The sequence below is a fragment of the Photobacterium proteolyticum genome (assembly GCF_001939735.1).
Lineage (GTDB): Bacteria > Pseudomonadota > Gammaproteobacteria > Enterobacterales > Vibrionaceae > Photobacterium > Photobacterium proteolyticum.
In genome coordinates this window covers 1-57671 of record NZ_MJIL01000041.1, presented here as the reverse complement: position 1 = coordinate 57671, position 57671 = coordinate 1, and the positions used below count along the sequence as shown (strand labels likewise).

The window sequence follows — 57671 nt, the reverse complement described above, 5'->3', positions numbered from 1 at the left end:
CATATCTATCAACTCAGAAACCAAATAGACAAACCGTTTAAACATAGCTATATCAAAACAGTGCCAAAAGTTGGCTACCAGTTGATCCCAGAGGAAGAGCAGTGATTACAAGCAAGCAGGTTAAAAGTGCCAAGCAGCTAACCTTCAGTTATTTTTCTATTGTAGCCTTTGCCATCATAAGTATTCATTTCGCCCTACTCGAAACGACTCTTGAAGATTTCGAGTTGATCAATGCAACCAACAGGTTGCAGCACGCTAAAGAAGTCGCCAAGGAGGTACTCAGTGAAAATGATGTTCAGACAATCTCGATTCCTCCTTTCAGCCATGCCTATATAGGAAAAGAACTACTACCATCAGATCTTAACATACCAGACAATTTGCCAAAGGATACTGCTGTTGCTGTGGGAAGTGACGATTCAATTTCTATTGAATCCGAATATTTTATTATGCGAAGTGATTTGACAATTGGAAACGATAAAAAGACTGTATATTTACTTTATTACGATGACATCTATGAGCTTAGTGAGAATCAAGTCTTTCGAAACCAAGCTAAACAACTATGTATTACATTACTCTTAATTTTAATTAGCCTGTTTGTCATTTTAAGTATTTCTCGAAGGCTGACTGCCCCTTTGTCAGAGCTAACCAATGAACTAGAGGACCGTTCTGTCACAGATTTATCCCCTATTCAGCCGCCCAGAGGTGTGGTTTCAAAGGAGCTTTTGCAGCTTGTCACCAGCTTTAACCTCTATTCCGAACGGATCCATCAGCTACTGGAGCGAGAGCGATCTTTCAATCGCTATGCCAGTCATGAACTACGTACTCCTTTGATGGTTATGAAGGGATCAATCTCTCTGCTTGGGCAGTCGAACGATCCCGCGTTTATAGAAAAACAACGTATACGCCTACTCCATGCTAGTAATGAGATGAACGACTTCGTCACTACCTTGCTCTCGCTAACTCGTGAAGAAAACCTGACCAACCTCAGTCCGCGAGCCTTAGGCCATGATGAACTCAGCAGCATAGCCATCGAACATCAGCACTTACTGGCAAACAAACCCGTTGAATGGCGTGTGACCATGAACGGTGAGACAACTGTCAAAGCACCTGAAACCACAATGAAAATACTCATCGGCAACCTAATCAAAAATGCCTTTGCTTGTACAGAACAAGGGACAGTTACTATCGAGACCTCGCCTGATAGCATCAAGGTGATCGACAGCGGGATCGGGCTAGGGAGTAAACCTCGTGGCGTCGAAGGCTTTGGCCTTGGTTTGCTTATTGCCGGTGACATTTGCCGGAAATATGGCTGGCAGTTGAATCATTACAACAACGGCTCGCAAGGTTGTATTGCAGAAATCATGCTAACGCCGGGCGATACACCCAGCGAGCCGCAAGGATAAAATTAGCAACCATACCTAAAAGAATACCGGGGATCATCGCAGCCAGTGGCCAGAAATAAAGCCCACTTTCACCCACCAGTTGCGTGATCCATGCATCATCTACCCACCAGATCAGCGCCCAGTAGCATCCCCAGTTTGGAATAAACCCCACACATGCCGTTAAGAGGAACCTAAACCATTGCCTAAGTGGAGCACTTCTATCAGCCCCTTTAAAAGTAAACTGACGATTGCACCACCAGGTAAACGATGCCGCGACCCAAAATGCTCCCGCCCTTGCTGGTATTACCGGCAACAGTACAGACAGCAATGTCATTACCGAAACATCTACAATGAAACCAAGCCCACCTGACACCGCGAATTTAAGTATTTTTTTATCCATTGAATCTCAAACACACCTGTAACCTTATCTCGCAGACAAAGACTAGTCGTATACAAGTCAAAAAAAGGTAAAACTGACTCATTAATACATACCCATATAACAAGGCCACCAAAGAGCAAAAAAACACTTATTTTTCACAGCCACACGGTATAATGGCGGCAAGTTCTGCTATTCAATTATTCAGATTACGGAAAACCATGAGCAAAGTTTTTACCTTTCTAAAAGGCATGGCGATGGGTGCTGCTGACGTGGTGCCTGGCGTTTCAGGCGGTACAATCGCTTTTATTACAGGGATCTACGATACTTTACTTGAAAGTATTCGACGTGTTAACCCAAGCCTAATTAGCATTTGGCGGGACAAAGGTTTCAAGGCCGCTTTCGAGCATATTAACGGGACATTCTTGATCTTGTTATTATCAGGCATTCTAACCAGTATCTTTACTCTGGCACGCATTATTACATGGATGCTGCATACCCATCCGATCCCGCTGTGGTCATTTTTCTTTGGCCTCATCATCGTATCGGTAAACCATATGTTCAAACAAATCAAGCACTGGAAGCCCAACCGGTTTCTTTCGGTTGTTGCCGGTGCAATATTTGCCTACGGCATTACAGTCCTGCACCCGCTTAGCTTAGAGCCAACATTACTGAACACCCTTATCGCGGGATCCATCGCTATTTGCGCCATGATCCTGCCCGGTATTTCAGGCAGCTTTATCCTGTTGCTACTAGGGATGTACACCCCTATCCTCGCTGCAGCCAAATCACTAGATATCGTAATGCTTGGTACATTTGCCTCCGGTTGTCTGCTGGGCCTATTGAGCTTCTCCCACGTTTTATCCTGGGTACTTCGCCGCCATCGTGATATCGCCCTAACATTCTTGACGGGTTTAATGATTGGTACGCTCAGCAAAATTTGGCCATGGAAAGAAACCTTAACCTGGAGAACAAATTCTAGCGGCCAGCAGGTTCCGTTGTTAGAGCAGAACCTTTCGCCATTAAACTTTGAGCAAGTAACAGGGCAACCTGCGATGCTAGGCTACGCCATTGCTGCAATGCTAGTAGGAATTGGCATTGTCTGGGGGCTTGAAAAAGTCGCTGAAAAATAACCACTTAATTAATCTTGCCCTGCTTATCCGGGGCAAGGTTTACACAATTTCCACGAACAAACAGCTTAACTTCAACGCCCCTCACAAAATTCTCTCACCACCAATAGCCGCCCTTGTTATCGTGATATCATTCACAAACTCATTACAAGCAAGGACCAAATGTAAAGAATGAACAAGAGCTCATGGAAGCCTATAGCCAATCTCTTATTTATCGTAGCCGTCGGTTGGGGCGGATACCAGGTGTCTGAAATCGGTAAGAATAAAACTGAAAAGCAGCAACAACAGCAAATTGACTATTGTCAGCTCAGCACTCAAGTTTGTGAACAAAACAACGCATCTGTTACACTTGCTACTGATATCATTAACCCAATGCAAAACACTGAAATCAATGTCCAATGGCCTGATTTACCAGCTGAAACCGACCATTTAATACTCACATTAGAAGGACATGAAATGATGATGGGCGTCTATCAGTTACAATTATCACGCACCGCCAGCGGCGGGTTTTCTGGCGACCTGACACTCCCGTTTTGCACATCGGATGAAATGACTTGGCAAGGGAATATTAAGCCCTTGTCTGACCAAGAAGAAATTGCACCTATTAATGTTTCAATAAGGATGGTCAAGTGAAGTTTCAGTGGATTGTACTCGCACTCGCACTTTCAGCAGGTTTAATTACCCAGTATATTGTTGGCTCCAAGGATCCGGCCTTAGCTGAAGCCAGTTACCCTATGAATATTCTTGAGAGCGGTCAGGAAGCTGTTGACCTCTATGACGAGGAAGACTCACGCCTACGAGTTATCTACTTTGGCTATACCCACTGCCCTGATGTCTGTCCAACCTCATTGGCTGTACTTTCTGCTGCGCTGAAAGAGCTCAATAATAAACAACTTGAAAATCTCTGGCCTATTTTTATTACACTGGATCCAGATCGTGATACTCCTGAGAAAAGTGCCGAGTACGCACAATATTTCCACAAAAATATTATTGGAATGACAGGGACGGAACAACAAACAAAGGCACTCGCTGAGAAATATGGTGTTCTTTATATGCGAACTGAGTTAAAAGACTCTGCTCTCGAATACGCTGTTGACCACAGCTCATATTTTTATTTCCTCAAGCCTGACGGAACATTGGTTGAAAAAGTTCAACACACATTGAACCCGCAGATTATTGTCGAAACGATAGAACGACTTTTATCCAAGTCATCATAAAATCAAATTACTAAGCTTTTATACCCGCTCCGGCGGGTTTTCTCGTTTTTGAGAGGCCTTTTTTAGCGATAAATAGGTGACAAAGAAGAAATTTGAGCAGCATATGCCATACTAATTCTGCCGACTGATAACATTTAACACTCGGTCTGTAGTGGCAAACAAAGGAGAAGAAAGAAAAATGAACCGTTCATTATCTATCCTTACCGGTATTATTCTGAGTGCGACTCTAATTGGTTGCTCAAGCTCAGATGAAGTTGATCAGATGCAGCAACTTACCAACAAAGTAGATATGCTCTCTGATCAGGTAGGTGCTCTGCAAAGTCAGCAAGATCAAATGGCAGGTGCAGTTAATGATGCACGTGCTGCTTCTGACGCAGCGTATCAAGAAGCAATGCGTGCGAACCAGCGAATCGATAATATCGCGAGTTCGTACAGCAAATAAATCAAAAAGTGGCGCTTCTAGCGCCACTCCTTTTATTTAGCTTGCTCAGACTATACCCACTGACTCAAGAAAACTATATCCTCTTCCTCGAACCGTTTTAATATGCTGCTTAGACAAGCCAGACTGCACCATCTTACGGCGAATGTTACTTATGTGCATATCAAGATTACGATCGAAAGGGCTTAACTCCTTTTTAAGCACTTCCTTTTGTAGTTCTGCTTTTGATACCACAACACCATGCTGGCTTATCAAATACTCGATAAGTTCAGACTCAGTTCCCGTTAAAGGCAACCGAGAAATCTGCTGGCTAAGATCAGTTTGGCAATGATTAATACTCTGCCTCTGACGTTCTAGACCGACACGCCTCAATATTACGGTAATGCGCGCCAATAACTCAGGTACCCGAAAAGGTTTGGCTAAATATTGATCGGCACCGGCCTGCAACCCTTCTAACATTGAGGGTTCATCGCCTAACGCCGTCAGCATCATTATTGGTGTAGCAAATCGCTGGCAAACTCGGCGAGCAACCTGCAGGCCATCAATGTTAGGCAACATCACATCAAGCAAAACAAGATCAACTGCATTGCTCTGCATGTATGCGAGTGCATTTTCACCACAATGCTCGCAGTGAACATCATAGCCTTCTTCAGTCAGTACTTCTTTTAGCAATTCGCACAGTTGAATATCATCATCAACAACAAGGATCTGGGACACAAACTAATACCCAAAGAAAAACAATTCGCATTATTATCCTTATTGTCATTTAGTTCAATAATGATAACAAAAATACTTATTCCCCCCCTTTTAAGTGAGCAAAAACTCCGCACTCGGCCCCACTTCTCGATACCGATTTATCCGGCTCGATAGCTTAACAAACCCAGCTAAACTCAGCGTTCAACGTTCATTTTACAGCATCTTATTTAAAAAAATTATTGACGTTTTTTCGATATTGAACTAAATCAATCTATCTGAGATTACATGACTTTTTCATTACGTACAGTATTGACTTTGTTGAATCCGGCATGGTGATTAGGCTCAAGGCATTTCCCACAGAGTTATTCACAGCTTCTGTGGATAAACAATTTATCCCCAGCCCAATTTTAAAGTCGTACAACGCAAAATACGTTGCTAAATACCTACTTTTAGCAAGTTCTAGCCTGATTGACACTCTACCCTATAAAAATAGATACAACGTGCCATCTCACAATTGACGGTATTTCATTGCAGATTTCCTTAAAAACCATCATTGTCATAAGGGCTTTGCTAATGCTGAATTAAAACAGCCTACCGGGTAGCTATCGCCAGTGTTGCCCTTGGCGACAATAGTATAAGGATTCATTGAGATGCAAACCTCAGATATGCTCATTCAAAATATTTCGCTACAAGGCAAGGAAGACCTGCATCAAATTCTAATCGAAAATGGTCAGTTCAAAACAATAGCTCCAATGAGTAAAGCGCTAAACCATACCTGTAAAGTACTTGATGGTGAAGGAGGTATGGCAATTTCCCCATTTTGCGAGCCGCATGTCCACTTAGATACCACCCAAACAGCAGGTGAACCAAGCTGGAATATTTCCGGAACTTTGTTCGAAGGTATTGAGCGCTGGGCGGAAAGAAAGTCCAAGCTATCTCTTGAGGATGTAAAGCAGCGTGCCAAGCAAACGCTAAAATGGCAAATTGCCAATGGTGTCCAGCATGTACGCACCCATGTCGATGTTTCTGATCCAACACTGGTTGCGCTAAAAGCAATGCTTAAAGTCAAAGAAGAGATGAAGCAATGGGTTGATATCCAAATTGTTGCCTTTCCTCAAGAGGGCATACTCTCCTACCCTAACGGCAAAGAGTTACTCGAAGAAGCGGTGAAACTTGGCGCTGATGTTATAGGCGCGATTCCCCACTTTGAATTCACACGCGAGTATGGGGTTGAATCGCTACACTACGTGTTTGAACTCGCCCGCAAGTATGATCGACTCATCGACGTGCACTGCGATGAAATTGATGACGAGCAATCGCGTTTTGTCGAAACATTGGCCGCCCTGGCGCATAAGTTCGAAATGGGTGACAAGGTAACTGCTAGCCATACTACCGCGATGCACTCATACAATGGCGCTTACGCATCACGCCTGTTCCGCCTGCTCAAAATGTCAGGCATCAGCTTCGTTGCCAACCCTCTGGTGAATATTCACCTACAGGGCCGCTTTGATGATTACCCTAAACGACGCGGCATTACCCGGGTCAAAGAAATGCTGGCAGCTGATATCAATATCTGTTTTGGTCATGATGACATCTTTGACCCGTGGTATCCGCTTGGTACAGCAAACATGATACAAGTACTCCATATGGGGTTACATGTATGCCAGATAATGGGTTACGACCAAATCAACAATTCACTGGCTTTAATTAGCACTAACTCAGCACGTACACTTAATATCAAACACCACTATGGTATTGAAGAAGGCAAGCCAGGTAACCTGCTGATTTTACCCGCTGAGAATGGTTTTGATGCTGTTCGTCGCCTGGTCCCGGTGCGGTATTCAATCCGTCAAGGCAAGATCATTGCACAAACTCAACCTGCAACGACACAAATTTGCCTAGAAGAACACAGCGAAGAAGTGACTTTCTGCCGATAACTACTATTGCGAATAAAGCCACCGTTCCACTCTGGAGGCTTTATTCGAATCACTTACCCTTCTTTATTCCCAGCCCTACAACGAACCCAGCAAGCATAAATCATCAATAATATCGTCCCCCAGATGCTTGCTCCGCCGCTGGCTGACTTCAAATTGCAGTTAGTGTGCGAAATACCTGAAGAGTTAGGGTTACAGTCACCAATATCAAGTTCATCTTCTTTTCCATCGCCGGAAGTCGTATCACCAGAACCTGTATCATCCCCTGAGCCTCCAGCCCCCCCCTCTGGAGTCGTAGCGGATTCTTCGGCTGTAATAAAGTCAGGCTTGGTAACTGGCTTTTCGGGGATGGTACCGACAATCGATAGAATCCATGGGTAATAGGTGCCAATCCGTGTATAAAAACTCGGACGCACAAGCGAACCACAAACCAGTTTGCCTATAGGGCCACCGCTGACAATACCAAACTGCACCCATTCTCCTAGCTCATTCTGTGCACTTAGAGGCCCGCCACTGTCTCCCTTGCATGAATCCGAGCCAAATTCCAACGAAGTACCATCGCTATCAAAAATAACTGATGGTGGCAGCGAACAGATCTTTGTTCGGTTCATTGGACTATCAATGATGTAATGAGCCTCGTTACCAAGTTCTAGACGAGTAAAACATTCATCCATAGGGACAAATGATAGCTTAGCTTCCAACAATCTTTTCGATACCCCTGTTCCGTTAGTCTGAGTTGAACCCCAACCGGAAACTTTTGTATTTTCAGGCCGCTCTTTCTCAGACCACTGCAAACCTAACCGAACATCAAGTTCATCTGCATCTTTATCCGTTGCCAGAGCAACATGATTAATATTCACAGAAAAAGGCTCATCAACTCGCAATAATGCTAGGTCATTCTCTAACGCAGTACTGATCACCTCAGTAAGAGTAGTGCCATCCGGCTTGAGAACTTCCTTTAGAATTACCTGGGGAGAATATTTCGGATACACCACAACATGAGAAACCGCATACAATGTTGCGACATCTTCAATAACACTGCTTGTTGTCCCTACCATCACACTCAACTGACTGGGAGGAATTACGATAAACTTACCATCATCCCCTTGTTGAACAACACAGTGTGCGGCAGTAAGCACCCAGCGTTGGTTGACGACGGTTCCACCGCAAGTATGGCTTAGCTGATTTGAACTTAGACGAATCGAGGCAATCCAACTATAATCATCACTCGGTTTGACGGGTGTACCACCTACGATATAGCCAGTAACATCTGAGGCTATTGCCTGACCAATATATAACAAGCACAAGCCTACCGTGGCGAGTAAGTGCCTAACTGTCATCACGTTCACTCTCTGGTAAATAAAAGCAGTAATTTACCAATGGGTATAAAAGTGAATATGAGGAAAAAGATGTTATGCGAGGGTATTCGAATTAATTTACCCAGTAACGTAAACAAGCAACATATATCAGTTAATCTGATCCAATTTTATTGTTTACGTATCTAATATTAATAAGGCTGGGCTTGTGAAACAAACCCAGCCTTTAAATGCTAGACCTCAATTGTCCCAGTTACAGCGCTTGGAGTGAGGCACAACTTACCTCGTTGTAAGCAATATCCACGTATAACCCGCCAACTTCAGCAGCAAGTTTTGGATAAAAGCCATGACTTGATGCTGTTTTTACTTTATCAAGATCAATCGTATAAACCGCCAGACCCAGCATATCAATCTCACTTGGCAGGCAACTACTGGAATTTCCACTTTCAAAACAAACTTGATCGGTAATATCAATTCTGCCACACGTTTCACCCTCAACGGTTATTCCTAAATTTTCAAGGGTAGACTTTGAAGCTACAGGCAGCCCATCAGGTGACGTATTCCCCTGGCTTGCACTGGTAATTGTGGCAATGTCATAATAACCAGGGTCTAAAGTACCTAGTTTACTGGCTACCTGTGCGCCCGTAACCGTAAACACTTTTGTATTTCCCTGCGCTAAATCTTTGACATCATCTTCGTCACAGCCCGCCAGAGCCAGTATAGATAGTAAAAAAACAGCCTTCTTCATCACTCGTCCCTACATCGTTTTATAATATTAATTTAAGGCAATTATGATTTTATCCTTATCTCTACATTATTACAGCCTTTTAACAACAATGAGCAAATAAATGATAGCTTAAGGCTGTTATTTCTCTTCAACTAGGCCGCTCGATATCGGGCAATAATCGACCACCGCTGATAAAGATGTTCACTTACCATACAATTCACTATCAGCTTAGGCTTATTTGTGTGACCTAAAGCAGGATTTCTTTCCTTATCGAAAAATGCTGGCATAATAATGCCACAACAAATCTACGGACAAATCCCTATGACTATTGAAAACATCGTTAAGCAGCGTGCTGACGCAAAATGTGAACTTTGTTCATCTGAAGATAACTTGAGCGTGTATGAAGTGCCTGCTTCTCCGGACACAACTGCTGGTAGCTGTGTGATGGTCTGTGGTACTTGCCGAGGTCAAATTGAAGATGCTGATACTATGGATCAGAATCACTGGCGCTGCCTGAACGATAGCATGTGGAGCCAGGTTCCTGCCGTTCAGGTTATGGCTTACCGTATGCTGAAACGTCTTTCGGCTGAAACGTGGGCGCAAGATCTTCTTGATATGCTTTACCTAGAAGAAGACACAATTGAGTGGGCTGAAAAAGGGATCGCACTAGAAGCACTAGACTCTATTCAAACACTAGATGTGAATGGCACTCCGCTTCAGGCTGGTGACAACGTCACTATCATCAAAGACCTGCCTGTTAAAGGGTCTAGCCTGGTTGTTAAGCAAGGCACTGCTGTTCGTGGCATTCGCCTAACAGACAACCCTCTGCACATCACAGGCAAAGCAGCCGGTACCAACATGGTAATCATCGCCGCGTACTGCAAAAAGATGTAATTTAAGTTCGCAGTAACGATGAAACACCAAAGGCGCCAGATAGCGCCTTTGGTGTTTGTAAGGCTGCTTAAATCATAGATAGGCCAAAATTATTTATCGGACCATATCGCAAGCTCATTGCCACTTGGCTCGGTAAAATGAAAACGCCGCCATCTAACCCTTGATTGGAAAATGCGGAATAGTCTTCACCATAATCAATAAACTCCCAGCCGAATGCCTGAGTAAAAAATGCCTTTGTCGCAGAAAGGTCCACCGCTGGGAATTCAACATAACTGATTCTTTCATGAGTTTATTTTTGGGAATCATCCATATTTCACCTCTTGAGATTGATCACTCCATCATTATTTGTCTAAAGCTTACACATATTGGTGATTATAATCTCAGGGGCTGGTCAAGTGAAAACGGTCCTGATCCAGAAATTTTCACAATCATGTTTGCTCTATGATTAAAAACATGGTTAGAATAGCGGGAAATTAATAACAGCATCATTTGCTGTCTAGTCAACCAAATTAAACGAATTTTAGTACGTTAGTCGGGGAGCCTTTGGCTGAGACCATTTCGATGGGACCCGTTGAACCTGATCCATTTAATAATGGCGTAGGGAACTAGCAACCGTGTCTCTCTGTGCCCTTATCTCCTGTGGCCTTTCTTTGACACCTGCTACCCTGCGCTCAACTTTTAGGGGTAGTTATGGCGATTCCATCAAAAACACCAATCACACTAACGATTGCCGGCTCTGATAGTGGCGGCGGTGCAGGCATTCAAGCAGACATCAAGGCTATTTCGGCGACAGGGAGCTACGCCTGTTCCGTCATCACTGCATTGACGGCACAAAATACTCAAGGCGTGTCTGGTATCCTTGCAGTCGAGCCTGGGTTTGTCGAACAACAACTAGACAGTGTCTTTGCTGACCTTGATGTCAAAGCTGTAAAAGTTGGCATGCTAAGTGACAGTAATATTATCCGTGTAGTTGCCGCCAAGCTCCGCCAATACCAGCCTAAACACCTGGTTGTCGATCCTGTCATGGTCGCGACCAGCGGTGACCTCCTACTGCAACAAGATGCTATTTCAAGCCTGAAATCAGAACTGTTGCCGCTAGCTGATGTGATTACCCCTAACCTACCTGAAGCAGCAGCCCTTCTGAATGTTGCCATCCCGCAAAGCGAGCAGGAAATGGCGAATATGATAGCCGGTTTACGTGAACTCGGCTCTGAATCCGTTCTTCTCAAAGGTGGTCACCTGGAACAGGACACCAACAGTACCGACCTGCTCATTCTTGCTGATAACGTAGTGCGAATGAGCACACCGCGAATTCCAACTAGCAATACCCACGGAACCGGATGCACGCTTTCTTCGGCAACCGCGTCGTTTCTTGCCCAGGGCATTGAGCTAACAACTGCCGTCCAATACGCAAAATCCTATATCACGATGGCAATCAGCCATGCTGACGAACTTGAAATTGGCTCGGGACACGGGCCGGTGCACCACTTCTTTGCCGGTCACTACCAACCACAATAAGAGTATTGGCTATGTGCGTATCCACAACAATCCAGCACTCTCGTGCTGTCGAAGTTCGTATGCAGCATGTTTCGCTGACATACAAAGATGCCAACGATGCTCTGTTCGCGGATCTGAATCTGACACTGCCTGCCGGTGAGTGGACATGCCTGCTGGGTAAAAGTGGCTGTGGTAAAACAACACTGCTAAGGCAACTTGCAGGACTTAACGAAGATCGTGTCAATTGGCATGGTACCCTTGTCACATCCGATAATAAGTCGCTGTCTGAACGTATTGCCTATATGGCTCAGCAAGATCTTTTGTTGCCATGGCTGTCGGTGATGGATAACGTTTGCCTGAGCCACCGTTTCGGTTCGTCTCCCTCCCTTCGGGATCAGGATAAAGCCGTCAGGCTGCTTCAGGCAGTTGGGTTGGAATCCTACGCGACAGCAATGCCAGATCAACTTTCAGGTGGAATGCGCCAGCGGGTAGCACTGGCCAGAACGTTGATGCAGGACAAGCCCCTAGTGCTTATGGATGAGCCATTCTCGGCACTTGATGCCGTGACACGCCATAAGTTGCAGACTCTGTCGGCCGAGCTTCTCAAAAACCGTACTGTATTGCTGATCACCCATGATCCTCAAGAAGCACTACGCCTCGGGCACAATATCTACATCATGACTGGCAAACCGGCCAAGTTGGTTGAACTGGCTACACCACCATCGGTACCACCAAGACAATTCGATGCCCAAATGGCTGCCCACCAGCAAGCCATTATCGAGCAACTGGAGCAGGATTATGGCTGATCAACCTACACCCAATACCATGACCGAGTCAGTCCAAATCCGGTATTTAATACCGGAACAGCACCGCGGGATATCACAAAGCCTGATGCGCATTCTGATTAGCTTTGCTGTGATTATGGGTTTATGGCAGGCCTCTGTCGTAACATTCGACATGCCGGCCTTCATTTTGCCAGGCCCGGCTGCAGTCTTAAGCAAGTTAATCGAACGCTCTGAGGTGTTATGGCACCACACAATAGTCACCAGTACCGAAGTTATACTCGGACTGTTGCTTGGTTTGTTTATGGGGCTATTTTTTGCATTACAAATGTTGCTTTTTGCCCCGTTACGCCGCTGGCTGCTGCCAATTCTTATCACCAGTCAGGCTATTCCCGTCTTTGCGATCGCTCCGATTCTGATGCTATGGCTGGGATATGGTATTGCCTCGAAAGTTGTCATGGCCGCCCTGATTATCTTTTTCCCGGTAACAACCTGCTGTTATGACGGCCTTCGCCATACACCTTCAGGATATCTGGATCTGGCCAAAACCATGGGCGCAACACGCTGGCAACTACTATGGAAAATTCGGTTACCAGCGGCTCTGCCAGCTTTGGCCTCAGGCGTTCGAGTCGCCGTTGTCGTCGCTCCAATCGGCGCTGTAATTGGTGAATGGGTAGGCTCTAGCGAGGGTCTTGGCTATTTGATGCTACAAGCCAACGCCCGAATGTTTGTCGACGAAATGTTTGCCGCCCTTTTTATCCTGGCTTTCTTTTCAGTCAGCCTCTATTTCACCGCCGATGTATTGCTGAAAAAAGCAATTCCGTGGCAAAGCAAATAACACCAACAAAGGCCTGACTATCAGGCGAATAAACAATAAAGATAACACCTTAAGGACAGGAACAATCAATGAAAAAGCATTTACTCCCTGGATTTGCTGCACTTTCTCTATCTATGGCCTCATTCAATGCGGCAGCAGAAAAAGTCACCCTGATGCTGGACTGGTTCGTCAACCCCAATCACGGCCCTATCATTTTGGCCCAGGAAAAAGGCTGGTTTGCCGAACAAGGCCTTGAAGTAGAAATTCAGGAACCGGCTGATCCAAGTATTCCGGACAAACTTGTTGCCGCAGGCAAGATTGATATGGCGGTTTCATACCAAAGCACTCTTATCTCCAGTACTGCCGCCGGTTTGCCGGTCGTACGCTCCGCGACCCTTATTTCGGGTCCGCTAAACTCTCTGATTGTGCTTGATAAATCAGGTGTAAAGAGTCTGGCGGATCTAAAAGGCAAACAAATTGGTGTCGCGATTGGCGGTAACGAGGATGCAACCATAGGCACCATGCTTCGATCTGCCAATGTCAGCATGGAGAGCGTAAAAATCATTAACGTTGGCTGGGCGCTTTCATCTTCTCTCGCTTCCGGCAAAGTGGATGCGATTTGGGGCGGATTGAGAAACTTCGAGCTGAACCAACTTGAGCTGGAAGGCTACAAAGCAACGGCATTTTACCCTGAAGAGCACGGTGTTCCACCCTATGACGAGCTGATCTTCGTTGCCAACAAACACAAGTACAGTCCGGAAACGGTTAGTAAATTCAACAAGGCTATCGAAAAAGCAACTGTCTACCTGATCAACCATCCTGAAAAGGCCTGGCAGGAATTCGTAGCTTATTCTCCCGATACACTGAATAACGATCTCAACCGTAATGCCTGGGAAGATACCCTCACCCGTTTTGCATTGCGGCCGGGAGCTGTTGAACTGAAACGATATGACGAATATGCCGAATTCATGAAAAAACACAAAATCATCACAACCCTGCCGCAGGCTAAAGATTACGTACTGACGTACTAATCACTTCATGGCTCTATTTAACAAGGACTCCCAGTGAATCATCAAGACCTTATCAAAGCCTGCCAGCAAGACTGGCAGGCTTACACCGAACATAGCTTTGTTACTCAACTGGCTAAAGGTGAACTAAATAAAAGTGCCTACCTTCATTATCTTAAGCAGGACTTTTTATTCCTCAAACACTATGCCCGAGCCTACGCACTTGCGATCTTCAAGGGGCGTACCCTTGCTGAAATGCGTGAGCCGTTGCCAAGCCTGACGGCTTTGCTTGATTCCGAGATGTCCCATCACGTCGAATACTGCGCGAAATGGGGTTTGACTGAGTCGGATATGGAAGGCGAACCGGAGGACTTTGGTACTGTCAGCTACACCCGCTATGTGCTTGATACAGGGATGGCCGGAGATCGTGTTGATCTCTTTGCCGCCCTCGCCCCCTGTGCAATCGGTTATGCAGAGATCGGCACTCAGCTCCTTAACTGGCCTGAAACAAAACTTGACGGTAACCCTTACCAAAGCTGGATCCAACTATACAGCGGTGAAGAGTTCCAGTCTGGTGTACGCGACACAATTGAGCGCCTTGATGAGATGTTGGCTGAAATTCCGCTAGGCAGCCAACGCGGTCAAAGACTGTGCGAAATCTTTAAAACAGCGACTCGTATGGAGGTTGCCTTTTGGCAACAAGGCCTGAACGCTTCTGATAGCTAATTCGAGCATTCAACAATTCTTATCAGTATCAGGTGCCTATTCGCAGGCACCTGATACTTTTTGTCCATCAAGCATAGTCAGTAACACAGACAGGGCATCATCAATCATTTCGTATTGCCGAGCTTTCCCCAGTACTCTTATTCCCTGCATCTGCATCACCAAGAAATGGCTAAGCCTCGCCGGTTCAACACTTGTATTCAGCTCTCCCTGTCGCTGCGCATTTTCAATCGCATTCTTAAAGCTATCTGATAGCGTCTGATAAAGCAGACTTCCGGCTTCCAGCACTTCATTATCACTGTATGCCCGCTCCAAAATGGCATTCTGCATAAAACAACCGCATTTTTGCTCCCGTTGCAAATCGGCGAAGCATGTCAGATATGCAACAATGTCCTGGTAACCCGCATCGGCAGACAAACTATCTGAAAGCATCGGAAATGATATTTTTTTCAGGTAATAGTTCAGCGCTTCCCGATACAACGACTCCTTGTCGGTATACGTGTTGTAAAGGCTGAACCGATTTATTCCAAGGTGATTAACAAGGTCTGCAACAGAGGTTTCCGAGTAGCCTTTTTGCCAAAAGAGCTCCATCGCTAATAGCAGTTTTTCCTCGCGGTCAAAATTCTTCGATCTGGCCATTCCTATTCCTCGCCAAAAAAAGATCAAATCATACTTGACTGATCGTTCCGTTATTGAGTAGATTTTAAACTAAACGATCGTTCAGATAAAGGAAGTGTAATGAAAATTTATGAACTAGGACCAGCACCAAGTGCTCGCCGAGTCAGTATTTTTCTGGCCGAAATAGGAATTGATGTTGAACGTCAGCAAGTCGACATTCGTGGGGGCGAAAACCTCAGCGAAACATTCAGGGCAATAAGTCTCAATGGGCAGATACCTGTACTTGAGCTCGATGACGGCACAACAATCTGCGAATCTGTCGCAATTTGTCGCTATTTTGATGAAGCCTTCCCGACAGAACAGTCACTCTTCGGTAACAGCGCACTCGAGAAAGCCCAAATTGAAATGTGGCAACGCCTGGTTGAACTACGCGGTCTGCTGGTGGCAATGCAAGCCTTCCGTAACATCAGCGGCATCTATCAAGACAGAGAAAACTGCATAACGGCCTGGGGAGAAGAATCTCGCCAGCGCTTAGTTGATTTCCTACCTACGCTTGAGAAACAACTTTCGAAAACAACCTATGTTGCCGGTGACAGTTTCAGTATTGCTGACATTACTGCAGTCATATTATGCGATTTCATGAAAAATCTAGAAATCCATATCGATGAAAACTTACCAAACTTACAACGTTGGTATCAGCTAGTTAGCGCCCGTCCCTCCGTTAAAAGCTAAAAGGAATTAATATGATAGATCTATACACAGCAGCCACGCCAAACGGCCATAAAATCTCTATTGCGCTGGAAGAAATGGGACTTGAATACCGAGTCCACCCACTCGACCTGATGGAGGCGGAACAAAAACTGCCAGAATTTACCGCCATTAACCCAAACGGTCGAATTCCAGCTATCGTAGACACAGAAAACGACAACTTCGCGGTTTTTGAATCCGGTGCCATCTTATTGTATCTGGCAGAAAAAACTGGAAAGTTCTTGCCTGAGGATCCTAAAAAGCGCTCTCAGGTTATTCAATGGCTGATGTTTCAGATGGGCGGTGTGGGACCAATGATGGGGCAGGCAAATGTGTTCTATCGTTATTTTCCGGAGACCATTCCGGCAGCAATAGAAAGATACCAGCACGAAGGCCGTCGCTTGTTCGAGGTCATGGATAAACAGCTAGCCAAACATGCCTATCTTGCAGGTGATGAATATACCATCGCTGATATGGCAACCTGGCCATGGGTTCGAATCTATGAATGGAGCGGAATTGATATCGACGGCCTGGAGCATCTGCAACGCTGGCTCAATGAGCTTGCCGAACGCCCAGCTTGCCAGAAAGGTATTCTTGTTCCACCGCCATCAGAACTGAGTGACGAAGAAAAGGCTGCTGAAATTAGAAAAATGGTGACCCGATAACTAAGGCAGGGTCTGTTGCTCTTCATCGGATTTCTATTACAGTGCACAGAAACCTAAACTTTCAAGCGAACATCTCCTGCATACGACACAACTGCTCTGTTTAGTTAAAAAACACCGATAAATATCGGTGTTTTCTCGCTCAAGTAATTACATTGTATTTTTATGTCAGTATCAAAAAAGACTAGTAATTCTCCCTTAAAAATAGATAGGTAGGCTCTGGAACCATTTCTCTAATTTCTTTGAATTCTTTATTCAGTAGATATTTACGTACTGTTGATGCACTAATCACTTCACCATTTGTAGAAATCCTATCGATAATTTTAACGTCAATATTATAAATAGGTAACAACTCTTGCATTTTCTCATTGTACTGCTTAGTGATCTTGCACTTTGGCTCATCACCCAGAAAAATCGTACTAATGTTTAACTTCTTAGCAATATACTCACAAAAAAACCATGCCTCCATTGAGGCATCTGCTTTTGTTTCAGTGGTCTCTTTATCAAAGTAATCAGGGTAGGTCAGCTCCGTACAAATAAACTTACCACCACGAAGAACAGTTACGTTATCGATATGTTTTGTGCTTTCTGAAACTAATTTCAGCCGATCTTCAAACTTAAAGAACGACTTATCTTCTTCTATAACAAAGATAAAAAGTTTATCTACTTGCTTCGCTGCGTACTCTATCAAATGCAAGTGTCCATTAGTTATAGGATTGCAATTGACTGCCACGCTGCCAATATCCAAATCTGGGTTAGGAACATGTTTATTAAGCAGATCAAGATAGATTTTCATCTCACTAGACTCGAGAGCTTGAGCCGTCTGTTTATATAAAAAATACTTAAACTTTTCTAATACATCTAACACTCTATTATCTAGGTTAATGGCTTTCGTTGAACGAGTACTTCTTTCCAGTAGAGGAAGAAGGATGTCACTTGTTATCGTTTCTGCTAAGATTTGATTGCCTTTCGGTGAAAAGTGACATTGTTTTTTTGTCAAATCAAGGAAAAAATCATCACCTCTATTCAATCTATTTAAGTCTAATTTAGTTATACAATCATCTTTAATTCTTGTGAATTCATCGAAGTCAAAGAAAACAACAATATCATTAGGCTGTATATCTGTTTGCACCAGGTTATTCATTGCTAACAGCAAATTCATGCCTAGAACACCATGGTTCTCCACCTTTGTATCTGTATAGACTTTGTTAATTTGCTTTTGTACGCCACTAACTAGTGTCTCTTCGTCACTCATACCAACAGAGAAGGTTGTTGAAGAACCAAAGAAAATAATTTTTCGATTTGATTTTTCAGGTTGACATACTGTTGTACGCAATCCATTCCGAACAGAAACAACCGTATTCTCAAAATCTGAAAGTAAAACTTTTGTTGCCCTTATAATTGGAGTGCTGTAGCTAAACAACTCATTATAATTGGTGTTTTTACTGTCTGAATACAGACCTTTGATGTAACTAGGGGCTGTATTATTCCTGCTCCATTGGGCTCTCTCACCGATATAAAGTTGACTATTCTTTAACAACTCTTTTTCTTGATAAGATTTTCTTTTCAGAAAGCTTCCCTTACCCGTTACATGGATGAGTGATGGAGTGGCTCCTTTACTTAATATATAGTTTTTGATAAAGGTAACTTTATCAATATCGCATAAGTTATTATTAAGGTTAGTAATAAGATCAATTAGATTGCTATCACCTTCAGAAGTATACTGGTTTTGTTTCTCTAAATCTGAAAGTGCTTCATATCTATTAGTCATTATATAAAGGTTCATTAGGACAAAATAATAGTCCTTTCTCCCCCCTTCATAAAAAAGTTCTTCTGCATATTTAACCGCCTTACTATAATCGCCAAGCCTTGCATAAAGCCTTACCAGCTTAAAGTTCTGAGATAGAGCGTGCTTTTGTGAACTGATCTTTCTTAAAAGCAGGTACTTAATCAATCTAGCCTTATATGAGAGACTTCTATAAACCATTGGTAACACCTGAATAGTAAACTTCTAAAATATAATTATTGTATAAATAGTTATAAAACTGCTTCGGGCGGATAATATCATATGATATTACAAAATATTGTAAGGGTGTGTAATATCTATGTATTCTTTGTCTCACATAAAATCAGCCACTCTACATATCAATGGTACTGATGAACAATGGAAGAATGGTGGAAAACGTTTTTTCAAAAAGTGTAGATCAATTGAACAAGTTAATGAATAACTTGCTGGATAGTCAGCATTACAAAATTGGCATCGTTCACAACAACAATGGATATTGACCGAAATCTGAACATTATTTTCTAAAAAACATTTTACTCAGTACTTGAATGACCACTGTGGGGCCCACAACATACAGGCCCAAAATAAAAATCTATAATACTGGTTACTGAGAATTAATTAAATGCTCGTTGAAACCCAACTCGACCAGCGACTCAAATGCTTGCCAGACATCGTCAGGAATATCTTGAGGCATTGAATACCCCAGCACTGGGTATTCTTTGATTCGCTGCAGATCGCCCACCATAACGTTTATTACATCGCTGTAGGTGATCAGTTCATTTGGATACTCATCGAAACTGATAGGCGGCGATGTCACCATCACTTGCTTGACAGGCCACTGCTGCATAAATGTAGCGTAGGTTCTTCTCTCCATAAATGGCTTCTGAACCAATATCAGCGTTGTAGGGTCAAGCCCCTTTTCTTCCAATAGCGCCTTGGTAAAAAGAATGTTTTCACCGGTATTCGTCGATTGGGGTTCAATAAGAATAGATTCTTTGGGTACACCCATATCTGCAGCAACCAAGGCAAACGCTTCAGCTTCCGACCCACTGAACATACCGCTCGTTAGTTCGCCGACTCCGCCAGAAAAGACAATATAAGGTGCGTAACCATCTAGGTACAACTTTGCTGCATGCTCGGCTACACGAATATCGTTACTGCACAGAACAAAAATACAATCACTTTTCTCAAGCTGATCATTGAGTAAGTGGTAGTTCCAGACTTTCTTAGCCAGAGAGTGAACCTGTGATGCCATATATCCGTCCTTGAACTGAAACCGCTGGACCCACTATGAATCCAGCATATTGAGGTAGTTTGGGTATTACTTTGCACAGCTAGAATGAAGTTAGCATGACAATATCAGCGAATACCGCTTTGAGATCTGGTTAGACGCGATGCCACCAGTCCGGGACGATGTTACAGCTGGCTTCACCCGAGCTTAGCCAACCCTGCTCTCCCTCAATAGTCAGTTGAAGCTGCATCGTACGCTCAACCATCGCTTCCAGCTCGGCTAATGTTTCATCGTTGATGAAAACGACTGAAACGTTCGCATATTGAGTGATCTTGCTCTTGTTTTGCTGCCACCAGACCGAGGCAGCATTATCACCATAGGCAAAAATAATAACCTGCTGCGAACGGTGGGAAGCCTTACGATAACGCTTCTCTTCCGGTAGACCTAGCTCAATCCATAGCTCAATCTCATCACTGAGGTTCTTGGTCCACAGATCAGGCTCGTCGGTTTCTGATAGCCCTTTGGTAAATTGCAGCTCTTCATCAGCATTCAACCCCCAGGCAACAAGTCGTAGCATAAATCGCTGGATTGTTTCTGAAGGATGGCATGCTAATGTGTGCGATTTATCAATATAAACGTGACGGTCCAGATCAGCGACATTGAACTGGGCCTTATAAATGGTGGCTTTCTGTGCCATAACAAAACACCTGATTTTAAGATGCCTGAAGTGTAGTAAGAATAAGACTAGAGTTCAATTTCTATTGGCTTTTCAAAGCAATAACTTGCTTGTTAATGGTGGTCATTTCTCTTGCCAGCTGCTGACATTCTTGCTTCAGCTCTGTCAGTGTCAACTGGTTGAACTTTTGCTTGTAGTGATTTCCGGCTTTAGCCAGTAACGTTTCCCATTCGACCACATCTACAGCAGATAACTCTTCATTTAGCAGCCTTTTACCCTCCAAGATATAATCTTTGGCTACTATGGCATAATCATCAAAGGCTGTTCGAACATCTGTACTTATACTATTTTCGAGCCGGTTGCAGCCTTGAATCAGAGTTCCTCTGAGTTGATATGTCGTATATATCCCGACTAGCTTATCTTTCAACACATCTCTTTGCCCTCTCGGACTAGGAGTGGTCGTCACCTCTGAGGCCTGAGCTACCAATGAGGCAAAAATTAACGAAAAACCAAAACACCAAGTTCTAATGAACACAGCTATTAACCTATCATACTTACTATTAACTCCATGATACGTGATTACTGCTATTGTGCTGTGTGATTTTCGTGATCTAGCACTCAGATTTAAAACAATGTTTTATTCCAATAGTGTATTGATTTTAAGGGTACGGTTAATAATTGACTCTTTCTTGGCTTTCGACAACCTTTTGATTCTGTACTCCAACCGCATAGCCGTTTTCTTATCACCGACTTGCTCAGACCAGACCAAATTTAATGGACCTTTCCCTTTCAGGTACTTGGCCCCTTTCTTACTACCACTATGTTCGTTTAGACGTCGTTCAACATCTGTCGTCACACCACAATAAAGCTGATTTGAAGCGGTTCTGATTAAGTAGACCGACCATTGTGCGGCTTTATTACACTCTGCATCAGTCTGCTTTGCTGTATGTTCAGCCTGAGAAGTATTATCTGTTTGTTTCATCATATAAAAAGGCTCAGCCAGTGCTGAGCCATACTTTAGTAAATTACACGATTATTTCTGCGCTTAAGATGTCAATGATTCAAGCAGCTCTTTAAGCTCGGCTATCTCTTCTTTCATTGCAGCAACCTCTTCTTCAAGTTTTGCCACGCGCTGAGAAGTTGGTGATGAACCGCCCGTAGTCGGAGCCGCCGCAGCCTGCTCAGCCAAGGCTTCGAGATCAACCTCACCACTGAACAAATGCATGTAACGGAAATCACGCTTGCCCGATTCTTTTGGCAGCTTCACCACATATGGACCTTTGCTATGTTCAGCCAGGCCATTTAGTACAGCTTCTGCCTCTTTTACATCTGCAAGATCACACAGGCGGTTCGTTCTGGTACGGATCTCACCAGGTGTTTGCGGTCCACGCAGCAACATTACACACAGTGCAGCCTTCTCCTGCTTGGTAAACTGCAATGTACTGAATTCAGTATTGCAAAACCGGTGCTGGTACTTAGCGACACGGCTACCAAAACCTGCCGTGACTTCCTGAATAATGCGTTTAGCTTTCAGCGCTTCAACAGTATCCAGCACGGTCGCTTCGTCCAGTGACATCACAGGATCTCGATTACTTTTCTGGTTACATGCTGTCGTCAATGCATTCAGTGTTAATGGGTATTGATCCGGGGTGGTCACTTCTTTCTCTAGCAAACAACCCACCACTCGCGCTTCATTCTGCGAAAAGCAAATATCCATGATCTTCCCTCACCCTTCTTATTATTGATACCAATACTGATTCCACTCTTCATGACCTCGTCATGTCAAGACTGGGATCAGTACTGACCTGTAGGCAGATTAGCACGCGCAGCCTGAACAACAAGCGTTTGTCGAACCGAGTGTTTGAAAATCAATCAATTAGCATTCAATCTTGCGATGTTATACTTACAGCTTCGGCTCAATCAATGCGTTAGCTGGTAGTGGAGTGATGTATCACAACGTACTCAACTGCCTTTCAAGCCTAATTTACAGCAAAAAAGAACAGCCGAGCAGGTTTGACTATTGGAGGGAGGTTAATGCAATCAGGTAAACTCTGCAGCAACGTAACGATTACGCCCCTGCTCCTTGGCTTTGTAGAGCACCTTGTCAACGATTTCATACATATTCTCAGACGTTTCAAGGCCCGTAGGGATCCACGAAACCATCCCCTGACTAACGGTTACCACATCCGATGTCGTCGATTTCGAGTGAGGGATTTCTAACCGCTGAATGCAGGCCTTCAGCCTTTCACACTCCCTCACGGCCTTGGTTTTGTCACAATGACTAATCAAGACAACAAACTCTTCACCACCGTAACGGGCGGCAAGCTCCCCTGCCCGGCTAAAAGTCTGCTTGAGCTCGCCGGCAACCGCCTGCAGGCAGCGGTCACCTTCAAGGTGCCCATAATGGTCATTGAACGGTTTGAAGTGATCCACATCCACCATGATGATGGTCAACGATAAGTTATTGCGCCCATGCCACGAAATAAACTCAGCCAACTTTTGATCAAGATAACGTCGGTTGGCCAGCTTGGTTAAGCCATCTTCATTAACCTGTTGCGAAAGGCGCTCATTAGCCAGTTCAAGTTGCTCCGACGCCTCCTTCAGTTGGTGTCTCATGTGCGCAATACGCTGCATGGCTTTTAATTTAGAGACCAAAACCATTTTGTTCACTGGCTTGACCAAATAATCATCCCCGCCCATATCAATGGCTTTGGCAATCATTTCAGGTTCATCATGACCGCTCAGAAAGATGATCGGCACCCAGTCAGGGTGCTGAATTCGAATTTGCTCCGCCACCTCGGTGCCACTCATATCCGGCATGCTGACATCAAGCAGCACTAAGTCCGGATCAAACAACGGATATTTTTCAATGGCTTCATGTCCTGAACCAACAGCCTCGACAATATGACCAAGACGCTGCAACCTCATTGCGAGCTGCATACGTTCAAGGTGAACATCATCGACCAGTAAGATACGCATTGCTTCCATGAAAGCATCCTATTGATATTGAAACATTTGTATTGTCTTTAGTTATAGCACAGCTAGAAAATTTGCCTAACGATAATATGAGCATACTTTCACTATAGGCGATCGAACGTGACCTGCTTAGCAAGTTTTCAATTCTGACTGGCAATCTGTTACCGATAACAAGCTATATTACTCTGGCTAACCAAATTAGACGGTTACGCGGAGAAAAGTTGACATTTATACGTAGGGCTATAGGATTCCCCTCCTTAACTATTCATGCTGTAGGAATTAGCTATGTCTGAGATTGAAAATAAAGAAGAACAAATCGCCGAAGAAGTAACCTTTACTCTTGACGATTGTTCACCAGAACTTCGCCAGGTTGTCGAGTTTGAAGAAGTGCCGGAAGAACTATTGGGCATGCTAGTCAACGTCTACAAAGCTTCTGAAGGAACATCTCGCCTAGCGTGGGACCAGCTTCCTGCGAGTGCGCAAAATGTGCTGGACAACTTCGAACAGTTTCATGCTCTTATCGCGCTTAGCCAGAGCTACTCAGGTGTAGACTTCCTGGGTGAGCTACAGGAATCGAAAAAGCCTGATGACATGACAGACGAAGAATACACAGAATACAAAGCCGTTATGCTAGACAAAGTACTGCATAACTGCGTAAAAGACATGTGCAAGCAGCTGAAAAAAGCACGCCGCAACCCACCAATGAAGCGTGAATTCCTGGAAATCTTTAAGAAGTAATCTTATTGTTCCGGCAGGGAGGTATCCGCCTCCCTGAGCCCCTTCAGAACAGCACTGTCATTCCCCTCCCCGAACGAGCTAACTTCCCTATTCTTTTCCCTTATTCATGGTAGACTTACTTTCCAGCATAAAATTAAACGTAGTGTCCTAGATTACTTTATCTGTGCTTTTAGTCTGATGAAATCTCTAGTAATTAACGTTTTGAATTCTAAAAGGTAACGTTCCACTGTGTCACAAGTCATCCGAGGTATTAATGTCAAGCCGTGAGCAGATTAAATTTCAAACTGACGTTTACTTCATTCCATGCCAAGGCATCATCAAATCTTCTGACTCAATACAAAAGCTCAACCTCTCTGAACAAAGCATCCTTACTTTTTTAATCGATAACCACCAGCGTCCGATTACCAAGAGCGAATTACTGAAAGTAGGATGGCCTGATCGGGTTGTTACCGAAGCATCACTGTTTCAGGTTATACGGGCGCTTCGGGTAAAACTGCAGGAAAGGCATAAAGGAGAGGTCATTGAAACCTTGCCTCGTGTTGGTTATCAAGTTACTCAGTTCGAACGACAGGAAGTTCCACTCGACACGGAGCTGACAAAGAGAACCAAGTTCCTCTTTAATCACCCTCTTTTCCCATTTTCGTTTGTTTGTTTTCTGCTTATCGCCAGTATTGGTACCTATTTCTGGTTAAATCATTACAAACGACCGGCACAAAATAACTACTTAACCCAAACAGAAAAGTGGGGAGATAACTCAGTTACTCTCATTGCCACTAATGAGGACGATTTGGATGATCTGCGGCAAAAACTCAACCTTGCCTACCGGCAACACCTAAAAGTGGTCTCACCACCCAAAATTACCAAAGTAAAAGCCTTTGCTTATAAGGGTGACGGAATCTACTCTGTTGCCTGGTGCCGGGTTGACAAAGAAAGCGCCTGCCTGTCAAACACCGATTTTTCATATACTTTTGGTTATCACAACTGGGAACAATTTTCTGATCTTCTTGTTCATGAAACCAAGACCTACCGGGATGATCCGGTTATCCAAACCCAGCTGGCACGAGAGCCAACCGCACAGGTGTTCATGAACTATATCGATGAGTCCGGTATTCAGTCGAAGGTTGTCCATCACTATATCTCGAAAGGTGAATCTGCCACGCTCAACTACTCCTATATGTCTTTCATTACTGAAAAAGACACAGACTTCCATCACGCCCTGTCGGTGCGTGCGGCCACCTTGTCGATCATCGAAAATAAGTCGCCTTTTCTTTCAACCGCCCAGCTAAAACCAGACATGTTTCATTGGGCGTACCAGCCAAGTGATTTATTTGTAGAGGAAAAATCAACGGCGTTAATGACAGAATCGAAGATGAGAGACGATTTTAGAGCAAAACGTATCGCGTACAGTTACCTGCTTTACCAACAACCCTACTTGGATCTGATCTTCTATCCCAATGTAGGGATCTACTGGGTCCATAACAGTGTGAAAAACACCAAACTGTTTAATTACAAGCAATATATACCGGAGTACAAGCAGCAAAGCGCTAATTGAACAACGTTAAAATAAAATCTTGTTATACCGCGGTGGCTACTTATACAATATTGAGATGTCAACCAGTTAATAATTCATCCATGCGCTTACCTTTTTTTAAGCAGAGCAAAAGAGTGGTGGTGCTCCTCGCCACCCTGATTTTTTCAGGCTGTGCTGTATATGCCGGCTTCAATTATGACCAACTCTATGGTCTGCCTGAGCCCAAAGACCGGATAGTACCGGCAGCTACGCCTATTGCTCAGCGCTACCTCACCGATGTTAAACCAATCATCGAAAACCGCTGCGTGGTTTGTCATGCCTGTTACGATGCGCCGTGCCAACTAAAGTTAAGCTCAGCAGAAGGCATAGACCGCGGTGCCAATAAAGAGAAAGTCTACGAAGGTACGCGTCTGCTGGCTGCTAATACCACGCGTATGTTTATTGATGCTCAAACTACAGCCCAATGGCGTGAAAAGGGCTTTTCGCCTGTGCTCAACGAACGTGAGCAGTCACCGGAGGCCAATACCCAAGCAGGGGTGATGGCAAGAATGCTACAGCTTAAACAAGCGCACCCCTTACCATCCGATACAGTCCTTAATCCAGATAGCTGGGACTTTAGCCTGGATCGGGATCAGCAATGCCCGACAATAGAGGAAATGGAACAGTACGAGCAAGCCTACCCTAAATGGGGCATGCCTTACGGTTTACCTCAAATCGCAAAAAGCGAAAACGACACTCTCATGGAATGGTTGGCCGTTGGCGCCCCAATGACCAGCGTTCAACCGCCTTCAGCAGCTACCCTGGCCAAAGTGCGCGAGTGGGAAACCTTCCTAAATGGTGATTCTCTCAAAGAGCAACTGGTCAGCCGTTATATCTACGAACATCTGTTTGTTTCTCATCTCTATTTTTCAGATGAAGAAAAGCCGGTCTTCTTTAAACTAGTTCGCTCTAAAAATGCACCTGGCAGCCCTGTGGATTTAATCGCGACCCGTCGACCGTTTGATGATCCCGGAGTATCTCGCGTCTACTACCGTTTCGAGCAGGTACGAGAAACTATTGTTGATAAAACCCACATGCCTTACGCCCTCAACAAGAGCAAGATGGCAAGGTATGACGAACTCTTTTTCGAACCCTCTTACGTAGTTTCTACGCTGCCGGGCTATGAGCCTGATCTCGCAGCCAACCCTCTGATGGCGTTCAGTCAACTTCCAGCCAATGCCCGCTATCGATTTATGATCGATAATGCACAAAACACCATCATGGGCTTCATCAAAGGACCTGTATGTCGTGGCCAGCTGGCTTTAAATGTCATTAATGACCGCTTCTGGGTCTTCTTCGTTGATCCTGAAATGGCTAATGTCCCTAGCGTCAATACATTCTATGCAGAACAGGCGCACAACCTACGTTTGCCGGCGGAAAAGGAAAGCAACACCCTGCCGCTCACAAACTGGATTTCCTACGCTAAGCAGCAGGGACGCTTCTTGCGTGCCAAAAACGAACTGCTAAACCAAACGTTTGAGAATGGCGAACATTTGACCACAGACCTTATTTGGGATGGCGATGGCCACAATGACAATGCAACTTTGACCATTTTCCGTCACTTCGATAGTGCCACCGTTACAAAAGGACTCGTTGGTGAGCATCCAAAAACTGCCTGGGTACTTGATTACTCATTAATAGAACGAATCCATTACTTGCTGGTAGCCGGTTTTGATGTCTATGGTAATTTCGGCCACCAGCTTATTACCCGGATGTATATGGACTTCCTGCGTATGGAAGGAGAGTCTAACTTCTTGTCACTACTACCAACAGATACCAGGCGTCAGGAGTTAGCTAGCTGGTATCAGGATTCCGGCCAACATTTAAGCCAGTTCATACAGGGTGATATCAATGCCTTTAACCAACCGACAGGTGTCCAGTTCAACACTGATAATCCTAAAAAAGAACTGTTTAATATGTTGCAAGAACGCTTAAACACTGTGAATTCGGACCGTTTCGTATTATCCAATACACAATTAGCACCAACAAGCATTGCAGCCCTTGATGCTATTAACCAATTAAAAGGAAAGCAGGCAACTCTGTTCCCCGAGCTGACATTTATCGTCATAGAACCAAATGATCGCACCGTCCAACCGCAACTGTTCACACTGGTTAGAAACAGCGCCCACAAGAACATTTCAAGCCTGTTTGATGAAGAATCTAATCGCCAGTATGAACAGGACGACGTCACTTTGGTTTCAGGCATACTTGGCAGTTACCCCGGTGCCTTCTGGTATCTACAGGAATCGCAGCTTCCAGCACTGGCTGAACAAATAAAGACAGTGAATACAGAACAAGATTATCGCAAACTACTCGACAAATATGCCGTTCGCCGAACAAGTACGGACTTCTGGTCTTTCAGTGACAAATTGAATCAGATATATCGAGATAGTTATCCCATTGAGGCCGGGCTGCTGGACTATAACCGCCTGGAAAATCGATAACTAGATCACCTTCTTCCTCCAAAAGCCTGCTCCGTGCAGGCTTTTTTCTTAATTGACATATACAAGCTATTTAATAGTAATCCGCGTAGAGAGCTACCGGCTCAGGTGGCGTCTTTATCGGTTGCCAGCCTTCATTAAAGGTATATTTCACATACAGCTGAAAATGATTCGGTTCATAGAACTCTGAACGCTCCGCATCCATCAACACCCCGACATACCACTTCGAACTTACCCTTTTTTCTGCCGCCAACCGAAGGGAATAACCAAAATCCCCCCCCCTTTCTTCACTACCATCAAACCCATACGGCGCATCAAGCTCACTCCAAGAATGTGATACCGAGGCATAGGCAGAATAGGCCCAGGTATTTTGATAACGACCGTAGTAACTGACCGGTAGCGAAAGCGAGAAATATGACTGAGGGCTATAGTAGCCACCGTGCCCAACGGCAAACTCACCCAAGTTCTTATCGTAACTCATATAAAACGCACTGAGCCCGGCACTCAACCGCTTATCTTCCTCGGCGATTAGCTTGCGGTAGCCGCCTCCCATCAAAGCAAACCGGGTATTATCTACGGTATTTTTTCCATCCAGGTAGTGGAACTGCGCACTCGACCAATAACCATACGGCCCGCCGTCATCCCAGGACAGGCCAAGATTAATACCCGTTTTTAACACCCCACCCCACTCTTGCTCAGTTGGCGCCGCAGGAGGTACGGCCGCTTTTATGCCCGAGTAAGACACGGTTGTACTGGTTTCAGGACGGCGTGACAAAGCAGCCCGAAAGGTAAACTGGTCGATATCAAATACCTTCTCAACGCCACCGACAACACCCGTATTGAGAAAACTCAGAGGCGTAGTTCCGATATCGATCCGCCAGTCTTTGGCTTCCCAGCCAATCCCTATGGCTGTGCCGCTCTGCTTATCGTCAAAACGGACATCGCTATCAAAAAAAGTTTGATCTCCTGAATCTACCTCAACATAGTCTACCTTTACGACCAAATGACCATCATACTCAGAGAAAGGTATCTTGGCCTCCAAGGGCACATTGAGCTCATGGTTCTCACCTTCGCGGAAGCCATAGTCGACACCGAGCTTGATATAGCCATCCTCCCTGGCTCTCAGGGTATCGATATCGGCTTTCACCCTACGCGTCAGCCAATAGTCATCGGCTTCAAGATACATAGTTTCTAGTGTAAGCTCCTGCTCTTCCTTTTTGACAGGATGTTTCGCCTGCCTATCGGCCAGCAAAGTCTGGTACGCCAGCTTTTCGGCAGTTTCCCATTGCTGTTTTTCCATCGCAATGTTCAACGATTCCCACTTATCAATGACCGTCCCATCATTGCGTTCACTAAGCTTGGCCAACATCAGAGTCGCATCTTGACTATTATCGGTCTCGTAAAGTACCTCAGCCAATTTAAGTTGCTGTGAATAAGAAAGAAGAGGCTGGCGCTGGATCAAGCGCTGCGTGACAAAGCTAAAGGTTTTTTCATCAGCCAGTTTATGACTGGTCCGAACAAGACGAAGTGCTATCTCATCTTGGCTGGCCACTTCAGAGTTAAGTAAAAACTGAAACGTCTGGTGTGCTTGATTGATGTTTCCTACGGCGTAATCGGCTTTGGCGCCGTATAATTCGTAGTTGGCCACAGTCTGATAGTATTTCGCCTGTAACTCTTGGTTTAATTTCCGGTTCTGGGCAGCTATGCGCCAGCTATCGAAGAGAAACCTATCATCCAGATCTACCACGGCTTCTCCGTAACGAATGAACATATTGTCATTCAACGTTGAAAGCTCCGGGGCACCCAGAATTAAGCGAGCCTTGCCAAGGTCCCCCATTCGTATCCAAGCGAATGCCAGGGTTAACCGGCTTTCTACCCACTTGGGACGCGGATAACTCTGCAACAACCGGGTTGCCTTGTCAGGGGCTTGCTCATAAAGAGCTGTCGCCTGATTGATAACTTGTTTGAGTTTCAGCCTTTCCAGGGTCACCGCCATACTGACAGTGCGTTTTTCGTCAGGTATGGAGGCCACCGTTGCAATAGCAGCCGCCAAGCGGTCTTGCTGGGATAAATACAAACCATAGGCATATACCATTTCCGGCTCCTGAGAGTTCTCAGCCCAGTTCGCCATCAGGCGATCAGCCACCGCTTGGTGATGATGGCCTGCCAGCAAATCAGCCACTTCTTTTCTTAACCAGGGATCGCCAGGGTTAAGTTCAACCAGCATATCGAGCGTTTGCTGTACTAGGTGTAGGCTTTTTTCGCTACTCGTATAAATTTCAAGCCGCAATGCCAATTGCTCTATCGTTAGCGCATTTATTTCCTTGCGCACCAGCGCTTGCTGCTCTGGCGTAAACGAACTCACTTGTTGTAATGCAATTTCGGATTGCTGCTGCGTCACATAGATATCCAATATTCCTCTGAGTGCTGCAGCATTCAAGGGATCCTTTTCCTTTGCCTTCCGAAAACCAACACTTGCTGCTAAATAGTCTCCCTCAGCTAGAGATAGACCTGCGAGACGGGTATAACTTTGTGGTTTGTCTGGCAAGAGGATCTGCGCTTTTGCATAGTATTCCCTGCCTTGTTGAGTATTCCCCTCTTCAATCAACTGATCGCCACGATCAATATAGGTCCAGTACTGAGCTGTTCGAACTAGAGATTGGTATTTTGTGGCGTTATCAGGATCATCATCAAAATATGCGGCCCGTTTGAAATACAACAATGCCTGCTCAGATTCCCCTATACGCAGATAATACTTCCCCAACGCCTCAAGTAGCTGAGGATCATTAGGCCGGGTCGACATCGCATAGCTTAGTTGCTCGTAAGCATTTGGGAGGTTGGCGGGATCCTCGGTTTTCACCAAAGCTATTCCCTTTAGCTTGGCAAGGTACGTCGGATCTTCTAGCCACTCTTGCTCCTGTTTCCAGCGGGACTGGGCTGCTAGGTTGGCCTGCTGAATAGCGAAATTGTAGGGAAAATAGCTAGCAAGAGTCGCATGTTGATTTGCCCAATTTTTATCAACAGGCAGGTCAGCAAGTGCTCTTAGCCATGTATCCGCGGCCTGTTCCCCAACATGCGGGTTTGCGGCCAACCTCTTAACGGTTGCCAACATCCAGGGGTTAGCTGAGTCCCGTTTTCTAAGATGACTGGCAAGCCTGAGCTGTAAAACCGGTACATCCGGATATCGATAATTCATCTCCTCCAACTGATCTTTGACCCGCGCCCAGTTGTTGTCATCTTCACCAAGCAAGGAAAGATAATTAAGTCGGAATTGAAATGTTGGCATTCCATGCGGAAACAGAGCATCGTAGCTAGAAATGGCTTCCTCGGTTCGACCTAATTTTTCAAGGAGCTGAAGTCGTTTGTACTCATTACGTTTATGGGTATAAATAGATAAATATGACTCTAGCAACAACACCGAACTCGTTCCGGAGTGTTGAACCCGCAGCAGATTCAGTATCAACTCAGCCTGCTTGATCTCATTCTTACGCGCACTAAGGCGCGCACGTGCTGCTTGTCCTTGTATATCATTAGGCGAAACGGCCATTAGTCTCTCGAGAGCACTCTGGACAATGTCATCACGGTTCATCAATTCTGCGGTAACAATCTGGCCATGAAGCCAATCTACTGAATCTATCACCTGATGCTGGGGAACCTGGTGCAGTAACGACGGCGACAAACTATAGACCTGCTCACGTTGCTCTGAGCTCAGTGCCCAGGCTGAACCGGCGACAATGAGCCAACAGAGAGACAGGCTTACTTTCGCTATCATGCGCACCGAAGTCACTGACATTGCGTATCCCAAAAGGTAACCAAGCTGCCATCACGATCGAAGCGGTATCGATTTTCAAACCATCCCTCGCCAAAAAGCGCCAGAACGTTATCGTAGTAGAAATTTTTCTGCTCGCTTAGCAGAGACTCCTTCACCGATTGATACTGGCTCTTTGCAAATTCACGTTCACCCGATGCCACCAGCAAGGGCAACATTGAGGCTGAAAAACCAGCCGACCCCTTGCCCCGATAAGAGCCGTCACGCGTATTGACCGTTTGTGGTGGTAACCCTTTACGGGTATTCGCAGTAACCATAGGCTGCATAGCTTCGATAACCTGAGGCTTAAATGGATCATCATCAGCCAGCATTCCCGCCCATAAATAGGTACGGATCGCGTTATAGCTTCCTTCTCCTTTGGTTTTCTTGTCTCGCGTATAACCTTTCTCTGAATAAACAACCCAATCAGGGCTGAAGCCCTTTGGCATCGATTCAACGATAAGCAGTTCACTCCCTTTCCTGAGTGATGCCCAATCTTGGTTAGGAAAGGAAGTCGCCATTTTTTCAATCAGCTGGATCGGCACATAGCTGGGATTGAGGCGATAAGTGCGGTCATCAATAACAAAACCTTTTGGTGCCGGTAGCAAAAAGCGCTCACCTTGTTTCAGCGCTACGGTCTCCTCGCGCAAAATCCTGCTGGCAAGGAAATAAGCAACACTCTGATAATAATAGTTGTCCCATAACCGGCCGGCTTCATACAGGGTGTAAGCTATCCATAGATCCGAATCTGAGGCTGAATTAGCATCGAGCACAGTAAACGTACCCGGTGTATCTCTTCCCCACAGCCAGGCAGGAAGCCGGGCCGTTAAGTCTCCTTTGGCCAGGTGTGTTTGCGTCCACTTGAAGAGTAAATCAAAGGTCTCGGGATCATTGGCAATCAACGAAAAGAATAATGCGTAGGATTGCCCTTCAGAAGTAGTGATCTGCCTCGGATCGGATGCATCAAGCACACGGCCATCATCAAGAATGTAGGTATTCTTGAACGTATCCCATCGTGGCCAGTTACATTGCTTGGCAAATACCTGAGAGCTGAGCATAATGCAAACTAGCAGAGCAATTAGCTGTTTCATTACTTACCTCCATCAGCCAATCTGTCGGCAGAAATTCGTCGCAGTACACGCCAGAAAATTATCGTGAGCAAGACAACTAGGAATACAACGCACAGGGCGAGCAATACCGGATGAGAAGAGAAGTGGTACCAAACCAAGTCCATTACTGGTAGTTGCCCTAGGTAAAAACTCTTCCCTACCTCAAAACTAGCCACTTGCCCTTCCTGGATTGTGACAACCGAACCAAACATATGATCTAACTTCCCACTGTCATTCAGCGCATCACCAATTAAGGCAAAATCATTTGGTTGCGATGCCACTAGAGAAATGAGGCTACGTGTCTTGGTTAGGGGTGACTCCATAGCAACCATGCTTGCAAATGCACCTTGAGCCGTTACATCAACGGTTCCTAAAACATCTGCATCATCAGGTTTGCTCTGTAACCAGCTCGCCCAACCCAGCTTGTTATTACTCGCAGGCAAGGCTAGTTTCCTGGTCATTTCCCCCAAAATCAGGTTGGCGCCATCTTGAGAAACGGCATTGTCAGCCTGTGGCGATAGTCGCCCAATCGTCAGAATATCTTTATCAATCAACTGTTCCGGATCCCAACTATCCAACATGGCTACCTTTATTGCCGGATAGCCTGTTTTGGCTCCTATCGCCCCCATCATATCGAGCATCAACGCCACTTCAGGTGCTGGCGGATTTTGCTTCATAACCACCGCGGTTTCCGATAAGTCGGCCATTCTAGAATATGGAAACCCTGATTTTGCAAATGCTCGTAAATTGGGCATTTTTATGTAATGTGGAAAATCAGAAAAATCCAGCGTTGAGTCCGAGTCCATCACCGCGTAGTAGCGGCTGGGTTGTGCCGACTGACAGTTACCATCCGCCCCTGATATAAAGCTAAACTCAAACTGCATCATATTACTGCTATCAATACGAAAAGCCGGGATACGAGAGGTGGAATTCGCGCTGATCAGTGTATCGTCCAGCAGCGGTATTCTGATCGGGCTGCTACTGGCATGTTTTCCCGTATCCGATAAATTAAACGCTTCGACAAACTGCCCATTGACCGAAAAGCTCATTCGCGATTCGGCACTCCCTAACGGTGGGGAATAGCGATAGGCTAACTCAAGCGGTATCCCCCTCGACTGCCAGGCAAAAAGATCCGGCGGTAAATGGAATTCCACATTAATAGGTGCAGCACTACGCCCTTCTCGCTGTAACTGATAAGGCCCTTCAACCAGCTCGGCAAAACTCACCGGTCTGTCCGTTCTCACCCAGTTCGGCGCATCATAGGGCTTGCGAGGCTTTAGTTCGGTAACATTATTGATTCGAGCTATAGGGCCTGAGAGTAAACTGTCTCCTAGCACCAAACCTCGTACAGCAGTATTCAGGTCACGGCTGTCACGCCCCAATACAAGCAATAATTTTCGGTAACGGTTGGTTGGATGAGTAATTAACTGAAGCACAGGGCCACTCACTTCTGGCAGGTCTTTTATAAATGCAGGTCGATGCTGATTCGTTGCAAAGACTATCGCATTGTGCTGCTGAGGAAGATCGTCAAAATAGACAGGGAAATTGACACCGCGCCAACTGGCCAGAGTACCAAAGTAAGAAGCCATCACACCTGCAGCAGTTAAGCCGTCAATGTCACGTTGAGGTGGAAAAACAAAAGGAAGCGTTAAATGTGAAAAGTCTCTTTGATCAAAAAAAGGTGCTGGCAGCAAAGCAAGATCCGTAGCCAGAACAGCATTGTGAACTTGCAGCTTGATGGTGCCTGCCTTGCTGATTTCTGCCCAGATACTCGGGCTATTCGGATCACGGCAAGTACTGTTGATTGATCCAATCAGTTCAAAACGTAACTGATTAAAGTTACTAATAAACCTTGGGTTTAGAGGTATTGAGGCAGACACGCGTTGTCCCTGCTCACCCTCATTAATGGGAACCACCCCCATCAGCTCTTCATTCAAAAAAACTTTTAGATGAGAAACGACCGACTGCAACGCCGGAGAAGGAATAAAACTAAACTCTAACACCGCCTTCGAGACGATTTCATCCAGCCGTGAACCGAAGCTCAGATAGGCCGCACTTTCGCTTCCAGACATAGTGATTGAGCCGTTGATACCCAATTGCGAGAAGCTAATATCCTTATTCTCGATATCCACAACAGGTTCAGACGACTGTACTAAAGCCGCAAAACAGAAGAGCTGTAAACCAACGATGAGTGTTATTATTTTGATGGTTAGTCGCTTCATTTATCATCCCTCAACTGCACAAACCTTGGCCTAAATGACGACAGATAACTAAGTAAAGCCCCAATAACTGACTTAAAAGAGAGGTAGGTTTTATTTATGGCCGACGGACTATTTTCCAACAGCTTTTCATAACCTTTTACGCCTACCACCAGTACGCTTTTGAAACTATTCATTGGTCTATCTGGTTGATATTGCTTTTTCCAAATCAACCAGTTATCCGCACGGGCAAACGTGCACTGAACAAAATCTATTTCTTGCTTAGTTGTCAGGGGGCTGAGCTTGAGGCCGACGCATTCTTCGTCACGATAGATGACCATGCACTTAAACGTTATTTCCTCTGACGAACGGTGCAACGTCACTTCTATTTCAGGCTGTCCGTCAAAAATAGAGTTGTCCGCGGTTTTGACCCGCAAACCTCCCAGTGAGAAATCGACCAAAGTCGCCGGAAACATATGGTCGCTTTGAAGGCGGACCATTGCGGGAATCTCCACCCCAATACGATGATTCTTGCGAACCTGCTTCTCTTCGGCTGCAACAGCAATTGCGCCCCCCAAAATAAACAAGTTATACATGACCCAAACAAGATTAATCCCTGTGGTTGCGATCTCGTCCCCTGGTCCCCAGCCAAGCCGGTAGATCCCAAACCCCACCCCAACCACATTCATTCCTATCAACACCAGATAAGGTTTCGAAATACTCCAGTCAAAATAGGCCTCTTCGATCAGCCCGCCTTTCTCGGTCACATTGAAGCGACCTTTTTCCGGAGCAAACAATGCAACGGTTGTCGGACGAGCGATATACCAGGCCAATACCGTTTCATAGACATCCCCCCAAAAGGAGTGCCTATATTTTCCCTGAATTCTTGAGTTCGCTATCGCTGCGTGGATCATATGTGGCAACACATACAGAACAATTGCGAGCGCCGGGGCATAAATGATTTGCATATGAAACACTAAAAATGCTAACGGTGCGACAAGGAAGATTATCCGGGGGATCCCCGATAAAAAATGCAGCATCGCATTGAGATAACAGAGCCTCTGCGGCCACTTCAATCCTTTCCCCCGCAATGGATTATCCAACCGAAATATCTGCGCCATTCCCCTTGCCCAGCGTATTCGCTGACCGACATGTGCCGAGAGGCTTTCTGTTGCTAAACCTGCTGATACTGGCTGACGTAGATATGCTGAACGATAACCGAGACGATGTAATTTCAAGAAAGTATGGGCATCTTCAGTGACAGTTTCGACCGCAACACCACCTATTTCTTCTAGCGCGGAACGGCGTAATACTGCACATGACCCACAGAAGAAAGTCGCGTCCCACATATCATTGCCATCTTGAACCAAGCCGTAGAATAAGTTTCCTTCATTTGGCACATCTCGAAAATTAGCCAGATTACGCTCAAAAGGATCAGGTGAGAAAAAGTGATGTGGTGTCTGCACCAGCGCCAGCTTGTCATCCTTCAGGAAGCCGCCCATCGTGACCTGGAAAAAAGCCCGTGTTGGCACATGATCACAATCAAAAATAGCAACATACTCTCCCTTTGAACGTTTCATGGCATAATTGAGGTTACCTGCCTTGGCATGTTCATGGGTTGGCCTGCGAATATAATGTACCCCGACTTCCTTTGCGTAGGCCTTAAACTCATCGCGCTCCCCATCGTCCAATATATAAATATTGAGCTTATTCCTGGGCCAATCCACACCAAGTGCTGCCAGCACTGTTGTTTTAATCACATCCAGACTTTCATTGTAAGTCGGGATCATCAAATCAATTGTTGGCCATTCAGAGACATCTTTTGGTAACGGGATAGGCTTTCGCTTCAATGGCCAGGCATTCTGAAAATAGCCCAGCATCAAGACGAGCCAGGAGTAACTCTCCGCCATCAGCAACACCATACCCAGAGCCAAATCGACGGAGTTGTCCCAATTAAGTGTCGAGGTATAACGCCACCATATGTATCGACACGAAACCGTAACGGAAAGAATGATCAGCAATAAGTTAGGCACTCGGCCGGGCAAACGCCGTATCATCATCGCCATGAACCAAAGTAGCAGCACGAAAATGACCTGAGCCTGCCAGGCAAAAGGAACAGTAAGACAAAATACAGAAGCTACACCAACCAACACTGTCAGCAACAGCTTTGAAAAGCTCACTCTTTCGGGGCAGTTTACTGTTTGGGATTTATCTGCTGCCTTTTCAACCCAGGCACCCGCCCAATGCACGATGGCCATAGGAAGGCCGATAAACCACAACAGGCCGTCGCGTAAGGCATTGCTCGGCTTACCTGTCTCCCGTCGAGTTCGTCCACCACCGCTTTGCCTAACCACAAGCAACCAAAGCGCCTGAATCAAACAGCGTACCGAATCCAAGAATCGTGGTCTGGCAAAATTAATATGCGGGAAAAGCGTTAGAGGTAATGTCCAAGTTTGAAGCCCAAAAACGGTTGGCCGCAGAATAAAAGAGCAGATACAAAACCAAATGAACAATACAAAACGGCCTGAGCTCGACGCTTGCTCACTCTCGGGATATGCTGTCAGGTGTTTGCTGAAATTCCGGATCACGGAGGGCTTGATAATCCCTCTTGCAATGAAGCTAAGCATAGCTGCCTTCATCACTGCCGAGGGCCGCAATACTCCACAGCGCTAAAGTTTTGAACTCAGCGGCAGCAAGACTATCAGGAGAGTAGCAATCCACGGTTTGCAAATTAGCCGTCGCTTCCGCAAGCGCCTCATCGAAATGAATTGGGTTTGAAATTAAGGTCTTTCCCCATATCTTTTTCATATAAAAGGAAAAATCACTACTGACTTCACTCGTCGAATAGAACTTATTCGCGAGCAATTTGATTTTTGAAAGCTGGCTAACGCTTTTACCCTGGGTATCAAGAATGGAATAGCAAGCTGTATCGGGGTTCATCACGACTAAGTGCAAGTCAATAGTGGCGTGTAAGTCTCGCAGGTGCTCCATGGAACTGCGAGTAAAACTTACGGATGGCAGATGAATGATGGCATAGTCAAATTGATCAGCCAGCGTTGTCAGCATCTCAGAAAAAAAACTATTGGACAGCCTGTATACCGATTTGGGATCAGAAAAAAAATCGACTCTACGCTGCTTACTAATACTGTTCTCCCTGCTGGACAGTACTGGTTTCGCTTGCGATCCAAAAGGAAGAAAATTCACCCCGGCCGGACTTTGATGAAAAGCAAGAGCCCAGTCCTCACCACAATATTCGCGGCTAGCCCAACCATCACCATCTGTCATTTTCATCGAGAAATACACACGAAGAAAATTACGGAGGTCCAGATCTACAATTACGACATTCTTATTAATATCATGAAGCCCACCAGCCAGGTTAGCAGCAACCGTCGATGCACCAACCCCGCCCTTCACACCAGAGACAGCGATTAATTTCATCTATTTAGACCTTTCGAAGAATAAGTTATGGCTCTTTTGTTTCTATTATTCCGTTTGCAGACTTCGGGTGGTGTTCGTTGACTTCATCAAAAACACCCCAGCGCCCGTTAATAATTCGAGCTCTTTCATTATCGGCAAACTCTTCATAGTTAAACTCATCCAAATGGTACGAAGATGCTATGTAAGAAAGATCTGATTCTATATCCATATCACTATAAGGTTATATTAAGGAACACAAATTGTATTGATGACAGACATCAGCAGTAATTCCTTAAAATTAATCACTGATTTTAACTCTCAGTTCAACAATACGCTCATTATTTCGCTTATCTACTTATAATCATAATTATCAACATAATAAGAATAGCAGAAGTTAATAAAACAGCCACAATCTGACTTTTTTTATTGCATTTTTTTACTTCTCGTTGATAGCTGGTTGTAAAAGCAAACATCAACCCATCTTTGACTTTACGACCAAGTAGCAACGCTCTTCGACTCAGTTTCAGACACGTCTGAGTCTAGCAGGTTGCGGGTAGATACTATCACAATGAGTTTATCCTGCTGAAAATTGACCAAATTGCGATTTTGGTACTAGGCTTAGTATCGATTGGTGAGAGTCAAAACTGAGAGAATTTGATTGTACTTCATCCGTATCTTCTCTACTTGGAATACCAATCAACTCTAACTAGCCTTAAATGTAAATTTAGTGACTGTAAGAGAGTATGAGCAATATAGATTATGACTAATTTTATTCTTTCAGAAGATGATAATGTGATAAGTTTGCTTGAGACTGATCCTTGCTCCGTACGAGGACCACATGTAGTAGATTCAAATTATCACGTCTTACTGTTTAATACGTCTTATGATTGCTACAAGAAACTTTCAATTAAAAATAAAGAAAAACTCTTAGCACTTTATAATGAGGTATTCTTTTTAAAAAGCACTAACAGTCTGAAAAATATCGTTCAGCTAATTGATGACATAGAAAAAATACCCGTTGCATCAGGTACTACATTATTTGTACTGTCAAATAGCAGCTTATTATCGACTGATAACAACAAACAGCTTAGCACTGCGTTATCACGCTTGAAGATCTGGCAACTTAAGTCAAGTATCACTGTGTATTTTTGCATTTATGGCGTTCACCAAAATAAGTCGCTCGTTTCAACGTTATCGTCTCATTGCAACCAGATTGACAGTGTCTCTCTCGTGAGCGCTTCGGATGAAACTAACTACCAATATACGCTTCTATTTGCCCACACCAAACAAGGCATTCTAACTAATGCCGACTATTACTTTGATGCGAACCAGAAAACGTATACCCCAGTAGATGAAAAAGCGTATTTTAGCAATTTATCTATCACTGACACTATCAACGACAAGCGAGATATCCTATCACAGCCTTCTTTGCTAAGAGATAATGAAATCCCCCCTGCACAATTTCGCTTCTTTGATTCACCTGAAGAGATTCTTGAGGCCGCTTTAACCAACAGGAAAGCTACCATCATTTTTCCTTGTATTGCCTACGAAGAAATTGAGAGGATATCACGCCACGCCTACCAACTAAGGGCATCTTGCGGTCTTGAGCTGAAGATTATTGTCAGGGAACTCATCCAATGTATCAGCTATTTTGATGAACGCCTGTTATTAGACTCAGGCGTCAATCTTATCGTTCACGCCGAGCTTTCATTCTCTCACTTCATCAGCCAGACGATCGCAATACAGAACCAAGTGTATGTTGGTCAGCTCCCGAAGAAATATGAAGACCTTCTCAACTTGCGGCCACGTTACAATTTTTCGGGTCAAAGCGATATAACGTTGTTCACTCAGCACGTTAAGTCACTTATTTCACAGCTAATGAGCTTAAGAATAGACTTTGCCCTGATAAGACTCGACATGCTCCCGAGTCAAGACATAACAGAGTGTGCCTCATTATGTAAGTTGCGACGTGATGGCGATCTACTTACGACCGGAGGTGGTGTTATCTATGTTTTTTTAAGTGCTATCAGAGCCAATGATGTAGACAACGTTCTAAACGGCATCTTTCATCTCAAGGTCAATGAGCTATTTTCTAGTTATTGCGTTTTTATCAACCCCGTTGACATTATTGAAGAACTTACCAACGCAACAGCTACACACTTAAACAAAAACGTCAAAACCAAACCAACACGCTGGCACACAAGCAAACCGTTACCTAGCCACAAGACTACGACTCGCGTCTACGCCAAGCGTGTTCCTCTAGAACGGAAATCTCAGAGGGTACTTCCATGAATCTGACTGACTTTTTCCTGACAATCTCGATTGCGACTGCTGTCGGCTTTGTGCTTGGTTTTTTCACCAATTCAATGGTATCCCAAGTGCGTCGACACTGGCTAAACAGGCATCTTAGTTATTTCAAGAAATACAACAACAAAGATGATGTATTGTAATTCAAGCAGGGACATGGCTTATCATGACAACGAAACAACTCAGTGAAAAAGTAACTTGGTCTCTGGGCTGGTGGAATATCTATTTTTTGCTCAAGATAGCCCTAAAGATTAAGGGGGTGATTGGATTTTCAGCCCTCTACAATTTTGCCTTTTTCTTTTTCCTGCTGATCCCTGTGGCTAACAAGGGGCTAAGGGCAGCCAAAAATATCATTGCCGTGGTTATCGGACTATGGCTGTTTCACTATGATTCGTTCTTACCGCCGCTTAACCGATTAACCGCCCAACTCTCTCAACTGCTACAATTCGATACACTCTATCTGCTTGAACTGCTTACCCGGTTTATCTCTCTTGATATCATCCTTTTATTTAGCATTATCCTCATCGCTTACTACTTTGCTCATCAAGTCTTTCGGGTAACGAGCCTTGTGATGATCACCATGATTTTTTTTAGCTTAAGCCATAGTGAAAAACCGCTCTATGTACAGGCCAAAGTACCTACTGCCCAAGTTTCGCTAAATGATAGACATCAAGATCCTATCGTTCCAACCCAAACAACAACAGCCTTATACGTAGAGCAGCCTGCCGCTACATTAAAGCTTCCTGATATCATTGACGATATCAGCCTGAATCAATATCGGAAGGCTTTTTTCGATAATGAAGCGAAAAAAAGTTCCAGCTTACAAAACGAGCTCAGCCTTAATCATAACTTTGATATCCTCCTGTTGAACATCTGTTCGATATCCTGGGACGATCTCGACCTGACAGGCCAAACTACCCATCCATTATTCGCAGAGTTTGATATCTTGTTTGAAAATTTCAACTCTGCAACAGCCTATAGTGGCCCAGCAGTTATTCGCCTTCTGCGGGCCAGTTGTGGTCAACAAGAACACACCAGCCTCTTTGAAACTGTAAGCAACAAACAATGTCTGCTATTTGAAAACCTGGCGCAACTTGGTTTCAATAATGAATTGCTTTTGAACCACAACGGTGAGTTTGGGAATTTCATGACCCACATAAGCAACAACATCGGTGCTCTCTCTCCCGCCATCGAACTTGCGAAGTTGTCGCCATACCAGAAAAGCTTTGATGGCTCGAGTATTTATCGAGATGCCACTGTATTAAATCAGTGGCTTGCCCAAACCAACCAAACTCGCAATACCCCTACAGTCACCCTGTACAATTCTATTTCTGCCCATGATGGAAACCGGATCATTCGAGGCAACTCAGGCAGTAGCCTAATCAGCTACAAGCAACAGCAAAAAAATGTTCTCGATGATCTCTACGCATTTGTAAACCAGCTTAATAAGTCAAATCGTAATCTGGTTGTGATATTTGTCCCCGAGCACGGCGCTGCAATGCGAGGCGACAAAATGCAAATCCAGGGTATGCGAGAAGTCCCGACCAAGGCCATAACACATGTTCCTGTCGGCATTAAGTTTTTTGGCCCCAACCTCAATATTCAAGGCGATAAAATACAGCTTAGCCAACCCAATAGTTACCTTGCGATTTCCGATTTATTAGGAAACATTATCGCCACCGATGTCTTTTCCGGTAAACCCTTTCAGTTGAGTGATCTTGTTCAGAACCTTGATGAAGTCGGGATTGCCTCTCAAAACCAAGGAACAACCCTTCTGGAAATCAGAAAATCCTCTTTCTTAACACTGGATGATGAAAGCTGGCTCCAATATGGAGCCAACTAAAGATAGACTGTCACCTCTCGCACCGTTTAAATTGTAAAGGTTTGAAAAGATGGCATAAACGACATGGTATGACACTGTTAATTCTGTAAAAATAATCACACTTGATTAACAATCACAGGATATAAGCAATGAATGTATCGACGCGAACCTGGGATGGCTTCGTAAGAGGTTATCACTGGTTGCAAGCCTGTTCCGTTGCCGGTCTATGGTACACCGGTACGGAAGGTCTCATGGACTGGCACTTCGCACTTGCCTATTTCTTATTTGCTCTTCTGCTCACCCGCCTGGTGTGGGGTCTGGTTGGTAGTGAAACAGCCCAGTTTCGTCATTTTGTCCGCTCTCCAAAGGCTGTCATCCATTATTTGACGTCATTACATAATAAGCACAGTCAACCAGCACAGCATCCCGGACACAATCCGGCAGGTGGCTATATGGTGCTTTGCTTCTTTGCTTTGCTGAGCATCCAGCTTATATCTGGATTATTCGCCAACGATGACATTATTTCAGAAGGCCCATTCGCCATGTATGTAAGCGGTGAAACCAGCAGCTTACTCACGGAAATTCATGCGATTAACTTCAATCTAATTTTGGCTGCAATAGGTCTTCACCTGTTCGCTATCATCGTCTATTTGCTAGGTAAGGAAAACCTTATCAAGCCTATGATCAGCGGTAACAAATCCCTTCCAGCAAGCATTGCGCCAAGAATAACTAACGGACTGATTGGGTGGCTGATTTTTGCCATGATTGGCGGGATGATCTACATCTACTTCGCACAAGAGATTGTGAGTTATCTTTTCTGAGATATGCACGCATCGGGGATAAAGTGTCTTCACTTTACCCCCGATTGTTATTCTGCAATGGGCGCTAGTGGAATTTATAATCGCTATGGCAGGATTTACAGTTTTTCGCTGCTACGCCAAACGCACGTTTCGTTGCACGCTCGTCACCTTCAAGAGACACCGTTGCCAACTGGGCCAGATCGGTCTGAAACTTATTGAGCTTCACGGCGAAGCCATCCCAGTCAGACCAGATTTCAGGTTTTGCTTTCGTATCACCAGACTCCGTACCAGGTTCCTTAAATGCTTCCTCCGGCATTAACGATAGCTGAGAGATAAATTGTGCGCGTTGGCTAAATTGCTTCTGATCCCAGTCCTTACGGCCTTTAACCATTTCAGCCATATCACCAAAGTTTGTCGCAATCATGGAAAATGCAGACTGACGGTAATGGATAGCATCTTCAGGCTTCTCAAAAGGTGATGCCGAGACTCCGGTTGCAACCAACAGTACGCTGCCTAGTATTACTTTCTTCATCATTGTAGTTCCATCTAGTTGTTGTTATTAAACAAAATGATACCAATACAATACAGACAGTAAACACATACAACCCGCAACTTACAAATATTTACAATGCCGTAACCAGCAACAAACCTTTGCTACGTTTCTCAGAACTCATTTAGCCGACTAAACTTCATTCTTCATGCATTGTCTGAAAAATTTTTAGTCTCTACAGGCGTAGTGATGAAAGGTAAGCAGGCCCTAATAATGATAAAATCATCTCTACTATATAAATACAAGATGAGCAAAGTCATGCTAGGCACATTAAAAAAAATGAAATCATCACTAGGGAGTGAAGTTGAGTATCAACTGCCTGTCGGCGATGATTATCTGTCCCTAAATCCCCTGATTGGCAAAACGCTAAAACTGACCTATACCGGTAATATCTTTTGCGATGCCTGTGGCAAGAAAACAAAGAAAAGCTACTCACAGGGGCATTGCTTTCCCTGTATGAAAAAGCTGGCTCGCTGTGACATGTGTATCATGAAGCCAGAAACTTGCCATTATGCCAAGGGAACCTGCAGGGAGCCTGAGTGGGGAGATACCCACTGTATGGTACCTCACTACGTCTATCTTTCGAATACGTCAGGCCTGAAGGTCGGCATTACACGCCATACCCAGTTACCGACTCGTTGGATAGATCAAGGGGCGACACAGGCTCTACCTATTTTGAGGGTAAAGACCCGTCAGATCTCTGGCCTTGTTGAAATCGCCCTTGCCGAAATGGTGGCTGACAAAACGAACTGGCGGGCAATGCTCAAAGGGGACAACGAGAACATTGACCTGAAAGCGGAAGCTAAGAGATTACTCCCTACCATCGAATCTCGACTCAATGAGCTTCTGGCACTGTATGGTGAAAATGCTGTCGAACAGCTCAATGAAGAATTGGTCAGTATTCAGTATCCGGTAACGCAATACCCAACTAAAATTACCTCCCACAATTTCGACAAGACCCCTACCGTAGAGGGAACGTTAGTCGGTATAAAGGGGCAATATCTGATCTTCGATACCGGCGTGATCAATATCCGTAAGTTTACCAGTTACGAAGTGACGGTTGAGACACCGTAAGAGATGACGGTACAGAACAAAAAGGCGGTATCACCGCCTTTTTCTTTGCAAGTAAAATTTACTATTTCTTCGCCTTTGGCTGTACGTATTTTCGCGTCCCGTCGACAATAGCAACGTCCCGGATAAAGTTAATTCCGAGCACAATCCCCTTGCCTGCCGTCAGCGCAAACTCCGTCAACTCGTTCAGTTCGCCCAGCTTAGCCCTTAGCTTCACAACGGCCTGACGCTCTTTGCTTCCATTTTTACCTTTCAGCCAACGTTCAACAGGTAGTTCGACTGAGTGGCCACTGGTTTTGAATTTAATCCAGTCATTACCATCTCGCTCAAACTCCTGAACATCCGTCACGCCAATCGTAGAAAGCTTCACATCGGTGTCAACCTTCACTCTTACATGCTGCTTAGCTGAATCTAACCAAACCCACTCTTCTGCACCGAGAATTAACTTTCCGTCCTGGGTCTTTGTCACAACCGGTGCAGGCTTAGGTTTAGGCTCTGGTTTGAGTTCAGGTTTTACTACAGGCTCTGGCTGTGAAACCGGGGCAATCACAGGCTCACTAACAATGGGCTCAACAGGTTTCACCTCTCCCCCAACCTCTGGTTGAGGTTTAGGTTCCGGCCCACGGGTAACTTGTTGCTGTGCACATCCAGCGAGTATGACTGCCGCAACACAGGCTGCAATTATTCTCATTCTGTTAACCTTAAATCATTCCTATAACACAATAATATGCTGATAAATCATCCGCTAGCAAGTTCTACCTATGGGCATAGATCTCGTTAAATTGATTTACCTTGGACGTTAGCCATGCCTCATCATACCATCCCATGTTGCGGCTATGCTTAGCGTCATCCCACAAACTAAGGTACCAGCGTCTGAGCTCGAACCCTTCGGCTAAGGGCAGCTTTTCCTGATAACGCTCAACTAACTTCAAATCAGGACGCACATCGTAAAGGTGAAATAGGTCGAATTCGCGGTGCTTATAACCCGCATCACAAGGGTCTAGAATTGCTGCTACTTTATATGTCCGAGGATCAAATAGCACGTTACCGACGTGGCAGTCATCATGAACTAATGATGAGTTATCATTGATAGGTGAGAGAATTTCCTCCTTCCTCTCCCACATTGAGCCGTAGGCTTCTTGAAGTTTGGGCGAGAATGGCGAACATCCACTTTGAACATAACGCAGCACTGGTGCCATCCAGCTATCAAATGCCTTGATCAGGCAAGGTTCATATTGATTTTCTGCCAGCTCAAACCCTTGTTGCGCCTGGTTATCATGAAGAGTAAGCAATAAATCTGTATAACTTTCACGAAAACTCTCAAGTGCGACGGGATCATTGGGCAAATCATGAGCCGACATCCCGTCTAGCCATTCCATCATTATGTAGTCATAGCCTTCTTCCCGGCCGAAAAACAATATTTCTGGAACTGAGCAATCAAGACAATCAGATAAGCGTTTTAAACCGGTAATTTCTTTCGCCAACCGCCCTATCTCTCTCGAGAACTTTACGACAGCTTTTCCTCTTGGCGATGCAACAAATACAACCCAACCATAAAAAGTTTCTTGGATGTTGCACAGTTCAGGTCGCTGACTATACATAGTCAAATAGGCTGTTTCAGCAATTTTCTTAAGCTGAGGTTGAATCATTAACACCCCCCTTTATCTTGAGAAACTGAAATCATTCAGTTACTTATTCCCTACACAAATACGCAGTCAATAATTCATTATTTTAGTATTATCACTCACAACCAGAGTGCAATAAATGACACTTCGTCGCTAGAGTTTTGGGTCAAAATAGTAATTAATGAGCACGTGCTCTCATAAAATTGTATCCAGGGAGCCATTTCGGATGTAAAAATTCGCAGATTGAAGTGTTATGGGAAAGGATCTCAACTCACTCTAAAAAAACAAAGAGTTGCTAATTGTTTTCAATCACTTACCATGAAGACATTGAATATACGTGATACCTATATACCCAAACCACCTCAAGATGCAGGATTAAGAGTAAGACCATAGAGCTCCGTTCAAGGAAAATGACGGAAGGAATGGCTATTCCCTTTCAACGTTATTTGACACAGAAATGGGGGCGCTGGCTCACAGCAGCTACAACTTATTGGATCGCAATACCTATCGCTTCAGCAATCTGATTGAGCTGCTCTTCACTATCCAATCGTATCGACCAGTTAACACCACTTCCTGTCGCGGTAACTACGTTGGCACCGCCAATTAAGGTAATATCGTCAACTCTTGCCTGCAACGAGGCTCGAGAAACACCATTAATACGAACAACCAACTCGTGCTGATTGGCAATAATACGTCCTTCAGAAAAAGATAAATTCATAGAGTTACGCGTCTTTCTTCTTATGCTTCATTACAGCCATCGTCAAACGACTGGTACACACCAAACGTCCCCGCTCTTCCGTAATTTCAATCTGCCAAACCTGGGTTGTCATCCCGATATGAACTGGTGTTGCGGTTCCTTTAACAATTCCGCTGCGAACAGCACGTACATGGTTGGCATTAATATCCAACCCGACACAATACCTCGTCTCGTCGACACACATATTGGCAGCCAGTGAGCCAAGTGTTTCTGCCAACACGACTGACGCACCACCGTGAAGCATCCCAAGCGGCTGGTGAGTTCGTGCGTCAACCGGCATCACAGCACTCAGGCTATTGTCATCGAAGCTACTGTATTCAATACCGAGATGTTCAACCAGCGTATTGACCGAGCTCTGGTTTAAGCTATCTAAGGTGAAGTCTTTTTTCCAAATACTCATGAGGTTACCTATAGTTCATTATGTCGCTAGAATACCATTCTCCATGCTTACCGACTACTAACTCTGCGCCTGCCGTAGTATGATCGAAGCATTAGTTTTTCCTATAATTGAATGGAAGGAGTCATTCAGATGAATTACTTTCGACCTCTTATCAGTACGGCGCTTATCGCCTCGGCCCTTGCACTAACGGCCTGTTCCAGTTCGCCGACAGGTCGTCAGCAAGTACTGCTTTTCTCAAACCAGGACATGTCGCAGCTTGGCGCGCAGTCTTTTGAGCAACTGAAACAACAAGAAACAATCAACCGTGATCAAAAAACCAATCAGTATGTACAATGTGTCACCCGCGCATTAACAACCAGGCTGAGCCCGGGTAGCGGCTTCAGTCAATGGGAAGTGGTGGTATTTGACAGTGAACAAATCAATGCCTTTGCCCTCCCGGGCGGGAAAATCGGTGTTTATACCGGCTTACTGGGTGTAGCAAACAATCAGGATCAACTCGCCACCGTCATTGGCCATGAAATCGGCCACGTGTTGGCACAGCACAGCAACGAACGCCTTTCTCGTAACCAGTTAGCCAATGCCGGTCTACAGCTTTCCAGTATGGCTATCAGTGGCACGCAGTATCATGATGCCGCAATGGCCGGGTTAGGACTCGGCGTACAATACGGTGTACTCATGCCATATGGCCGTGCCCAAGAGTCAGAGTCCGATATCATTGGCTTGCGCCTGATGGCCGAGGCCGGTTTTAACCCGAATGAGAGCATCAGCTTGTGGCAGAACATGGCCAAAGCATCTGGAGGAAGCCAGCCACCGGAGCTGTTATCGACTCACCCGTCTCACTCGACACGAATTGATGATCTGAGAGCCGAAATTGGACGCTTGCCTAGCTACAATGCAGAGCGCCCTCAGTGCCAGCTATAATTGGACCTAGCCCTATTTAGGACGAACTATACCCTTAAGTAAAAAAGCGCCCGAAGGCGCTTTTTTACTCAATAACACCGTTTCCAAACGTGTTACTTCGTAATCTCAAAACCCGGCGTATACACTTCTACACGACGGTTTTTAGCGCGACCTTCTTCCGTATCATTTGATGCCAGCGGCTCCGACTCCCCTTTGCCCTGGGCAACAATACGGCTTTTATTAATGCCAAAGTGCGCACCAAGATAACCGGCGACTACAGCTGCACGCTCTTCAGACAATTTCTGGTTGTATTCTTCAGAGCCTCGACTATCGGTATGGCCTACGACATAGAGTTTTGTTTCCGGGTACTCCACCAGCCGTTGGGCAATAGGTTGGATCCGATCGATATCCGACTGCGATAAAGCATTACTATCAAAGGCAAACGGCAAATTCACACTTAGCGCTTTCACTTTCATCACTTCCGGCTGAACGGGAACTGGCGCTGGCTCGGGAACTGGTTCTGGCTCAATAATGGCGACTGGCTCTGGCGCTCCCCAGTAGTAGACCAGGCTAACACCGTAGAAATGGACGTCACTTTCGCCCGGACTGCTACCTCCGACCTGGTTGTAATATTGGTACTCCGCTCGAGCAGACAGATCGTCATTAAAGAAATACTCAGCACCGATCCCCGCAGTTGCAGATACGCCGTTATCATCCTGATTATTTACGCTGTTATCAACATCAAAAACGTAGCCACCTAACTTACCAAAGAGATCAAAGGACGGCGCGGCATGCCACGTGAACTTGCCCACCAGGTCCAAGCCATGCACTTCAAATCCACCGCCGCCAGTATTGGCGTCGGCCTGTCCTAGGTAGGTGTAACCACCTTCAACACCAAACCAAGAATTATAGGTATAACCTATAAAGGCACCACCGCCCCAGTCATCGCGTTCAAAACTGCTCTCGGCACCATCCAAAGCACCACCGAAGCTATCGAAGTTGGTGCCACCAATACGCGCACCGGCATACCACGGGTTATCTGTTGCAGCATGAACGACTCCCGAAATTAACAATGCCAATGGGAGGATTTTGTACATTTTTGTCATATCTAGATATCCCTATTATTGATTCTTTTTTGCCACTACCACTTTAGTGTTTAGAACCGAATTTGTTTTTTTACAAGGGAAATACAACAAATTGATGAGGAAAGTCGTACATATATCAACAATAGAGAAAAGGCTTTGTTCATATATACTTAGAGGAGCTGCTTAAGTAGGTAGACAATATTTTGACTTGTAAGATTAAGAGTCCATTGTTGGAATAATAAAAAAGCTCATCGAAATGAGCTTTTTTATAGTATTTATTTGTCTTCTAACCGCCCTTCAGCCAGCGCTTCGGCCGTGGCATCTTCCACTGCCATAAAAAGATAATCAACGTCACCTTTTGGCGATGTCATCGGGTTCAGCGTAACGTTTTGGTACATAAATGGGGCTTGCTGAGTGATTGGCCTGACATTACGGCACTTAAACAGGTAGGGGCGCTGACGCCAAATCAAGAAGCTCCGACACCCTAATTCAAATACAGGCTTGGATTTTGCGGTAAACCACTCAGACGGGATCTCGGGAAATACCTCAAATAAGCTCTTTCCGATCGCCTCATGCGCCTGTTTGCCGCTATGATGGATCATGAATCCGTTCCAGACATGGATGGTAAAATCTTTATCCAGTACGACAAGGCCAACATCAACGTGCTGCACCATATCTACCATCCAATGAAATTGTTCAAATTCAGCAGGTAAAGAAAACATGGCCTAGTCCTCGTCCATCAAGTAAGACAATTTGTTATCGAGTAAAGGAAGTGACTCATCAACAAACATCAGCAACAAATCACATTTAATTGATGTATTCTCAATACCGTAGCTGACTTCGAATGTCATCGTTCTACGCCAATTACCTTCGGTCTGTGCAATCATCCGCTCAATCGGCATGTGCTGTCCTAATAGCACCGGGTGGCTCTGAAAAAACTTCACCTCTGCCTGCTGGCCTAATCCCTTCAGGAACGAACCAACCAAGATATTACTAACATCCATCAGCAGTTCCAGCTCTGAGTCCCCATCAGCCTCTATCGGATACTGCATCATTGCCATAAGATCTTTTACGCTGGAGTCACTTAGCAAGACCAGCGCCTCACCGGCAATCCCCTCACCGCTAAATCCCTGGCAAATACCAGACATCGTACTATTACTGGCAAGGTGACGCATTGTCATATGAAGTTCACTCACTTCAAATACATTGACGTTTGGCAGAGGCAAATTAACGAACACGTCAAAGTGGCGTGCCAACGAATCAGCCGCACGGCCAATTGCCACATTAGCCACCTCGAGGTAAACATCACGGCGCCGGAGAGCGGGCGTGGACACTCTCTGAATAACCGCATCAAATGCGACAGGTTCAGAAGGTGCTAGCTCTTTGAGGAATGTTTTCAAAAAGGCTTTATCGACAGGCTTCTTAAGAAACTCAATCGCACCAAGCGCTTTTACCCTTGCCTGTGCTTGTGGCTGGATATCTCCCGACACCACAATCACTTTAATATCGATCCCTTGTTGCTTAATTGCCTCCAATGTCTGGTATCCATCCATTTCCGGCATGGTCAGATCCAGGAACATCAGGTCAAACTTTTCTTTCTTAAGGTGCTGCAAGGCTTCCAAACCGTTAACAGCAAAAGTAACTTCAGCATTCAGGGAGGCCGGTAAGGCCCTTGCCATCTGCTTTCGAGCTAATGCCGAATCATCACAAATCAAAATTGAAGTAGCCATGCGTGCTCCTCGCGCTTCTTATCTGTTGGAGCGCTGCTATATATTCTTTTTAATAAACTTTCCTCATGATGATAACAGTAGAAAGGCTATTGGTCTGCTGAAATATGCCGTCACCACCTATTTATAAACATCGTAATATCACCACTGATGTGACAACGTCACAGCTGAATTTTTTGAGCATGCATTCATTGCTCATGCAGCCCCACACAATGAGCCTAATATTTACATTGTAAATGTTGTTCTTAATGTATACCCAAGCTACCTCAAGATGCAGGATTCAGAGCATCTTGAGGTGACTTGGGTATAATGATTTACCTAATCCACACAGAGTAAGTGTTTTAAACATGATCAAGGCAACGTAGAATGGTAACCATTATCACGATATGACTTAAACGGCTAAATCAGCATATTATGAATGTTCATAGTTTCCACCGCACCGATAACCATCCCCCTGTCAAAGTTGGCGTGATCGGTGGCGGTATCGCTGGATCGACAATAGCCCTTCGTTTGGCTGAGCTTGGTATTCAAGTTGAATTATTCGAAGAAGGCAAGAGCCTGGTTAACGGCCCGCCAATTTGCCATTTGCATGCAGGCGGAAACCTTTACCGGGAAATTTCAGACCAGCAATGCCTAACCCTGCTCAAAGAGTCGATTGATACACTTCGGGTTTTTCCCCATACAGCCAATATCCGCCCAACAGTTATTGCCGTCCCCCAGCGTGACCAAGGCGATCCTGAGGCACTTATTCCACGATTAAAGCTGCTACAGGATACCTACCGTCAATTCGTTGAAGCAGATAGCCACAATCGAGTTCTCGGTGATCCTGGCCAATATTACAAACTCTATGACCGTAGCAAACTCGAACAGCTAGCACGTGCATCTATCCCCGCCAAACCGGGTTCGCCTGATGACTGGATGATCCCCGTAGCTAAGAATATCAACCTGGATAAATTCAAGTTTCCGCTGATCCTCGTACAAGAATATGGACTTAGCGTATTTCGGTTGGCAGCAACGGCCAATCTCGCCCTCGAACAACTAGCTTCGAGCAAAGTCAATACACGCTCTACGGTTATAGACATCCAACAAAGCCATGAGTCTGGCAGCTGGACAGTAACCCACCAGCAGTTTGATCCGACAATAGACGATCACATCACCCATTCCGTTAATGTCGATTACTTGATCAATGCCTGTGGCTACCGAACCGGTACGCTGGACAATTGGGCGAAGTTACCCCGACATCGTATGATTGAGTTCAAGGCGGCCTACGTGACCCATTGGGCAGAGTGTCAAGGCGTGTGGCCAGAAGTGATTTTCCATGGCGAGCGGGGAACACCGAATGGCATGGCGCAGCTAACACCCTACCCTGACGGTTTCTTCCAGCTTCACGGCATGACTGAAGACATAACGCTATTCCGTCAAGGATTGGCCAGGAGCACCGCGGACAATGCCCAGCCAACGTTGGGAAGATCTTTTATTAGAAAACTCAAGCATGGCTGGACTAACTCAGACATAGACACACGAACCGACAGGGCGATTTCACATATGGCGCAGTTTGTACCTGCCTACCAGACGGCGACTGTCGGTGGAAAACCCTTGTTTGGTGCTCAGCAGATCCCGGGGGATGATCCTTCTCTTAGAGCCGCGGATATCTCTTTTGCAGGTCGTCGTTATGCCAGGACAGAAATCGTCAAGGCCTCATCTGCTTTGTCGGCTGCTGAAGGCGTGATTCAACAGCTTTTTATTGAAGGCCTGGTGCCTGATATGAAAGACGATAGCTTCCCCTTAGAGCAGCAATTCCCGGTAACGTCAGGACTAAGCCAAGAGAAAATCGTTACCAAGGCCGAGGCATTAGCATCAGAGAGAGGTTATCCGCAGGCCTTGGCAGGCCTTGTTCGATTTGAAGTGTGATCATTTACAGCCCAGATCGGTTCAGCAAATCAAAGGCCGATAAACGCAGCTCAACATAGCAATCTCCTTGGCGAGCTGCTTGCTAGCGATAGAACACTGCTAACCATATAGTCTCTTGATCGGGTCTCGTCCACGACACCTGATGGCGTTGGTGGGCAAGAATATTCAGGTGGTCCCCTTCCTTCAGGTACACTTCCCGGCAGCCGTCTTCAAAAATTATTCGTGCTTCGCCTTTAAGCACGACAACCCATTCATGCTCATCTTGGTCGTACCACTCATTCGTTGGCGTCGTATGACCTTTGGAAATAATCCGTTCAATACGAACACTCGGTGTGTCGACAATATCCTCAAACACTTCCTCTGGCAATTCAGCCGGAATGTTGTCAAAAAGGTTCATCCTTACTCTCTCATAATGAAAAGGCGAGGTATCACCCCGCCTTGTAAAATACACTTACTGCTATTGCCCTACTATTTCTTAGGTAAGTTAACTTCAATCTTTTGGTTAAGAGCTTCCAGTTCAGTCTTCAGGGCAGTCAGTTGAGCTTCTTCATCAGCAACAGCCTTTATCTTGGCATCGTACTTGTCGCAATCTGCCTGCGAAACCCAGTTCCAGCTTGTGCCTGACTTAAACTCGTCACACGGCTTCTTAAAGTCTTCAGCTACACGTATGGCTTTCTTCACATCCGCTTCTGCCTTGGCTACCTGCTTTTGCAGCAGCAACTGTTGTTGATACAGCTCTTTCGAATGGCTCAGCACCACTTGCTGTTTTTCTGTCGCCGTCTCCAGTTCAACCACTTTGGTATCCAGCTTCTTCTTGGTCACGACCAACTTTTTCTGCTGCTGTTTCAGTTGAGCCAACTGTTCCTCATAGTCGGCCTTCTGTTGCTCAAGCTCGGCCTGCTTGCTGGTCAATTGCTCAAAGGCCTTCTCGAGTTCTAGCGCCTTTTGGGTTTCCAGTTCTTCAAAGCTTTCCTGAAGCACCTGTTGCTTTTCGGCCAATACGGCATTTTTCTGTAATAGCAGCTCATACTCTTCTTGGCTGGGGCCGGGATTGCGGTTCCATACAGCCGAAGCCAGAATACTTCCCAGTACAAACCCAACCACTAATGATACTTTCCAAGATGACATCATATCTTTTTAACCTGCTAAACAATTCGCCTTTGTCGCTCTGCACCCGTCATTGCCCGGTCAGGCATTAACCTCTTGCAAAGTTCAGAATACTCTTAATATATGAATAATATCAGCTAGATAATCTCTTTGTGTCATGTTTACATCAAAACAGGCATAAATGTGATAAAACCCAACAAGAAATCTGGTTACTTTACACGTACACATAAAAAAGGAGCAACTTCATGCTCCTTATTGATTATTTTGACGTCAGGTTGAGGGTCAAATCCCCCGGCTTTATCCACCCCGCCTTTCGCATCACTTCAGCAATCACCAGAGTAATAACCGCAGGAAGGAGCAAATGCATCATAAGGACGGCGGTATAAATTTCACCGCTGCTCCAACCGGCAGCATCTAGTGCGATAAATGACTGAATCTGGCCGACAAAGCCTGACGTCCCCATCCCTGCACCCAACGGCGTGTTTTCCATAGCAAAGACCAGAGTCGCGATTGGGCCAAGAATGGCAGAAGCCAGTATTGGCGGATACCAGACTTTATGATTCTTAACGATATTTGGCATTTGCAGCATTGATGTCCCCAAGCCCTGAGCCACGACGCCTGCCCAACGGTTTTCGCGAAAGCTCATTACGGCAAAGCCGACCATCTGTGCACAACAGCCTACGGTTGCCGCACCGGCGGCCAAACCATTCAAACTAAGCATGATAGCAATTGCCGCACTGCTGATAGGTAGCGTCAGCGCCATTCCCATTAATACAGCAACAATCATCCCCATTAGCAGCGGCTGTAATTGTGTTGCATACATAATGAGATCGCCCAGCGCTGTCATTAACGTACCGACCTGAGGACCAACTAACGTTCCGACGATAACACCAACCACTACAGTTACTGCCGGAGTAAGCAAGATATCTATTTTCGTTTCGTTCGCGACCAGCTTTCCGCACTCAGTAGCAGCAACAGATGCAATATAGGCCCCCACAGGCCCACCTAATGCCGCCCCGGCAGCACCTGCTGTTGTTGCCGAAAACAGTACTAGGGGTGGCGCTTTCAAGGCATAGGCAATGGCCACACCGATTGCCGGACCGGTCATCTGTTTAGCGATAGGCCATAACGTTTCAGAAAAAAGCGGGATCCCCAGCTTCATTCCAAGAGTATTCAGAATAGAGCCGATCAGCAGGGAAGAAAATAATCCTAATGCCATATAGCTCATGGCATGAACAAAATATGTCCGAGCAGAGAAGTCTATGTTTTTCCGTTGAAGGAAGTCACCAAATTTGTGTTGTGCTAGCTGCATGGTAATACGCCACTGTATATCGCGATGGATCGATGTGAGCAAAAATCTCAAAGTCGCTGATTTTACATGACTCCGTCCATACGAGCCATATTCAATCAAGTTATACCCGCACCACCAGCATCTTAGAGAACATATAGCCAGGATATTGATATTATTCCCAACGGACATAGCTCGCACTCGCAATGCCCTCTCTTTGCCATCTCTTCAATATATTCAAGCCCGCAACACATATTCGAGATTCCCCCGTACAGCAATATTTACTCGGTCTCATTCTGAACATACCGTTATACACCAACCTTACTCGCAATTTGGAGCGCACGATGACAACTTCTTCACCGGCACGGGTGCCATCAAGCTTCACACGGCTCGCTGCTGTCATTGCACTGGTTCTCAGCCCGTTTCATCTACATGCCAAAACAGCGCCGCAAATTATGACTGCACAACCATACAGCAAGCAGCTTCCACCTGATCTCTCATCGAACCAGGACACAATTTCTGCCTACTACGCTAGCGAAAAACTCGATGGTGTTCGCGCCTTCTGGAACGGTGAACAGTTGGTAACCCGTACTGGCAAACCGATAGCCGCACCTGAATGGTTTACTGAGTCGCTACCGTCCGACATACAGCTCGACGGAGAACTCTGGGCCGGGCGGGGTCTGTTCCAGCAAGTTGCCGCAACGGTATTGGACCATTCACCCAACGACAAGCAATGGCGGGCTATTCATTATATGGTTTTTGATATCCCTTCCAGCCCCTACCGATTTGAACGCCGCCTGAAGCAACTATCGGAAGTGATTGCAACCATCGACCGCCCTCACTTACAAGCCGTCCCGCAATACACCTATACAGACAGAAACACTCTCGACACCAAGCTTGACGAAGTCACTGCCGGCAACGGAGAGGGCTTAATGCTGCACCACAAAGACAACCTTTATTCTCACGGCCGATCTGACCGTTTACTTAAGATGAAGCGTTATCAGGATGCGGAAGCCGTCGTTATTGGTTATGAAGAGGGAAAAGGTAAGTTCAGCGGAAAAATGGGAGCACTTTGGGTCCTCACCGCTGACAATGTAAAATTCAAAATCGGTACCGGTTTTAAAGATGCTGTTCGCAAAAACCCACCGCTTATCGGATCCACCATCAACTACCGCTACAACGGCTATACCGACAGCGGCATACCCCGTTTCGCCCGATTCATCCGAGTAAGAGCTAACGCCGATATCTAGTTAAGCAAAACACTATCTGTAAATTAGGCAGGATCGGCATCAAAAAAGCCGCTTGAACAAGCGGCTTAAATTCTAATAATAATGTGCCGTCCTGAGATAAGTTGACACTTTGGAGACTTATCAATGAACTCTTCAAATAAAACAGTCGCAAAGCGCT

The 57671-nt window shown here is 45.3% G+C and carries 53 protein-coding genes, 2 pseudogenes and 1 riboswitch (1 of these 56 running past the window's edge); of the genes and pseudogenes, 26 read left to right on the top strand and 29 right to left on the bottom strand.

Annotated elements, in window-relative coordinates; genetic code table 11:
• Both BIT28_RS01690 and BIT28_RS01685 read left to right on the top strand, forming a co-directional pair.
• Positions 1-105, top strand: the 3' portion of a protein-coding gene (locus BIT28_RS01690) for a response regulator transcription factor (RefSeq protein WP_075761904.1). Its footprint begins 576 nt before the window's first position; 105 of the gene's 681 nt are visible here — the last part of the coding sequence; the start codon falls outside the window, past its left edge; its stop codon occupies positions 103-105.
• Complete coding sequence (locus BIT28_RS01685) at positions 102-1403, top strand: sensor histidine kinase (protein WP_245823632.1); 1302 nt, start codon at positions 102-104, stop codon at positions 1401-1403. The genes BIT28_RS01690 and BIT28_RS01685 overlap by 4 nt, the downstream gene beginning before the upstream one ends.
• On the opposite strand, the gene BIT28_RS01680 is transcribed toward BIT28_RS01685, so the two are convergent.
• Positions 1360-1782, bottom strand: a complete 423-nt coding sequence (locus BIT28_RS01680) for a GtrA family protein (RefSeq protein ID WP_075761903.1) — start codon at positions 1780-1782, stop codon at positions 1360-1362. The genes BIT28_RS01685 and BIT28_RS01680 overlap by 44 nt on opposite strands.
• Before the next feature lie 197 nt (positions 1783-1979).
• Between BIT28_RS01680 and BIT28_RS01675 the strand changes: the two genes are divergently transcribed.
• From BIT28_RS01675 to BIT28_RS01660, 4 genes are all read left to right on the top strand, one after another.
• Positions 1980-2891 carry a polyprenyl-phosphate transporter gene (locus BIT28_RS01675; protein ID WP_075761902.1) on the top strand — a complete coding sequence of 304 codons (912 nt, stop codon included), beginning with the start codon at positions 1980-1982 and terminating at the stop codon, positions 2889-2891.
• 168 nt (positions 2892-3059) lie between these two features.
• A complete protein-coding gene (locus BIT28_RS01670) occupies positions 3060-3521 on the top strand; it encodes a hypothetical protein (protein ID WP_075761901.1) in 462 nt (153 codons plus the stop codon).
• The gene (locus BIT28_RS01665; protein WP_075761900.1) at positions 3518-4105 is read left to right on the top strand and encodes an SCO family protein; all 588 of its coding nucleotides are present in this window, start codon (positions 3518-3520) and stop codon (positions 4103-4105) included. The genes BIT28_RS01670 and BIT28_RS01665 overlap by 4 nt, the downstream gene beginning before the upstream one ends.
• A 178-nt stretch (positions 4106-4283) precedes the next feature.
• The gene (locus tag BIT28_RS01660) at positions 4284-4547 is read left to right on the top strand and encodes an Lpp/OprI family alanine-zipper lipoprotein (RefSeq protein WP_036821101.1); all 264 of its coding nucleotides are present in this window, start codon (positions 4284-4286) and stop codon (positions 4545-4547) included.
• A gap of 45 nt (positions 4548-4592) precedes the next feature.
• Here BIT28_RS01660 and BIT28_RS01655 read toward each other — a convergent pair whose 3' ends face one another.
• A complete protein-coding gene (locus BIT28_RS01655; protein WP_075761899.1) occupies positions 4593-5261 on the bottom strand; it encodes a response regulator transcription factor in 669 nt (222 codons plus the stop codon).
• 629 nt (positions 5262-5890) lie between these two features.
• Between BIT28_RS01655 and BIT28_RS01650 the strand changes: the two genes are divergently transcribed.
• The gene (locus BIT28_RS01650) at positions 5891-7177 is read left to right on the top strand and encodes a cytosine deaminase (protein WP_075761898.1); all 1287 of its coding nucleotides are present in this window, start codon (positions 5891-5893) and stop codon (positions 7175-7177) included.
• A 53-nt stretch (positions 7178-7230) separates the two neighbouring features.
• Here BIT28_RS01650 and BIT28_RS01645 read toward each other — a convergent pair whose 3' ends face one another.
• Both BIT28_RS01645 and BIT28_RS01640 read right to left on the bottom strand, forming a co-directional pair.
• Positions 7231-8514 (bottom strand): S1 family peptidase, encoded by a 1284-nt coding sequence (locus BIT28_RS01645; protein WP_075761897.1) that lies wholly within the window; start codon positions 8512-8514, stop codon positions 7231-7233.
• A gap of 229 nt (positions 8515-8743) precedes the next feature.
• The gene (locus BIT28_RS01640) at positions 8744-9238 is read right to left on the bottom strand and encodes a hypothetical protein (protein WP_075761896.1); all 495 of its coding nucleotides are present in this window, start codon (positions 9236-9238) and stop codon (positions 8744-8746) included.
• A gap of 300 nt (positions 9239-9538) precedes the next feature.
• On the opposite strand from BIT28_RS01640, the gene BIT28_RS01635 reads away from it, so the two are divergent.
• Entirely contained in the window at positions 9539-10111 is a 573-nt protein-coding gene (locus BIT28_RS01635; RefSeq protein WP_075761912.1) for a PhnA domain-containing protein, read from the top strand.
• Between the two features lie 139 nt (positions 10112-10250).
• Here the strand turns inward: BIT28_RS01635 and BIT28_RS01630 are convergent.
• Positions 10251-10388 (bottom strand): annotated as a pseudogene (locus BIT28_RS01630) (VOC family protein); the annotation flags it as partial.
• A 246-nt stretch (positions 10389-10634) separates the two neighbouring features.
• Positions 10635-10732: riboswitch (TPP riboswitch) on the top strand.
• A 69-nt stretch (positions 10733-10801) separates the two neighbouring features.
• Between BIT28_RS01630 and thiD the strand changes: the two are divergent.
• The 5 genes and pseudogenes from thiD (at position 10802) to tenA (ending at position 14940) form a co-directional block, all read left to right on the top strand.
• Complete coding sequence (thiD, locus tag BIT28_RS01625) at positions 10802-11629, top strand: bifunctional hydroxymethylpyrimidine kinase/phosphomethylpyrimidine kinase (protein WP_075761895.1); 828 nt, start codon at positions 10802-10804, stop codon at positions 11627-11629.
• Positions 11630-11640: 11 nt separating this feature from the next.
• Positions 11641-12414, top strand: a complete 774-nt coding sequence (locus tag BIT28_RS01620; RefSeq protein ID WP_075761894.1) for an ABC transporter ATP-binding protein — start codon at positions 11641-11643, stop codon at positions 12412-12414.
• A gap of 85 nt (positions 12415-12499) precedes the next feature.
• Positions 12500-13228: pseudogene (locus BIT28_RS01615) on the top strand (ABC transporter permease); the annotation flags it as partial.
• Between the two features lie 68 nt (positions 13229-13296).
• Entirely contained in the window at positions 13297-14238 is a 942-nt protein-coding gene (locus BIT28_RS01610; protein WP_075761893.1) for an ABC transporter substrate-binding protein, read from the top strand.
• 33 nt (positions 14239-14271) lie between these two features.
• On the top strand, positions 14272-14940 hold the full coding sequence (gene tenA, locus BIT28_RS01605; RefSeq protein WP_075761892.1) for a thiaminase II: 669 nt from the start codon (positions 14272-14274) through the stop codon (positions 14938-14940).
• A 36-nt stretch (positions 14941-14976) separates the two neighbouring features.
• On the opposite strand, the gene BIT28_RS01600 is transcribed toward tenA, so the two are convergent.
• Positions 14977-15576, bottom strand: coding sequence for a TetR/AcrR family transcriptional regulator (locus BIT28_RS01600; protein ID WP_075761891.1), 600 nt, complete (start codon positions 15574-15576; stop codon positions 14977-14979).
• Positions 15577-15675: 99 nt separating this feature from the next.
• Between BIT28_RS01600 and BIT28_RS01595 the strand changes: the two genes are divergently transcribed.
• Positions 15676-16287 carry a glutathione S-transferase gene (locus BIT28_RS01595; protein ID WP_075761890.1) on the top strand — a complete coding sequence of 204 codons (612 nt, stop codon included), beginning with the start codon at positions 15676-15678 and terminating at the stop codon, positions 16285-16287.
• 11 nt (positions 16288-16298) lie between these two features.
• On the top strand, positions 16299-16967 hold the full coding sequence (locus BIT28_RS01590; protein WP_075761889.1) for a glutathione binding-like protein: 669 nt from the start codon (positions 16299-16301) through the stop codon (positions 16965-16967).
• Between the two features lie 181 nt (positions 16968-17148).
• On the opposite strand, the gene BIT28_RS01585 is transcribed toward BIT28_RS01590, so the two are convergent.
• From BIT28_RS01585 to BIT28_RS01555, 7 genes are all read right to left on the bottom strand, one after another.
• A complete protein-coding gene (locus BIT28_RS01585) occupies positions 17149-18951 on the bottom strand; it encodes a nucleotidyl transferase family protein (protein ID WP_075761888.1) in 1803 nt (600 codons plus the stop codon).
• A gap of 403 nt (positions 18952-19354) precedes the next feature.
• Complete coding sequence (locus BIT28_RS01580) at positions 19355-20005, bottom strand: YdcF family protein (RefSeq protein ID WP_075761887.1); 651 nt, start codon at positions 20003-20005, stop codon at positions 19355-19357.
• Between the two features lie 130 nt (positions 20006-20135).
• Positions 20136-20678 (bottom strand): YaeQ family protein, encoded by a 543-nt coding sequence (locus tag BIT28_RS01575; RefSeq protein ID WP_075761886.1) that lies wholly within the window; start codon positions 20676-20678, stop codon positions 20136-20138.
• A 61-nt stretch (positions 20679-20739) separates the two neighbouring features.
• Entirely contained in the window at positions 20740-21084 is a 345-nt protein-coding gene (locus BIT28_RS01570) for a hypothetical protein (RefSeq protein ID WP_075761885.1), read from the bottom strand.
• A 210-nt stretch (positions 21085-21294) separates the two neighbouring features.
• Complete coding sequence (locus tag BIT28_RS01565) at positions 21295-21642, bottom strand: GIY-YIG nuclease family protein (RefSeq protein WP_245823631.1); 348 nt, start codon at positions 21640-21642, stop codon at positions 21295-21297.
• Between the two features lie 60 nt (positions 21643-21702).
• A complete protein-coding gene (locus BIT28_RS01560) occupies positions 21703-22374 on the bottom strand; it encodes a YceH family protein (RefSeq protein WP_075761884.1) in 672 nt (223 codons plus the stop codon).
• A gap of 323 nt (positions 22375-22697) precedes the next feature.
• Entirely contained in the window at positions 22698-23636 is a 939-nt protein-coding gene (locus BIT28_RS01555) for a GGDEF domain-containing response regulator (protein WP_175577480.1), read from the bottom strand.
• A gap of 282 nt (positions 23637-23918) precedes the next feature.
• Between BIT28_RS01555 and BIT28_RS01550 the strand changes: the two genes are divergently transcribed.
• From BIT28_RS01550 to BIT28_RS01540, 3 genes are all read left to right on the top strand, one after another.
• Complete coding sequence (locus BIT28_RS01550) at positions 23919-24371, top strand: DUF3069 domain-containing protein (protein ID WP_075761882.1); 453 nt, start codon at positions 23919-23921, stop codon at positions 24369-24371.
• Between the two features lie 253 nt (positions 24372-24624).
• Positions 24625-25923, top strand: coding sequence for a winged helix-turn-helix domain-containing protein (locus BIT28_RS01545; RefSeq protein WP_075761881.1), 1299 nt, complete (start codon positions 24625-24627; stop codon positions 25921-25923).
• An 80-nt stretch (positions 25924-26003) separates the two neighbouring features.
• The gene (locus BIT28_RS01540; RefSeq protein ID WP_075761880.1) at positions 26004-28385 is read left to right on the top strand and encodes a fatty acid cis/trans isomerase; all 2382 of its coding nucleotides are present in this window, start codon (positions 26004-26006) and stop codon (positions 28383-28385) included.
• Positions 28386-28455: 70 nt separating this feature from the next.
• On the opposite strand, the gene BIT28_RS01535 is transcribed toward BIT28_RS01540, so the two are convergent.
• From BIT28_RS01535 to bcsQ, 5 genes are read right to left on the bottom strand one after another with little or no spacing between them, the layout of a single operon-like run.
• The gene (locus BIT28_RS01535) at positions 28456-32175 is read right to left on the bottom strand and encodes a cellulose synthase subunit BcsC-related outer membrane protein (protein WP_075761879.1); all 3720 of its coding nucleotides are present in this window, start codon (positions 32173-32175) and stop codon (positions 28456-28458) included.
• Positions 32166-33281 carry a cellulose synthase complex periplasmic endoglucanase BcsZ gene (bcsZ, locus tag BIT28_RS01530; RefSeq protein WP_075761878.1) on the bottom strand — a complete coding sequence of 372 codons (1116 nt, stop codon included), beginning with the start codon at positions 33279-33281 and terminating at the stop codon, positions 32166-32168. Before bcsZ ends, BIT28_RS01535 begins: the two co-directional genes overlap by 10 nt.
• Positions 33281-35521, bottom strand: coding sequence for a cellulose biosynthesis cyclic di-GMP-binding regulatory protein BcsB (gene bcsB, locus BIT28_RS01525; protein WP_075761877.1), 2241 nt, complete (start codon positions 35519-35521; stop codon positions 33281-33283). Before bcsB ends, bcsZ begins: the two co-directional genes overlap by 1 nt.
• Positions 35518-38124: a UDP-forming cellulose synthase catalytic subunit gene (bcsA, locus tag BIT28_RS01520; protein WP_089153647.1), complete on the bottom strand. Its 2607-nt coding sequence runs from the start codon at positions 38122-38124 to the stop codon at positions 35518-35520. The genes bcsB and bcsA overlap by 4 nt, the downstream gene beginning before the upstream one ends.
• On the bottom strand, positions 38117-38935 hold the full coding sequence (gene bcsQ, locus BIT28_RS01515) for a cellulose biosynthesis protein BcsQ (RefSeq protein ID WP_075761875.1): 819 nt from the start codon (positions 38933-38935) through the stop codon (positions 38117-38119). The genes bcsA and bcsQ overlap by 8 nt, the downstream gene beginning before the upstream one ends.
• Positions 38936-39673: 738 nt before the next feature.
• On the opposite strand from bcsQ, the gene BIT28_RS01505 reads away from it, so the two are divergent.
• From BIT28_RS01505 to BIT28_RS01495, 4 genes are all read left to right on the top strand, one after another.
• Complete coding sequence (locus BIT28_RS01505; RefSeq protein WP_075761873.1) at positions 39674-41206, top strand: BcsE family c-di-GMP-binding protein; 1533 nt, start codon at positions 39674-39676, stop codon at positions 41204-41206.
• Positions 41203-41364, top strand: coding sequence for a hypothetical protein (locus BIT28_RS29465; RefSeq protein ID WP_175577479.1), 162 nt, complete (start codon positions 41203-41205; stop codon positions 41362-41364). Before BIT28_RS01505 ends, BIT28_RS29465 begins: the two co-directional genes overlap by 4 nt.
• 23 nt (positions 41365-41387) lie before the next feature.
• Positions 41388-43064: a cellulose biosynthesis protein BcsG gene (bcsG, locus tag BIT28_RS01500; RefSeq protein WP_075761872.1), complete on the top strand. Its 1677-nt coding sequence runs from the start codon at positions 41388-41390 to the stop codon at positions 43062-43064.
• 128 nt (positions 43065-43192) lie between these two features.
• Positions 43193-43864 carry a cytochrome b/b6 domain-containing protein gene (locus tag BIT28_RS01495; protein ID WP_075761871.1) on the top strand — a complete coding sequence of 224 codons (672 nt, stop codon included), beginning with the start codon at positions 43193-43195 and terminating at the stop codon, positions 43862-43864.
• A 64-nt stretch (positions 43865-43928) separates the two neighbouring features.
• On the opposite strand, the gene BIT28_RS01490 is transcribed toward BIT28_RS01495, so the two are convergent.
• Positions 43929-44378: a c-type cytochrome gene (locus BIT28_RS01490; protein ID WP_083651692.1), complete on the bottom strand. Its 450-nt coding sequence runs from the start codon at positions 44376-44378 to the stop codon at positions 43929-43931.
• A 261-nt stretch (positions 44379-44639) separates the two neighbouring features.
• On the opposite strand from BIT28_RS01490, the gene BIT28_RS01485 reads away from it, so the two are divergent.
• Positions 44640-45467: a DUF2797 domain-containing protein gene (locus BIT28_RS01485; protein WP_217696609.1), complete on the top strand. Its 828-nt coding sequence runs from the start codon at positions 44640-44642 to the stop codon at positions 45465-45467.
• A 61-nt stretch (positions 45468-45528) separates the two neighbouring features.
• Here BIT28_RS01485 and BIT28_RS01480 read toward each other — a convergent pair whose 3' ends face one another.
• The 4 genes from BIT28_RS01480 to BIT28_RS01465 form a co-directional block, all read right to left on the bottom strand.
• Positions 45529-46155: a putative ATP-dependent zinc protease gene (locus BIT28_RS01480; RefSeq protein ID WP_075761870.1), complete on the bottom strand. Its 627-nt coding sequence runs from the start codon at positions 46153-46155 to the stop codon at positions 45529-45531.
• A 64-nt stretch (positions 46156-46219) separates the two neighbouring features.
• Complete coding sequence (locus BIT28_RS01475) at positions 46220-47113, bottom strand: phosphotransferase (RefSeq protein ID WP_075761869.1); 894 nt, start codon at positions 47111-47113, stop codon at positions 46220-46222.
• 463 nt (positions 47114-47576) lie between these two features.
• Positions 47577-47807 carry a DUF3389 domain-containing protein gene (locus BIT28_RS01470; protein ID WP_075761868.1) on the bottom strand — a complete coding sequence of 77 codons (231 nt, stop codon included), beginning with the start codon at positions 47805-47807 and terminating at the stop codon, positions 47577-47579.
• Positions 47808-47811: 4 nt separating this feature from the next.
• Positions 47812-48246, bottom strand: coding sequence for a hotdog fold thioesterase (locus BIT28_RS01465; protein WP_075761867.1), 435 nt, complete (start codon positions 48244-48246; stop codon positions 47812-47814).
• A gap of 129 nt (positions 48247-48375) precedes the next feature.
• Here BIT28_RS01465 and BIT28_RS01460 point away from each other — a divergent pair, with 129 nt between their 5' ends.
• A complete protein-coding gene (locus tag BIT28_RS01460) occupies positions 48376-49167 on the top strand; it encodes a M48 family metallopeptidase (protein WP_075761866.1) in 792 nt (263 codons plus the stop codon).
• Between the two features lie 92 nt (positions 49168-49259).
• On the opposite strand, the gene BIT28_RS01455 is transcribed toward BIT28_RS01460, so the two are convergent.
• From BIT28_RS01455 to BIT28_RS01445, 3 genes are all read right to left on the bottom strand, one after another.
• Positions 49260-50252 (bottom strand): OmpA family protein, encoded by a 993-nt coding sequence (locus BIT28_RS01455; protein WP_075761865.1) that lies wholly within the window; start codon positions 50250-50252, stop codon positions 49260-49262.
• A 254-nt stretch (positions 50253-50506) separates the two neighbouring features.
• A complete protein-coding gene (locus BIT28_RS01450) occupies positions 50507-50953 on the bottom strand; it encodes a PAS domain-containing protein (RefSeq protein ID WP_075761864.1) in 447 nt (148 codons plus the stop codon).
• 3 nt (positions 50954-50956) lie between these two features.
• Positions 50957-51961: a response regulator gene (locus BIT28_RS01445; RefSeq protein ID WP_075761863.1), complete on the bottom strand. Its 1005-nt coding sequence runs from the start codon at positions 51959-51961 to the stop codon at positions 50957-50959.
• Between the two features lie 411 nt (positions 51962-52372).
• Between BIT28_RS01445 and BIT28_RS01440 the strand changes: the two genes are divergently transcribed.
• Complete coding sequence (locus tag BIT28_RS01440) at positions 52373-53869, top strand: NAD(P)-binding protein (protein WP_075761862.1); 1497 nt, start codon at positions 52373-52375, stop codon at positions 53867-53869.
• 82 nt (positions 53870-53951) lie between these two features.
• On the opposite strand, the gene BIT28_RS01435 is transcribed toward BIT28_RS01440, so the two are convergent.
• From BIT28_RS01435 to BIT28_RS01425, 3 genes are all read right to left on the bottom strand, one after another.
• Positions 53952-54266 carry a cupin domain-containing protein gene (locus BIT28_RS01435; RefSeq protein WP_075761861.1) on the bottom strand — a complete coding sequence of 105 codons (315 nt, stop codon included), beginning with the start codon at positions 54264-54266 and terminating at the stop codon, positions 53952-53954.
• A gap of 71 nt (positions 54267-54337) precedes the next feature.
• Entirely contained in the window at positions 54338-55000 is a 663-nt protein-coding gene (locus BIT28_RS01430; RefSeq protein ID WP_075761860.1) for a chromosome segregation ATPase, read from the bottom strand.
• A 235-nt stretch (positions 55001-55235) separates the two neighbouring features.
• Positions 55236-56288, bottom strand: coding sequence for a PTS sugar transporter subunit IIC (locus BIT28_RS01425; RefSeq protein WP_075761859.1), 1053 nt, complete (start codon positions 56286-56288; stop codon positions 55236-55238).
• Positions 56289-56608: 320 nt separating this feature from the next.
• Here BIT28_RS01425 and BIT28_RS01420 point away from each other — a divergent pair, with 320 nt between their 5' ends.
• On the top strand, positions 56609-57514 hold the full coding sequence (locus tag BIT28_RS01420) for a DNA ligase (protein WP_075761858.1): 906 nt from the start codon (positions 56609-56611) through the stop codon (positions 57512-57514).
• The last annotated feature ends 157 nt before the right edge of the window (positions 57515-57671 follow it).

What these genes read in the sequence shown, in the direction of transcription:
- BIT28_RS01610 (WP_075761893.1), top strand. Translation starts at nt 13,297, where the DNA reads ATGAAAAAGCATTTACTCCCTGGATTTGCTGCACTTTCTCTATCTATG.
- BIT28_RS01485 (WP_217696609.1), top strand. Translation starts at nt 44,640, where the DNA reads ATGAGCAAAGTCATGCTAGGCACATTAAAAAAAATGAAATCATCACTA.
- BIT28_RS01585 (WP_075761888.1), bottom strand. Translation starts at nt 18,951, where the DNA reads ATGGTTTATAGAAGTCTCTCATATAAGGCTAGATTGATTAAGTACCTG.
- BIT28_RS01560 (WP_075761884.1), bottom strand. Translation starts at nt 22,374, where the DNA reads ATGGATATTTGCTTTTCGCAGAATGAAGCGCGAGTGGTGGGTTGTTTG.
- BIT28_RS01595 (WP_075761890.1), top strand. Translation starts at nt 15,676, where the DNA reads ATGAAAATTTATGAACTAGGACCAGCACCAAGTGCTCGCCGAGTCAGT.
- BIT28_RS01425 (WP_075761859.1), bottom strand. Translation starts at nt 56,288, where the DNA reads ATGCAGCTAGCACAACACAAATTTGGTGACTTCCTTCAACGGAAAAAC.
- BIT28_RS01545 (WP_075761881.1), top strand. Translation starts at nt 24,625, where the DNA reads ATGTCAAGCCGTGAGCAGATTAAATTTCAAACTGACGTTTACTTCATT.
- BIT28_RS01590 (WP_075761889.1), top strand. Translation starts at nt 16,299, where the DNA reads ATGATAGATCTATACACAGCAGCCACGCCAAACGGCCATAAAATCTCT.
- BIT28_RS01550 (WP_075761882.1), top strand. Translation starts at nt 23,919, where the DNA reads ATGTCTGAGATTGAAAATAAAGAAGAACAAATCGCCGAAGAAGTAACC.
- BIT28_RS01465 (WP_075761867.1), bottom strand. Translation starts at nt 48,246, where the DNA reads ATGAGTATTTGGAAAAAAGACTTCACCTTAGATAGCTTAAACCAGAGC.
- BIT28_RS01675 (WP_075761902.1), top strand. Translation starts at nt 1,980, where the DNA reads ATGAGCAAAGTTTTTACCTTTCTAAAAGGCATGGCGATGGGTGCTGCT.
- BIT28_RS01450 (WP_075761864.1), bottom strand. Translation starts at nt 50,953, where the DNA reads ATGTTTTCTTTACCTGCTGAATTTGAACAATTTCATTGGATGGTAGAT.
- BIT28_RS01460 (WP_075761866.1), top strand. Translation starts at nt 48,376, where the DNA reads ATGAATTACTTTCGACCTCTTATCAGTACGGCGCTTATCGCCTCGGCC.
- BIT28_RS01580 (WP_075761887.1), bottom strand. Translation starts at nt 20,005, where the DNA reads ATGGCATCACAGGTTCACTCTCTGGCTAAGAAAGTCTGGAACTACCAC.
- BIT28_RS01635 (WP_075761912.1), top strand. Translation starts at nt 9,539, where the DNA reads ATGACTATTGAAAACATCGTTAAGCAGCGTGCTGACGCAAAATGTGAA.
- BIT28_RS01540 (WP_075761880.1), top strand. Translation starts at nt 26,004, where the DNA reads ATGCGCTTACCTTTTTTTAAGCAGAGCAAAAGAGTGGTGGTGCTCCTC.
- BIT28_RS01495 (WP_075761871.1), top strand. Translation starts at nt 43,193, where the DNA reads ATGAATGTATCGACGCGAACCTGGGATGGCTTCGTAAGAGGTTATCAC.
- BIT28_RS01420 (WP_075761858.1), top strand. Translation starts at nt 56,609, where the DNA reads ATGACAACTTCTTCACCGGCACGGGTGCCATCAAGCTTCACACGGCTC.
- BIT28_RS01440 (WP_075761862.1), top strand. Translation starts at nt 52,373, where the DNA reads ATGAATGTTCATAGTTTCCACCGCACCGATAACCATCCCCCTGTCAAA.
- BIT28_RS01600 (WP_075761891.1), bottom strand. Translation starts at nt 15,576, where the DNA reads ATGGCCAGATCGAAGAATTTTGACCGCGAGGAAAAACTGCTATTAGCG.
- BIT28_RS01645 (WP_075761897.1), bottom strand. Translation starts at nt 8,514, where the DNA reads ATGACAGTTAGGCACTTACTCGCCACGGTAGGCTTGTGCTTGTTATAT.
- bcsG (WP_075761872.1), top strand. Translation starts at nt 41,388, where the DNA reads ATGACAACGAAACAACTCAGTGAAAAAGTAACTTGGTCTCTGGGCTGG.
- BIT28_RS01680 (WP_075761903.1), bottom strand. Translation starts at nt 1,782, where the DNA reads ATGGATAAAAAAATACTTAAATTCGCGGTGTCAGGTGGGCTTGGTTTC.
- BIT28_RS01535 (WP_075761879.1), bottom strand. Translation starts at nt 32,175, where the DNA reads ATGTCAGTGACTTCGGTGCGCATGATAGCGAAAGTAAGCCTGTCTCTC.
- BIT28_RS29465 (WP_175577479.1), top strand. Translation starts at nt 41,203, where the DNA reads ATGAATCTGACTGACTTTTTCCTGACAATCTCGATTGCGACTGCTGTC.
- bcsQ (WP_075761875.1), bottom strand. Translation starts at nt 38,935, where the DNA reads ATGAAATTAATCGCTGTCTCTGGTGTGAAGGGCGGGGTTGGTGCATCG.
- bcsA (WP_089153647.1), bottom strand. Translation starts at nt 38,124, where the DNA reads ATGCTTAGCTTCATTGCAAGAGGGATTATCAAGCCCTCCGTGATCCGG.
- BIT28_RS01620 (WP_075761894.1), top strand. Translation starts at nt 11,641, where the DNA reads ATGTGCGTATCCACAACAATCCAGCACTCTCGTGCTGTCGAAGTTCGT.
- BIT28_RS01490 (WP_083651692.1), bottom strand. Translation starts at nt 44,378, where the DNA reads ATGATGAAGAAAGTAATACTAGGCAGCGTACTGTTGGTTGCAACCGGA.
- BIT28_RS01470 (WP_075761868.1), bottom strand. Translation starts at nt 47,807, where the DNA reads ATGAATTTATCTTTTTCTGAAGGACGTATTATTGCCAATCAGCACGAG.
- BIT28_RS01445 (WP_075761863.1), bottom strand. Translation starts at nt 51,961, where the DNA reads ATGGCTACTTCAATTTTGATTTGTGATGATTCGGCATTAGCTCGAAAG.
- BIT28_RS01640 (WP_075761896.1), bottom strand. Translation starts at nt 9,238, where the DNA reads ATGAAGAAGGCTGTTTTTTTACTATCTATACTGGCTCTGGCGGGCTGT.
- bcsZ (WP_075761878.1), bottom strand. Translation starts at nt 33,281, where the DNA reads ATGAAACAGCTAATTGCTCTGCTAGTTTGCATTATGCTCAGCTCTCAG.
- BIT28_RS01555 (WP_175577480.1), bottom strand. Translation starts at nt 23,636, where the DNA reads ATGCGTATCTTACTGGTCGATGATGTTCACCTTGAACGTATGCAGCTC.
- BIT28_RS01505 (WP_075761873.1), top strand. Translation starts at nt 39,674, where the DNA reads ATGACTAATTTTATTCTTTCAGAAGATGATAATGTGATAAGTTTGCTT.
- BIT28_RS01650 (WP_075761898.1), top strand. Translation starts at nt 5,891, where the DNA reads ATGCAAACCTCAGATATGCTCATTCAAAATATTTCGCTACAAGGCAAG.
- BIT28_RS01565 (WP_245823631.1), bottom strand. Translation starts at nt 21,642, where the DNA reads ATGATGAAACAAACAGATAATACTTCTCAGGCTGAACATACAGCAAAG.
- thiD (WP_075761895.1), top strand. Translation starts at nt 10,802, where the DNA reads ATGGCGATTCCATCAAAAACACCAATCACACTAACGATTGCCGGCTCT.
- BIT28_RS01480 (WP_075761870.1), bottom strand. Translation starts at nt 46,155, where the DNA reads ATGAGAATAATTGCAGCCTGTGTTGCGGCAGTCATACTCGCTGGATGT.
- BIT28_RS01475 (WP_075761869.1), bottom strand. Translation starts at nt 47,113, where the DNA reads ATGATTCAACCTCAGCTTAAGAAAATTGCTGAAACAGCCTATTTGACT.
- BIT28_RS01435 (WP_075761861.1), bottom strand. Translation starts at nt 54,266, where the DNA reads ATGAACCTTTTTGACAACATTCCGGCTGAATTGCCAGAGGAAGTGTTT.
- BIT28_RS01455 (WP_075761865.1), bottom strand. Translation starts at nt 50,252, where the DNA reads ATGACAAAAATGTACAAAATCCTCCCATTGGCATTGTTAATTTCGGGA.
- BIT28_RS01660 (WP_036821101.1), top strand. Translation starts at nt 4,284, where the DNA reads ATGAACCGTTCATTATCTATCCTTACCGGTATTATTCTGAGTGCGACT.
- BIT28_RS01575 (WP_075761886.1), bottom strand. Translation starts at nt 20,678, where the DNA reads ATGGCACAGAAAGCCACCATTTATAAGGCCCAGTTCAATGTCGCTGAT.
- BIT28_RS01670 (WP_075761901.1), top strand. Translation starts at nt 3,060, where the DNA reads ATGAACAAGAGCTCATGGAAGCCTATAGCCAATCTCTTATTTATCGTA.
- BIT28_RS01430 (WP_075761860.1), bottom strand. Translation starts at nt 55,000, where the DNA reads ATGATGTCATCTTGGAAAGTATCATTAGTGGTTGGGTTTGTACTGGGA.
- bcsB (WP_075761877.1), bottom strand. Translation starts at nt 35,521, where the DNA reads ATGAAGCGACTAACCATCAAAATAATAACACTCATCGTTGGTTTACAG.